At 41.2% G+C, this 57,671-nt stretch carries 58 protein-coding genes (2 of these 58 running past the window's edge); 22 read left to right on the forward strand and 36 right to left on the reverse strand.

The features are described 5' to 3' along the window. A protein-coding gene (locus QZ995_RS10025) for a SepM family pheromone-processing serine protease (RefSeq protein WP_301806195.1) crosses the window boundary here: on the reverse strand, window positions 1–374 show its 5' portion. It extends 715 nt beyond the left edge of the window; 374 of the gene's 1,089 nt are visible here — the first part of the coding sequence; the start codon lies at window positions 372–374; its stop codon lies off the left edge, out of view. Beyond that, the gene (locus QZ995_RS10030; protein WP_301806197.1) at window positions 331–1,164 is read right to left on the reverse strand and encodes a patatin-like phospholipase family protein; all 834 of its coding nucleotides are present in this window, start codon (window positions 1,162–1,164) and stop codon (window positions 331–333) included. Before QZ995_RS10030 ends, QZ995_RS10025 begins: the two co-directional genes overlap by 44 nt. A gap of 133 nt (window positions 1,165–1,297) precedes the next feature. Between QZ995_RS10030 and ylbJ the strand changes: the two genes are divergently transcribed. Further along, window positions 1,298–2,515, forward strand: a complete 1,218-nt coding sequence (gene ylbJ / locus QZ995_RS10035; protein WP_301806199.1) for a sporulation integral membrane protein YlbJ — start codon at window positions 1,298–1,300, stop codon at window positions 2,513–2,515. A gap of 96 nt (window positions 2,516–2,611) precedes the next feature. On the opposite strand, the gene coaD is transcribed toward ylbJ, so the two are convergent. Next, complete coding sequence (gene coaD / locus QZ995_RS10040) at window positions 2,612–3,106, reverse strand: pantetheine-phosphate adenylyltransferase (RefSeq protein ID WP_301806201.1); 495 nt, start codon at window positions 3,104–3,106, stop codon at window positions 2,612–2,614. Between the two features lies 1 nt (window position 3,107). Continuing rightward, window positions 3,108–3,674: a 16S rRNA (guanine(966)-N(2))-methyltransferase RsmD gene (gene rsmD / locus QZ995_RS10045; RefSeq protein WP_301806203.1), complete on the reverse strand. Its 567-nt coding sequence runs from the start codon at window positions 3,672–3,674 to the stop codon at window positions 3,108–3,110. A gap of 428 nt (window positions 3,675–4,102) precedes the next feature. Here rsmD and QZ995_RS10050 point away from each other — a divergent pair, with 428 nt between their 5' ends. Both QZ995_RS10050 and QZ995_RS10055 read left to right on the forward strand, forming a co-directional pair. After that, on the forward strand, window positions 4,103–4,246 hold the full coding sequence (locus tag QZ995_RS10050) for a hypothetical protein (RefSeq protein ID WP_301806205.1): 144 nt from the start codon (window positions 4,103–4,105) through the stop codon (window positions 4,244–4,246). A gap of 80 nt (window positions 4,247–4,326) precedes the next feature. Beyond that, window positions 4,327–5,289 (forward strand): Ku protein, encoded by a 963-nt coding sequence (locus tag QZ995_RS10055; RefSeq protein WP_301806207.1) that lies wholly within the window; start codon window positions 4,327–4,329, stop codon window positions 5,287–5,289. Between the two features lie 77 nt (window positions 5,290–5,366). Here QZ995_RS10055 and QZ995_RS10060 read toward each other — a convergent pair whose 3' ends face one another. Continuing rightward, window positions 5,367–5,912, reverse strand: coding sequence for a glutathione peroxidase (locus QZ995_RS10060; protein ID WP_301806208.1), 546 nt, complete (start codon window positions 5,910–5,912; stop codon window positions 5,367–5,369). Between the two features lie 174 nt (window positions 5,913–6,086). Here QZ995_RS10060 and QZ995_RS10065 point away from each other — a divergent pair, with 174 nt between their 5' ends. Both QZ995_RS10065 and QZ995_RS10070 read left to right on the forward strand, forming a co-directional pair. Then, on the forward strand, window positions 6,087–6,716 hold the full coding sequence (locus QZ995_RS10065) for a YhbD family protein (RefSeq protein ID WP_301806210.1): 630 nt from the start codon (window positions 6,087–6,089) through the stop codon (window positions 6,714–6,716). Then, window positions 6,717–7,439, forward strand: a complete 723-nt coding sequence (locus QZ995_RS10070) for a polymer-forming cytoskeletal protein (RefSeq protein ID WP_301806211.1) — start codon at window positions 6,717–6,719, stop codon at window positions 7,437–7,439. Between the two features lie 364 nt (window positions 7,440–7,803). Here the strand turns inward: QZ995_RS10070 and QZ995_RS10075 are convergent, their stop codons facing one another. Beyond that, a complete protein-coding gene (locus QZ995_RS10075) occupies window positions 7,804–9,000 on the reverse strand; it encodes a hypothetical protein (protein ID WP_301806212.1) in 1,197 nt (398 codons plus the stop codon). A 625-nt stretch (window positions 9,001–9,625) separates the two neighbouring features. Then, entirely contained in the window at window positions 9,626–10,564 is a 939-nt protein-coding gene (locus QZ995_RS10080; protein WP_437124729.1) for an ATP-dependent DNA ligase, read from the reverse strand. 228 nt (window positions 10,565–10,792) lie between these two features. Here QZ995_RS10080 and ligD point away from each other — a divergent pair, with 228 nt between their 5' ends. The 3 genes from ligD (at window position 10,793) to QZ995_RS10095 (ending at window position 13,008) form a co-directional block, all read left to right on the forward strand. Further along, the gene (gene ligD, locus QZ995_RS10085) at window positions 10,793–11,689 is read left to right on the forward strand and encodes a non-homologous end-joining DNA ligase (RefSeq protein WP_301806214.1); all 897 of its coding nucleotides are present in this window, start codon (window positions 10,793–10,795) and stop codon (window positions 11,687–11,689) included. Window positions 11,690–11,817: 128 nt separating this feature from the next. After that, complete coding sequence (gene lgt / locus QZ995_RS10090) at window positions 11,818–12,612, forward strand: prolipoprotein diacylglyceryl transferase (protein ID WP_301806215.1); 795 nt, start codon at window positions 11,818–11,820, stop codon at window positions 12,610–12,612. A gap of 156 nt (window positions 12,613–12,768) precedes the next feature. After that, window positions 12,769–13,008, forward strand: coding sequence for a hypothetical protein (locus QZ995_RS10095; RefSeq protein WP_301806216.1), 240 nt, complete (start codon window positions 12,769–12,771; stop codon window positions 13,006–13,008). A gap of 32 nt (window positions 13,009–13,040) precedes the next feature. On the opposite strand, the gene QZ995_RS10100 is transcribed toward QZ995_RS10095, so the two are convergent. The 4 genes from QZ995_RS10100 to QZ995_RS10115 form a co-directional block, all read right to left on the reverse strand. Then, window positions 13,041–14,048 (reverse strand): inorganic phosphate transporter, encoded by a 1,008-nt coding sequence (locus QZ995_RS10100; RefSeq protein ID WP_031413608.1) that lies wholly within the window; start codon window positions 14,046–14,048, stop codon window positions 13,041–13,043. After that, entirely contained in the window at window positions 14,041–14,658 is a 618-nt protein-coding gene (locus tag QZ995_RS10105) for a DUF47 domain-containing protein (protein WP_003336841.1), read from the reverse strand. Before QZ995_RS10105 ends, QZ995_RS10100 begins: the two co-directional genes overlap by 8 nt. A gap of 457 nt (window positions 14,659–15,115) precedes the next feature. After that, window positions 15,116–15,814 carry a GGDEF domain-containing protein gene (locus QZ995_RS10110; RefSeq protein ID WP_301806220.1) on the reverse strand — a complete coding sequence of 233 codons (699 nt, stop codon included), beginning with the start codon at window positions 15,812–15,814 and terminating at the stop codon, window positions 15,116–15,118. Window positions 15,815–15,995: 181 nt separating this feature from the next. Continuing rightward, window positions 15,996–16,418, reverse strand: coding sequence for a VOC family protein (locus QZ995_RS10115; RefSeq protein WP_301806223.1), 423 nt, complete (start codon window positions 16,416–16,418; stop codon window positions 15,996–15,998). A 285-nt stretch (window positions 16,419–16,703) separates the two neighbouring features. Here QZ995_RS10115 and QZ995_RS10120 point away from each other — a divergent pair, with 285 nt between their 5' ends. After that, complete coding sequence (locus QZ995_RS10120) at window positions 16,704–17,153, forward strand: MarR family winged helix-turn-helix transcriptional regulator (RefSeq protein WP_301806224.1); 450 nt, start codon at window positions 16,704–16,706, stop codon at window positions 17,151–17,153. A gap of 150 nt (window positions 17,154–17,303) precedes the next feature. Here QZ995_RS10120 and QZ995_RS10125 read toward each other — a convergent pair whose 3' ends face one another. From QZ995_RS10125 to QZ995_RS10135, 3 genes are all read right to left on the reverse strand, one after another. Beyond that, window positions 17,304–18,980: a GGDEF domain-containing response regulator gene (locus QZ995_RS10125; RefSeq protein ID WP_301806225.1), complete on the reverse strand. Its 1,677-nt coding sequence runs from the start codon at window positions 18,978–18,980 to the stop codon at window positions 17,304–17,306. A 445-nt stretch (window positions 18,981–19,425) separates the two neighbouring features. After that, window positions 19,426–20,037, reverse strand: a complete 612-nt coding sequence (locus QZ995_RS10130) for a YhcN/YlaJ family sporulation lipoprotein (RefSeq protein WP_301806227.1) — start codon at window positions 20,035–20,037, stop codon at window positions 19,426–19,428. A 233-nt stretch (window positions 20,038–20,270) separates the two neighbouring features. Further along, window positions 20,271–21,263 (reverse strand): NAD(P)-binding domain-containing protein, encoded by a 993-nt coding sequence (locus QZ995_RS10135; RefSeq protein WP_301806228.1) that lies wholly within the window; start codon window positions 21,261–21,263, stop codon window positions 20,271–20,273. 820 nt (window positions 21,264–22,083) lie between these two features. Between QZ995_RS10135 and QZ995_RS10140 the strand changes: the two genes are divergently transcribed. From QZ995_RS10140 to QZ995_RS10155, 4 genes are all read left to right on the forward strand, one after another. Next, on the forward strand, window positions 22,084–23,289 hold the full coding sequence (locus QZ995_RS10140) for a S8 family peptidase (RefSeq protein ID WP_301806229.1): 1,206 nt from the start codon (window positions 22,084–22,086) through the stop codon (window positions 23,287–23,289). A 269-nt stretch (window positions 23,290–23,558) separates the two neighbouring features. Then, window positions 23,559–23,885: a PadR family transcriptional regulator gene (locus tag QZ995_RS10145; protein WP_301806230.1), complete on the forward strand. Its 327-nt coding sequence runs from the start codon at window positions 23,559–23,561 to the stop codon at window positions 23,883–23,885. Then, window positions 23,882–24,718, forward strand: coding sequence for a permease prefix domain 1-containing protein (locus tag QZ995_RS10150; RefSeq protein WP_301806232.1), 837 nt, complete (start codon window positions 23,882–23,884; stop codon window positions 24,716–24,718). The genes QZ995_RS10145 and QZ995_RS10150 overlap by 4 nt, the downstream gene beginning before the upstream one ends. Window positions 24,719–24,741: 23 nt before the next feature. Beyond that, on the forward strand, window positions 24,742–25,791 hold the full coding sequence (locus tag QZ995_RS10155) for a TolB family protein (protein WP_301806233.1): 1,050 nt from the start codon (window positions 24,742–24,744) through the stop codon (window positions 25,789–25,791). 190 nt (window positions 25,792–25,981) lie between these two features. Here QZ995_RS10155 and QZ995_RS10160 read toward each other — a convergent pair whose 3' ends face one another. Next, window positions 25,982–26,644, reverse strand: a complete 663-nt coding sequence (locus tag QZ995_RS10160) for a hypothetical protein (RefSeq protein WP_301806235.1) — start codon at window positions 26,642–26,644, stop codon at window positions 25,982–25,984. Window positions 26,645–27,064: 420 nt separating this feature from the next. On the opposite strand from QZ995_RS10160, the gene QZ995_RS10165 reads away from it, so the two are divergent. The 4 genes from QZ995_RS10165 (at window position 27,065) to QZ995_RS10180 (ending at window position 29,877) form a co-directional block, all read left to right on the forward strand. Beyond that, the gene (locus QZ995_RS10165; RefSeq protein WP_301806237.1) at window positions 27,065–27,691 is read left to right on the forward strand and encodes a stage II sporulation protein M; all 627 of its coding nucleotides are present in this window, start codon (window positions 27,065–27,067) and stop codon (window positions 27,689–27,691) included. A gap of 73 nt (window positions 27,692–27,764) precedes the next feature. Further along, on the forward strand, window positions 27,765–28,151 hold the full coding sequence (locus QZ995_RS10170) for a DUF2500 domain-containing protein (RefSeq protein ID WP_301806238.1): 387 nt from the start codon (window positions 27,765–27,767) through the stop codon (window positions 28,149–28,151). A gap of 297 nt (window positions 28,152–28,448) precedes the next feature. After that, entirely contained in the window at window positions 28,449–29,090 is a 642-nt protein-coding gene (locus tag QZ995_RS10175; protein WP_003336820.1) for a GTP pyrophosphokinase, read from the forward strand. Between the two features lie 169 nt (window positions 29,091–29,259). Continuing rightward, a complete protein-coding gene (locus tag QZ995_RS10180; protein WP_301806243.1) occupies window positions 29,260–29,877 on the forward strand; it encodes an ImmA/IrrE family metallo-endopeptidase in 618 nt (205 codons plus the stop codon). 382 nt (window positions 29,878–30,259) lie between these two features. On the opposite strand, the gene QZ995_RS10185 is transcribed toward QZ995_RS10180, so the two are convergent. From QZ995_RS10185 to QZ995_RS10195, 3 genes are all read right to left on the reverse strand, one after another. After that, the gene (locus QZ995_RS10185) at window positions 30,260–30,769 is read right to left on the reverse strand and encodes a hypothetical protein (RefSeq protein ID WP_301806246.1); all 510 of its coding nucleotides are present in this window, start codon (window positions 30,767–30,769) and stop codon (window positions 30,260–30,262) included. Between the two features lie 333 nt (window positions 30,770–31,102). Continuing rightward, on the reverse strand, window positions 31,103–31,384 hold the full coding sequence (locus tag QZ995_RS10190) for a hypothetical protein (protein ID WP_301806248.1): 282 nt from the start codon (window positions 31,382–31,384) through the stop codon (window positions 31,103–31,105). A 264-nt stretch (window positions 31,385–31,648) separates the two neighbouring features. Further along, entirely contained in the window at window positions 31,649–31,999 is a 351-nt protein-coding gene (locus tag QZ995_RS10195; RefSeq protein WP_301806251.1) for a YolD-like family protein, read from the reverse strand. 119 nt (window positions 32,000–32,118) lie between these two features. Here QZ995_RS10195 and QZ995_RS10200 point away from each other — a divergent pair, with 119 nt between their 5' ends. Together QZ995_RS10200 and QZ995_RS10205 are read left to right on the forward strand one after the other, a co-directional pair. After that, window positions 32,119–32,565 (forward strand): MarR family winged helix-turn-helix transcriptional regulator, encoded by a 447-nt coding sequence (locus QZ995_RS10200; protein ID WP_301806253.1) that lies wholly within the window; start codon window positions 32,119–32,121, stop codon window positions 32,563–32,565. Between the two features lie 12 nt (window positions 32,566–32,577). Beyond that, on the forward strand, window positions 32,578–33,846 hold the full coding sequence (locus QZ995_RS10205; RefSeq protein WP_301806255.1) for an MFS transporter: 1,269 nt from the start codon (window positions 32,578–32,580) through the stop codon (window positions 33,844–33,846). A gap of 54 nt (window positions 33,847–33,900) precedes the next feature. Here QZ995_RS10205 and QZ995_RS10210 read toward each other — a convergent pair whose 3' ends face one another. Then, window positions 33,901–34,290, reverse strand: coding sequence for a hypothetical protein (locus QZ995_RS10210; protein WP_301806257.1), 390 nt, complete (start codon window positions 34,288–34,290; stop codon window positions 33,901–33,903). Then, window positions 34,287–35,522, reverse strand: a complete 1,236-nt coding sequence (dinB, locus tag QZ995_RS10215; RefSeq protein ID WP_301806259.1) for a DNA polymerase IV — start codon at window positions 35,520–35,522, stop codon at window positions 34,287–34,289. Before dinB ends, QZ995_RS10210 begins: the two co-directional genes overlap by 4 nt. A 287-nt stretch (window positions 35,523–35,809) precedes the next feature. Here dinB and QZ995_RS10220 point away from each other — a divergent pair, with 287 nt between their 5' ends. After that, entirely contained in the window at window positions 35,810–37,099 is a 1,290-nt protein-coding gene (locus QZ995_RS10220) for a hypothetical protein (RefSeq protein ID WP_301806262.1), read from the forward strand. 273 nt (window positions 37,100–37,372) lie between these two features. On the opposite strand, the gene recG is transcribed toward QZ995_RS10220, so the two are convergent. From recG to QZ995_RS10285, 13 genes are all read right to left on the reverse strand, one after another. Then, a complete protein-coding gene (gene recG, locus QZ995_RS10225) occupies window positions 37,373–39,427 on the reverse strand; it encodes an ATP-dependent DNA helicase RecG (RefSeq protein WP_301806264.1) in 2,055 nt (684 codons plus the stop codon). Next, entirely contained in the window at window positions 39,420–40,310 is an 891-nt protein-coding gene (sdaAA, locus tag QZ995_RS10230; RefSeq protein ID WP_301806266.1) for an L-serine ammonia-lyase, iron-sulfur-dependent, subunit alpha, read from the reverse strand. The genes recG and sdaAA overlap by 8 nt, the downstream gene beginning before the upstream one ends. 87 nt (window positions 40,311–40,397) lie before the next feature. Further along, window positions 40,398–41,063 carry an L-serine ammonia-lyase, iron-sulfur-dependent subunit beta gene (sdaAB, locus tag QZ995_RS10235; RefSeq protein WP_301806269.1) on the reverse strand — a complete coding sequence of 222 codons (666 nt, stop codon included), beginning with the start codon at window positions 41,061–41,063 and terminating at the stop codon, window positions 40,398–40,400. A 92-nt stretch (window positions 41,064–41,155) separates the two neighbouring features. Further along, the gene (locus QZ995_RS10240; protein ID WP_301806272.1) at window positions 41,156–42,316 is read right to left on the reverse strand and encodes a Ger(x)C family spore germination protein; all 1,161 of its coding nucleotides are present in this window, start codon (window positions 42,314–42,316) and stop codon (window positions 41,156–41,158) included. Beyond that, window positions 42,300–43,409 carry a GerAB/ArcD/ProY family transporter gene (locus QZ995_RS10245; RefSeq protein WP_301806275.1) on the reverse strand — a complete coding sequence of 370 codons (1,110 nt, stop codon included), beginning with the start codon at window positions 43,407–43,409 and terminating at the stop codon, window positions 42,300–42,302. The genes QZ995_RS10240 and QZ995_RS10245 overlap by 17 nt, the downstream gene beginning before the upstream one ends. After that, window positions 43,393–44,943, reverse strand: coding sequence for a spore germination protein (locus QZ995_RS10250; protein ID WP_301806277.1), 1,551 nt, complete (start codon window positions 44,941–44,943; stop codon window positions 43,393–43,395). Before QZ995_RS10250 ends, QZ995_RS10245 begins: the two co-directional genes overlap by 17 nt. Window positions 44,944–45,268: 325 nt before the next feature. Beyond that, the gene (locus tag QZ995_RS10255) at window positions 45,269–46,006 is read right to left on the reverse strand and encodes a YheC/YheD family protein (RefSeq protein WP_301806280.1); all 738 of its coding nucleotides are present in this window, start codon (window positions 46,004–46,006) and stop codon (window positions 45,269–45,271) included. After that, a complete protein-coding gene (locus QZ995_RS10260) occupies window positions 46,006–47,133 on the reverse strand; it encodes a 2-aminoethylphosphonate aminotransferase (protein WP_301806281.1) in 1,128 nt (375 codons plus the stop codon). The genes QZ995_RS10255 and QZ995_RS10260 overlap by 1 nt, the downstream gene beginning before the upstream one ends. Then, window positions 47,133–48,293: a phosphonopyruvate decarboxylase gene (gene aepY / locus QZ995_RS10265; RefSeq protein ID WP_301806465.1), complete on the reverse strand. Its 1,161-nt coding sequence runs from the start codon at window positions 48,291–48,293 to the stop codon at window positions 47,133–47,135. Before aepY ends, QZ995_RS10260 begins: the two co-directional genes overlap by 1 nt. Before the next feature lie 23 nt (window positions 48,294–48,316). Further along, window positions 48,317–49,204 (reverse strand): phosphoenolpyruvate mutase, encoded by an 888-nt coding sequence (gene aepX / locus QZ995_RS10270; protein ID WP_301806283.1) that lies wholly within the window; start codon window positions 49,202–49,204, stop codon window positions 48,317–48,319. Between the two features lie 258 nt (window positions 49,205–49,462). Beyond that, complete coding sequence (locus QZ995_RS10275; protein WP_301806285.1) at window positions 49,463–50,320, reverse strand: DegV family protein; 858 nt, start codon at window positions 50,318–50,320, stop codon at window positions 49,463–49,465. An 18-nt stretch (window positions 50,321–50,338) separates the two neighbouring features. Then, a complete protein-coding gene (locus QZ995_RS10280) occupies window positions 50,339–52,066 on the reverse strand; it encodes a DAK2 domain-containing protein (RefSeq protein WP_301806288.1) in 1,728 nt (575 codons plus the stop codon). 12 nt (window positions 52,067–52,078) lie between these two features. Continuing rightward, complete coding sequence (locus QZ995_RS10285; RefSeq protein WP_003336793.1) at window positions 52,079–52,444, reverse strand: Asp23/Gls24 family envelope stress response protein; 366 nt, start codon at window positions 52,442–52,444, stop codon at window positions 52,079–52,081. A gap of 229 nt (window positions 52,445–52,673) precedes the next feature. On the opposite strand from QZ995_RS10285, the gene rpmB reads away from it, so the two are divergent. After that, window positions 52,674–52,862: a 50S ribosomal protein L28 gene (gene rpmB / locus QZ995_RS10290; RefSeq protein ID WP_003341540.1), complete on the forward strand. Its 189-nt coding sequence runs from the start codon at window positions 52,674–52,676 to the stop codon at window positions 52,860–52,862. Between the two features lie 280 nt (window positions 52,863–53,142). Here rpmB and spoVM read toward each other — a convergent pair whose 3' ends face one another. The 3 genes from spoVM to QZ995_RS10305 form a co-directional block, all read right to left on the reverse strand. Beyond that, window positions 53,143–53,229 carry a stage V sporulation protein SpoVM gene (spoVM, locus tag QZ995_RS10295; protein ID WP_035292591.1) on the reverse strand — a complete coding sequence of 29 codons (87 nt, stop codon included), beginning with the start codon at window positions 53,227–53,229 and terminating at the stop codon, window positions 53,143–53,145. 23 nt (window positions 53,230–53,252) lie between these two features. After that, complete coding sequence (locus QZ995_RS10300) at window positions 53,253–53,429, reverse strand: hypothetical protein (protein WP_022584347.1); 177 nt, start codon at window positions 53,427–53,429, stop codon at window positions 53,253–53,255. A 227-nt stretch (window positions 53,430–53,656) separates the two neighbouring features. Beyond that, the gene (locus QZ995_RS10305; RefSeq protein ID WP_301806309.1) at window positions 53,657–54,373 is read right to left on the reverse strand and encodes a thiamine diphosphokinase; all 717 of its coding nucleotides are present in this window, start codon (window positions 54,371–54,373) and stop codon (window positions 53,657–53,659) included. Window positions 54,374–55,064: 691 nt separating this feature from the next. On the opposite strand from QZ995_RS10305, the gene ppsA reads away from it, so the two are divergent. Then, a protein-coding gene (gene ppsA, locus QZ995_RS10310) for a phosphoenolpyruvate synthase (RefSeq protein ID WP_301806312.1) crosses the window boundary here: on the forward strand, window positions 55,065–57,671 show its 5' portion. 24 nt of this gene lie beyond the right edge of the window; only the first 2,607 of its 2,631 coding nucleotides appear in the window; its start codon is at window positions 55,065–55,067; the stop codon falls past the right edge of the window.

Here is a 57,671-nt window from a genome sequence, read left to right on the forward strand (position 1 = left end):
ACCTGCTGAGATCGCTGCATTACCAACAGCTCCCGTTTTGCATAATCCTCATCGCTTTCACCCTGCGCTGTAATAAATTTATCGGAAATAAGATCAGCATCCTTAGAAAATTGTGCGTATAGATATGTTAAAGGTGTTGCTCGGGACATGCGTACAGTAGTCAGCATAAATGTGCCCTTCTCATTCTTTACGCCGCCTTCTACGGTAATCATAGGCGAAAGCTCTTTAGCCGTTCCAGCACGCTGTACATAATAAGGCATAGGTATATAGGTACTAATGACCATCAGAATCATGATGATCATAGCTATCAGAACGGCTACATTCCGTTTATTAGTTCGTCTTAAGCGCTCGTTCGATTGATATTCGTTTTGCATCTGTTTCCTCCCAATTCTTTATCATCTCTTTAATTTGATCAATGTGCTTTCGAGCCGCTATCTCTCCTAATTCCACAATCGAATCTATTTGTGTAAAAGACAAGCTGCCGATGTGACCTACCTCTGGACGAATCACTAAATCTGCTGATAGCATCCTATATCGTAAAATTTCACGTTCCATTACATCTATCGTCTGAGCAATCACGTCAAAGATGCTTGATACTTTCATTCTGTTGTCAAAATTTGCTACATCAATGGCCAGAACTAGGTCAGCCCCCATTTCTCGGGTAACCGTTATCGGTACTCGATCAATTACACCTCCATCCACCAGCATTCTGCCATTTACCTGCTCTGGCACAAAAATTCCTGGCATAGCAATACTGGAACGTACAGCGATATCTACCGGTCCCTCTGTAAAAACTACTCGCTCTCCCGTTTCTATATCAGTTGCTACAATTGCCAAGGGAATTTGCAGCTCTTCAATATTTTTGCCATGAGTTAATAAGCGAATGATTTCTTTTATCTTTTGACCGGCTACCAATCCCATATGAGGGACCACTAAATCTAACCAGTGCTTGCGCTTGACATTTATCGCCAATTTCTCCATCATGTCTGGTCTAATTCCATTTGCATAAAAGGCCCCTACCAAGCTGCCCATACTGCTTCCTGCTATAAAATCAACAGGAATATCATGCTCTTCAAGCACCTTTAGAATCCCGATATGAGCCAATCCACGGGCACCACCCGCTCCAAGTGCTAAACCAATGGTTGGTCGTTTCTTGTCTGTCATAAAAAACGCCTCCTCCCCTCAATCATATGAAAACAGCCCGCTTCTCCATTCATTTTTTAGCTAGCAGAGAGTATGAATAGTTTGTACCCCTCCAACGTAGACATGTACTAACGCTTACATCCGGGAGGGTTATATGTCGCATCGTTCTCCTTATCTCACAATTAGTTTAGCGATTTTGTCGCTCCTTTTGGTTTTCGTACTTATTATTAATCCGGAGCCTTCCTTTCAAGCTGCCGTTCGCGGCTTAAACATTTGGTGGGAAGTCGTCTTTCCTGCTCTTCTCCCCTTTATATTTGTATCGGAGGTTCTGATGGGAGTTGGTGTTGTTCATTTTATCGGGGTATTGCTGGAGCCACTGATGCGCCCTCTATTTAATGTCCCGGGGACAGGAGGGTTCGTGCTGACAATGGGGTTCTCTTCCGGCTATCCAGTCGCAGCCAATCTAACCACCCGTTTACGAGAGAGAGGCCACATTACAAAAGTGGAAGGGGAAAGGCTCGTTACCTTTGCTACTACAGGAGACCCGCTTTTTGTTATCGGTGCAGTAGCCGTTGGTTTTTTTAACAGTGAACAGCTCGGATATGTAATCGCCTTTACCCATTATGGTGCTGCAATCCTGGTTGGCATGCTTTATCGTATGTACTCGCCTGTTTCCCCCATTACAGCGATTTATGAAAAATCACAGCACCCCTTACTTTACCGGGCCTTACAAGCTATGCATCGTGCCAGACTCAGTGATAATCGCCCCTTTGGCAAGCTTATGGGAGATGCCGTGCAATCCGCTCTACAAACCCTGATGGTCGTCGGGGGCTTTATTATCATGTTCTCGGTCTTGCTTCAAATGATGCAGACCGTTGGCATTACCAGCTTCTTAAACCGTGCTCTCTTTTTATTGCTGGGTCCGTTTGGATTCACAGATGCGATGGGCAAGGCTGGCTTGGCCGGGTTATTTGAAGTAACAATGGGTGCTCAAAATACTAGTGAAATTCAGGATATCTCTATGATGGTCAAAGCAGCTATTACCGCTGCCATCATATCCTGGGGCGGTCTGAGCGTCCATGCGCAAATTGCAAGCATATTAAGCAAAACGGATATCAGCGTGAAGCCTTATCTCATCGGTCGGGCTATCCATGCTATTTTTGCGGCGGTGTTAACAATCGTGTTCTGGAAACCACTTACGATCATCACGCAAAATGTTAATACAAGCATCCCCGCCTTTTTACCTAGCGAGCACTTACTTCAAGCTAAATCGTGGTGGCTTATTTTTTCTCAAATGAGCACCATTGCAGCTTGTATCGCAATCGTCTTATTTTTAATTTGTTTTTTATTACACAAGCTGTGGAAGCAATAATGATCGAATATGTACACAAATAAAGGAAGGGTAAGAAACCCGCGTTCCTTACCCACTTATTGAATGCTTCCCCTACAGGCCGGCCAGCATCCATTTCTAGCTGTTTCCCTGTAATTCCTGAAACTTTAACCGCATCGATTGCTCTACAATCGGTGGCACCAAATCAGTTACATTGGCATCATACTTGGCAAGCTCCTTTACGATGCTTGAGCTCAAGAAGGAGTATTGATTATTTGTCATGACAAACAGTGTTTCAATCTCCTCATCCAGCTTGCGATTAATCGAGGCCATCTGCATTTCATATTCAAAATCAGATACTGCCCGTAAGCCCTTTATCAAGACCCGAGCCTCTTTTCTTTGCATATAATCAACCAACAAGCCATTAAAAGTATCTACTTCTACATTAGAATACTCGGCTGTTACTTCACGTAATAATGCCATACGCTCTTCTAATGTAAATAACGGCTTTTTATTTGAATTAACCAGAACAGCCACAATAACCTTGTCAAAAATTTTAGCTCCACGCTTAATGATATCTAGATGCCCATACGTGACCGGATCAAAACTGCCCGGGCAAACTGCTATTCTCATGCTAGGAATCTCCTTCCACTATATAGCGATAAATAGTAACCTTCGTATCTCCATAGGTAGAGCAACGGTATTGCTCACACATTCCAATCTGTTCAGGCAAGGATAGCTTTGCATCATGCTCGGTCACAATCCAAGCATCAGCGGCTATTACATGTAATTGTTGGAGTTGTTCAATCTCTTGCTCAAGCTTTTGCTTTGCATAAGGAGGATCAAGAAATACTAAGTCAAATTGCACCTCACGAGTAGAAAGCACCTTAAGTGCACGTGCTGAATCAATTTTATAAACCTCTGCCTGCTCTTCCAATCGCAAGGTTTTAAGATTTTGTTTGACCGTGTTAAAAGCTTTGCTGTCACTGTCTACAAAAACGGCCTTTGCAGCACCTCGGCTAAGAGCTTCAATCCCTAAGCCTCCTGTCCCTGCATATAGATCCAATGCCCATTCTCCATCAAAATATGGTCCGATCATGTTAAAGATGGATTCCTTTACCTTGTCTGTTGTGGGCCTTGTGCTCGTACCAGGCACAGCAGCTAGCGGACGGCCTCTATGTTCTCCTGAAATCACTCTCATTTTCTCTTCACCTAACTTGTATACATATCCGTTGTCACACTTTTTGGTGAGACAGTAGTTTTCATACTACCATATAGGAAGGAAAAACGTAAAATTTTCAATCCAAACGATAAAAAATATAAATCAGCATGTATAACTTACCAGTTTGCTGGTAAAAATGTGTTACAAGCGATGCTATGGTGTCGCTGACAACCGCGGAGAAGACTTACGTTTCCCCATAAGCTCTTCCTCCGGTTTCTCCTCTCCCATAATTGAAGTCAGTTCAGTTGACACCTCATGTAGATAGGAGCATGAAGGTGACAGGTTTCCCCCGCGGAAACAACTTGAATGACTGCCTCACTTTTTAAGAAGAAGTGAGGTATTTTTTTGTCCAAAACAGAGATATTAGTAAACGTCCCCATTCTAAAGAATAGAAGGAGAGAACCAGCATGGCTGCTAAAAATCCATCAGAACGTAAGCTTAAAGCCTCTAAGGCTCAATCGCAGGCAGATCGCACTGGTGTTGGTATCGAGCGCGCCCGCGATATGCAATCGGAAGCGGATCTTCTTGACGCCAAGAAACATAACCAATAAATATTGTTGACGTCCCAAAAGTTACATGCCGATACATCATGCCTCCTTGTGGATACTACTTCTATAAGGAGGCGTTTTTTATGCACACCGTTTGGAAAGGTTCCATTAGCTTTGGTTTAGTGAATATTCCTGTTCGTATGTTTACAGCAACAGAAGACCGCGATATTCGTTTTCGTCAATTGCATAAGGAGTGCCACACGCCCATTCGGTACTCCAAGGTTTGCCCGACCTGTGACCGTGAAGTAGCTTCCGATGAAATCATAAAAGGGTACGAATATGAAAAAGGTAATTTCGTTATGATACAAGACGAGGATTTAGACAAAATTGCCCCAGAAACGAAACGGGCTATTGAAATTGTCGACTTTGTTCAACTGTCAGAAATTGACCCCATTTACTTTGATAAATGCTACTACCTCTCTCCACAAGAAACAGGGGAAAAGGCTTATTCTCTCTTACGGGTCGCTTTGCAGCAGACCGGCAAAATCGCAATTGCTAGAATTACCTTGCGCAATAAAGAAAGCTTGGCCGTGTTACGTATTTATCAAAATGGTATGGTGTTAGAAACGATCTTCTATCCCGATGAGGTACGCTCCTTAGCTCAAGTACCAGCTCTCCCTCAAGCAGATGCCCCATTAGTCGAGAGTGAGCTAGCCATGGCCATTCAATTAGTCGAAAGCATGTCTCGTCCCTTCCAGCCTGAACAATACCAAGATACGTATCGCCAGCACCTGCAAGAGCTCATTACGAAAAAGCTGGAAGGTAAAGAGGTGGCAACAGCGCCTTCCGCACCACGCGCTAATGTCATTGATCTCATGCAGGCATTAAAGGAAAGCTTGGCTCAAGCTGAAGCACCTCAAGGCTTGACACAAAAAGAAACAAATGAGAATCGTGACATAGTGGAACGTTATCCTGAGCCGCGTCCTATTGCTCAGAATTCCAAAAAGAAAAGCAAAGCATCTACAACTAAGCTATCCCCTGATACAAGCACCACCAGTGTAACGAAAGCATTGCGACGAAAGAAAACACAGACACCGAATTCGTAAAATCATAACGAAAAAGCTGAGGGCCCAGCTTGTTGCTCTCAGCTTTTTCATTTTTACTTTCAAGGTATCTAGGATGTCTATAATAAATCCTTAATTGGCGTTTCTAAATCCATTGGCTCAACAGGCGACTCAAAACGTCCCACTACCTTCCCTTCTCGATCTACTAAAAATTTTGTGAAATTCCATTTTATTGAGTCATCCATCAATGTCTCAGGAAATTTTTCTTGTAAAAACATATGTAAAAGTCGGCCGGATGCCTGTGAGTCATCAAAGCCAGCAAATGGGATTTCCCGACATAGATAACGAAATAGCGGGTTCGCATTCGTTCCCTTTACGTCCGTTTTCGCAAATACAGGAAATTTCACTCCATAATTCAACTCGCAAAACTGAGCAATTTCCTTGTTATTTCCCGGTTCTTGTTGCTCAAATTGGTTGCAAGGAAATCCCAAAATTTCTAAACCATAGTCTCTGTAACGTTCGTACAGCTTCTGTAAATCTGTATATTGAGGTGTAAAGCCGCATTTGCTAGCTGTATTAACAATGAGTAGGACCTTCCCTTTATAACGTTCTAATGACACCGTTTCCCCATTCATTGTGTGTACGGAAAAATCAAAAATACTCAAACGAATCACCATCCTCTCCTCTACATTATAATCATTCTAAATAAAATACGGCAATTATTTTTGCACTTTTATACACTTTTGCTATATTTACAACGTAACATTGTTATGTTACGATCATTTGCACAAAGTAAAATAATATCCCTATAAAAGGAGGTTACCCAGATTAATCAGGAATTGCTTTCAAAAAAACAATTGCTAGAGCAAACCGGAATCTCCTACGGTCAGCTTTACCGCTGGAAACGTAAAAATTTAATACCCGAGGACTGGTTTATTCGTAAGTCAACCTTTACAGGACAGGAGACTTTTTTCCCTAAGCAAGAGATCCTGCATCGAGTGAACAAAATTCTAAGTCTGAAGGATGATCTGTCACTAGACGAATTGGCCAATATGTTCTCTCCTATTCCTTTAGATCACGCAATGAACAGGCAAACGATCCTTTCACGAAACATTGTTACACAGACTTCACTTGAGCTATATGAGGAATGCTTTGCCAAGCAGCAGGAATACTCTTTTGAAATCGTCTTGTCCCTGTATGCCGTTGATCAATTACTGGTCAGCGGTGAGTGTAGTCGGGAGGAAGCCAAAACCGTTCTGCGCACCTATGCAGCTAACTATGCTTCCTTACAGGGGAAAACGAATGAGCTCATTCTTGTCAGAAAAATGGGCGTATCCATCTGTTTATTTACAACGTCCCCTGAAGAACTATATTGGGAAGAGCATGCTCGAATTGTCGCCCGTCTTTCTCTTCCTGTTTTACTTGAAGATTTGAAGCGGAAATGGAACATACTCAAGGAGGAATTGTAAATGTTAAAAAAAGAACCCGATGATCTCGTAATCAATGGTTCCATGAAAATACCTGGGGGAACGTTTCATTCTGTCAAAATAGCAGGTAGTGCAAAAATCACATCTAATCTTGTATGTAAGGAATTTTCTTGCGCGGGGCATGCTACTGTGGATGGAGATGTTGAGTCTGAAACCTTTGTCGTTCGAGGAAACTCCTCGGTTCATGGAAACGTAGAAAGTCAAATCTTGAAAATTAGTGGAAATACGAAAGTAAATGGGCAGGTTAAAGGTCAGGAAATTAACATTGATGGCAGTATTTTGGTTGATGGCTCCTGCCATGCAGAAGAGATGAGAGTACGCGGTTATACTAAAATTGCTGGGGATTGTGAAGCAGAGTCCTTTCAGACGTATGGCTGCTTTCAAATAGAAGGATTACTAAACGCGGGACGAATTTATATTCAGCCAAGCGGTGAGTGCAGAGCAAAAGAAATAGGCGGGGAGCATATAGAAGTAAAACGACGCGGCTCCTTCCTCCCTTCTCTGCTTCGCCCGTTTTTTTCCAACAGTCTAACTACACATATTATCGAAGGTGACGATATTTATTTGGAAGACACCAAAGCCACCATTGTCCGCGGCAATCATATCACCTTAGGTCCTGGATGCGACATCCAGCTAGTAGAATACAAAACGAGCCTTATTTGCGATGATAAAGCAAATGTGAAGGAAAAAGTTCAGCAGCAATAAGAACTGTTAAGAAAGCGATCTATATATCAAATCCTTCCATTGTTATGAGGTGGCATATGACTCCAATCACCCTATTTAAACCAATCAATTTGTGAAAGCATTCCTCAAGGCTCTGAATGGATAGCACAGTTGTTATCAAGAATATGATTAAAAAATAAGCTCAAAGTAAGTGTTTTTACTTTGTATATATCTTAAAAAGAATTCCCTTTCCTAAAACGTAAAAACACGAAAACACCTCCTGAATCATATGGACTACATACAGTCAGGAGGTGTTTTTTCCTTATCTCAGGTTACAGAAACAAAGCTTTTTAACAGATATAAAATATCATTGTTTCTCCCGTACATTCGTCTTGTTTAACGGTTATTACTTAATATTATCCAGTACACTTTTCATTACCTGTAGCGAGTCCTGACGTTCAAATAAGTTATAATGTGCTTTAACCGCTTGATATACCTGCATGAGTTCTTTCTGACCCTTGGTTTTGCGATATCCTTGTACCAATTTGGTGAAGGAAGGATGTCGAATCACGTCTTTTCTCCAGTCCCACACCCGCGGTTTTAGAACCTCTCGTCGTGTCTGTTCGATCATTCCTATCAATTGTGGCGCGAGAGCAGCACTAAACTGCGTTACCGCTTTTTTTACTTCCGGAAGATCTCTCAACGAAAAACTGTTAGGAATCGAGGAAAGCAGCTTGTTGTTCACATACAAGAAATTCTCTGAATGATTGTCAACAGCGTTTAGAAAAAGATCTTGTTGGACTTCAAACTGAAAATACTCTCGTCCTGTCCCATTGATTTTACTTGGTAAAAACAAATGAACGTAATCCAGCACGCTAGTGTAGTACGGCTGATTTTCCGGATGTATATTTCCTTTGGCATCCACATGAAACCCTGGCAGGCCCACCTCTATGGCCCAGCGTACTGCCTCACTTTGGCTGTCCTTCGGGGCAACACTGCCCTTGTACGGTCTGACGTTATTGTATATACGGTACAGCGTCTCTGCAACAAATTGCTTTGTAAGCGGTTGACTGTTTAGTTCCTCTGGTTTTACAAACCCGGCTTTTACCAGTGCTTTTATCCGTGAATCAAGTTCAGTCTGGCCCCGTTTTTTTCGTAATTCGCTATATTCTTCCCATCCGCTGGAGGTTCGTAGCTGTGCAATTTTTTGTTTTATTGCCACGGGGTCGTAGCCTTGTGGGTAAACGGGGTCCAACACCCCTATTTGATTATAGAGCGCAAGCAAATATCCGTTTCTGGATACATAAAATTCATCCATCATAAATCCACGCGGTGCATCACTGCCGGACAGATCAGCTACTATCTCCAATGCATCCATCCTGTTTTTTTCCAGGGTAGTAACTAAATATGGATTTTTGATTTGCAGAGATTCTTTAAGGATCGTATGAATTACTTCTGCTTCTTCCATCGTGTTGACAGTGGGCATTTTATAGGTCACTTGGTATGTAGCTGACCGTGTTTGAGCTGCTTGAATGGATGGAGCGAATGGATCTGGAAACAGCATGATTGCAATGGTTGCAACGAGCAGGCTTTTTTTCAACATGTCTAATACCTCCCTCTTCATTAATTTAAACGCCTTAAGACAGCTAAATGTTTCGCCTTATTCCATATATTTCTGTTAGGTAAAGCTTAGACCTTTTTCCCAGCATAGAACTACCTTCTTATAATGGAGCTTCGGACACTTATTGGAATTGCTTGGAAGCAATAAGGATATTAGAAGCAGGGAATGAAAACGACAACGCGGTAAGGATTGCCATGGATACCTTCCGTCAATTTGATAATCGCTCCCCCTCTTTTTCCTGAAATCATCTAGGAGATAAAGATTTCCAAACAAAATAAAGTAGTCCCGTATAACGGAAGAAAATGTAAGATAGTCAATCAAGGAAGTCCGTTAAGGATTTATTTGCAGAAGAAATGAATTCAAAAATTTCAGTTTCGGATAAATATACTAAAGAAATTATTCTAAAAAATCCTTAACTCTATTGTTAAGGATTTTCTTGTACTATAAAGAGCTAAAAAAGCGATAACTGGCGAGTTTTTGAAAACTGTTGCAATTTAATTGAACTGATGTATTAAGATAGATCAGCGTAGTTTTGTAGGGGCTAAAAATCATGTCCACTAAGGTGTAACAATTTGAGCAATTTATCTGTTGGCGGAACCCTTATTGACTACTCTATAACACATTGATGAGCAGGAACATCCACAAATCCTTGTATACTTGGTTGTCTTAATGAATGCCCATCTACCCACTCAGCAAATTTTATCTTAACAGTGATTTCAGGTTGAAGCCAAACCGTATTTATGGTCCGCGTTGGTTTATTAACAAATGGCATGTTTTTTTGCACGAGTGGTCTGATCAATTCGGTAAGGTTCCTCCAGTCGTTTTGGGTTAGTCTTCCTGCCCCAGCGTGGCCAATATACTTGAATCGGCCATCGTGATCATACAGTCCAAGAAGGAGTGAATTCACAAGGTTGTCTCTAAAAGTCACACCACCTACGACAGCAATTACGTCTTTATAAAATTTTTTCTTTTGCCACCTAGAATCTTTTCCATTAATCAAGTAGGTACTGGTCAGGTCTTTAATTATTATCCCTTCCATTTCTTCGGCTTCAATAACTTTGTACAAAGCTTTTGCATCAAAGTTGTCCACTAATTGAACATAATCCTTTGGCTTTATTACATCTCGTAACAGCTTCTGTCTCTCGGCGAGAGAAAGAGAAGTTACCCATTGATCGTTCAAATACAAAATGTCAAAGATCATGTATGTTATATGAATGCTTTTTCTAATCACTTCCACGTTACTCAGCTTCTTTATACCGTCCCTTTTCATTACCTCATAAAAAGACGGCTTTCCATCTTTTATGGCAATAATTTCTCCATCCAAGATGATGGAATCTGCTGAACAATATTCCGAGATGTTTATCAGCTCAGGATAATGAAACGTTCGCTCATTGAATTTCCGATTAAATAGCCGTACTTCGTGACCATCATAATAAGTCAATATGCGAATCCCATCCCATTTGACCTGCCCAGCCCAAGTCGGGCCTTCCGGAATATGTGCTGTACTAATAGGTTCGAAAGGTACTATTGGTTCCAAAATCAACATTCCTTTTTTACTTAGTGTTATCAACCATGCCACAAAATATGAAGAGGACACAATCATGCTCCTTTTTTTGCGGCGAGAAATGCTTATTCGTTGTTCCTCACCTTGATAATACGGGTACAAGAGCATAAGCTTTTTGATCCGGACAAAAAAAGTAGCGAACGCTGTGAAGCAAATACAGAAATATCGGGAAGAATAAGGCACATCCGAATAGCAGGAGGTGCTTATTCCTTGGCGATTGCTGCGAAAGAGTATCGTTTAGACATCGAAGGAAAAGAGCTGGTTATTACAAATCCCGATAAGCCTCTTTGGCCTAAGGCCGGTGTAACCAAACTCATCTATTTACAATATCTTATACAAATGGCTCCTTATTTGCTCCCTTATACCACTGATCGATTTTTAACTGTGATTCGCTATCCGCATGGAGTCGAGGATAAATCCTTTTACCAAAAAAATCTTCCAGATTACGCACCAGAGTGGATCCCACGTGCTGTAGATGGCTCTGTCACCTATGCATTGTTAAATGATACTGCCACACTGATCTGGATGGCCAATCAGGCTGTATTAGAATGGCACATTGCTTTTCATACCTATCAACAGGAATGGCCTACTGAGTTGGTTTTTGATCTTGATCCATCCACTCCCGATTTTAGAGATGCAATAGAAGCTAGTTTGTATGTAAAAGAGATTCTGGATGAGCTACAGCTCAACAGCTATCCCAAAACCTCGGGGGCCAGTGGTATCCAAGTTTATATTCCTATTCAGCCAGGCTATGCTTTCGAACAAACTCGAAAGGTAGGAGAATTTATTTGTAACTATCTGACGCAGAAATATCCTAATAGATTAACCATCGAACGTCTAACGAAAAATCGCGGAACGAAGTTATATCTCGATTACTTACAGCATTGGCGCGGCAAAACATTGCCCGCTCCCTACACAACTAGGGCCAAGGAGATGGCAACAGTCTCCGCTCCTTTATGCTGGTCGGAAATAGAGAATGTACATCCTAGTGATTTTACCATCCATACAATGCCTGAACGGGTCAAACAAAAAGGAGATTTATTTCTTCCTTTACAACAGCAAGAAAATCGATCCTCTCTAGATCATATTTTAAATATATTAAGCTAATACATAGTCAAATTTTTGTTCAATCCTTTTCTTGATAGAAAAACAGCTTTCGTGAGAATGGATGAGGAAATACGAGTGTATTCTATGTTATACTTTCCCCATGAGTAAACATGAGGAGGAGATTCACTTTGTATGATCCGATTGCCTTTTCCATCGGAAGCTTAGATGTCCATTGGTATGGACTTATTATGGGGACTGCTTTTTTACTAGGAACATATCTCGCGCGTTATAATGCCAAGCGCTCTGGTATAGATCCCGATCACATTTTAAATATGGTGGTCTGGATTATTCCTGCCGCTATCGTTTGTGCTCGTCTTTATTACGTGGCCTTTGAGTGGAGTACGTATAAAGAGAACTTGCTCGATATCTTTAAGGTATGGAATGGTGGTCTGGCAATCCACGGAGGACTCATTGGCGGATTTATCGCTGGTGCTTTGTATATAAAAAAATACAACCTGCCTTTCCTTACATTAGCAGATGCTATGATGCCTAGTGTTATCTTGGGTCAAGCCATCGGCCGTTGGGGTAACTTTATGAATCAGGAAGCTCATGGGGATGTCGCTTCTGCCGCATTCATGTCTCACTTCCCTGCCTTTATCCGTGAACAAATGTTCATTCAAGGTCAATACTATCACCCTACTTTCTTGTATGAATCCTTGTGGAATATACTTGTCCTTGCCCTCTTGTTATTGATGCTGTATCAGTTCAAAAAATTTGACGGACAAATTTTAGGCAGTTATCTGATTTTATATTCATTTGGCCGTTTCTTTATTGAAGGAATGCGTACAGACTCCTTGTATCTGGGACCTTTACGCATTGCTCAGGTAATGAGCCTAGTTTTGATGATTGTAGGCTTCATTGTACTAGTTTACTGCTATCGCAGACAAAAAAAGATCGGCTCCAAGCAAAAGGATAGTATGTAGCAGGACCCATAGATAAAAGCACTCTGTCCCAGTAAAGGGGCCGGGTGCTTTTGTTAATATCAGAAGAGCTGTTACTCGTTTAAAAAAAATAAAAACAGGTCATACTGGATTTACAGTCATAATCGACTGGCATTTCTGATAAGGAAGGGCAGAAAAATGACTAGTGAACTGTTAGAAGAATATTTAGATAACGTTGTGATTGTGTATTATCAGCTAGCCAACACTTCGCAAACTCTCCCCGCTCATCATACAGAAGAAGGGCTGCTTTATGATTTTGACAGCGCTGGAATCTTGATACGCCAAAAAAACCTGTGTTATATTCCATTTCATTCCATCCAAAAAATAGAAATAAAAGCTAGGCCCACTCTCTGGCAACGCTTAACAGGAGTGTCCTAGCTTTTCGCTTATAGTCTTACTAATATTACATTTTATAGAAACACATCAAGAACACGATAGCTGACAGCAGCTAAGAGAGCTACTGATGGAAGCGTAATCACCCATGTGAAAACAATACGTCCTGCAACTCCCCACTTAACAGCAGAGAATTTCTGGGAGGCACCTACCCCCATAATAGCGGAGGAAATAACATGAGTGGTACTAACCGGCAATTTCAGAATCGTAAATAGTGTAATGATAAACGCAGAGGACATATCAGCCGAAAAGCCGGAAATCGGCTTGATCTTCATAATCTTTCCACCTAGCGTTTTGATAATTCTCCATCCCCCAACAGAGGTTCCGAATGCCATGGCAAGAGCGGCTGACACCTTCACCCAAAGCGGGATATCTGTTGTTGTAGCGAACCCACCTGAAACCATTGCAAAAGTAATGATTCCCATCGTCTTCTGTGCATCATTTGCACCATGGCTAAATGCTTGCCAGGAAGCAGACAGCACCTGTAAGTAACGGAAGCCTCTGTTTGTCTTGTGATAAGGCATGTTAGCAACGATTTTGGAAACAAGTTTAATAACTATAAATCCAACTACAAAGGCAATGAGCGGAGAAAAAATCAAACCTTGAATGATTTTGATAAAGCCACCGTAATTAACCGCACTAAAGCCTTCAGCTCCTACCACCGCACCTGCAATTCCACCGATTAAGGCATGGGAGGAAGAGCTGGGAATGCCGAACCACCAAGTAATCAGGTTCCAAAGAATTGCAGCCACCAAAGCAGCAAGAACTACCACTAAACCATTTTCTAGCTGAAATGGATTAGCAATGTCGCTGCCAATCGTTTTGGCAACACCTGTATAAGTAAGCGCACCGACCAGATTGAAGATTGCAGCCATAAGAATGGCCGTACGCGGGCTTAGCGCTCGAGTTGACACCGAGGTTGCAATTGCATTGGCTGTATCATGAAATCCGTTAATAAAGTCAAAGCTTAAAGCCATAATCACCACAAGAATGAGGATGATTAATTCTGGCGACAGATTAAGCATTTTTCAGCACAATCCCTTCAACCAGATTAGAGACGTCCTCAGCAAAGTCAGCACAGTCTTCCAGTTTTTCATATATCTCTTTCAGCTTAATCGCTTCAATTGGGTCTTGACCTGGTGTATTTAACAGCTCAGAAACCATTTTGCGATAGTTTGCATCTGATTCATGCTCAAGTGCTTTAATATCCTTTGCGATACCTTCTACTACGTTATGATCCAGCTTGCGCAGAGTGCGAATCAATTCAATTAGTTTAGAGGTTAGCTGGTGCAGGATATTTGCTTGAGCTAAAACACGCTTGTCTACTTGTTTTACCTGATAGAGATACATGCATTCTGCAGTACCGTCAATCAAGTCAATTACGGAATCCAGTGTATGAGCCAACGCATGAATATCCTCACGTTCCAACGGTGTGATAAATGTTGAGTTCAACTGGTTCATTATTTGACGAACAACAGCATCCCCTTCTTTTTCAACTGCTTTAATTTCAGCTACTTTCTCCTGTAAATTTTGATAGTTACTAACCATTTCAAAAAAGAGATGGGAACCTTTATGTACAGTCGCAGCTTGCTGTTCAAAAAGATCGAAGAATGTTGTTTTGTTAGATTTGATCATGGAAGAAATCTCACTCCTTCAGAATTATCACCTCTACGATTATATAAAACATGGTTTTCTACGTAAATTGATTTATAGTCAAAATTCGACAAAACTATGTTAAGTTTTTGTAAAGATATTAATAAGATTTGATAAACCGCTATATGACAGGGTTTTTAACGTTTTTATTTTTTATTTGTTTGTAAAAAAATCCTTTATTCCCTCCATAAAAAATAAAGAAAAACCTGTTTGTTTTATATTTATTGCTTATCTATACATAAATTAACTGGTAGGATTTAGATATTTTTCGGCATTTGATAGCAGATTGTTAACAAAATGTTTGCTTGCCAAATTCATAGGTCATTTGTATCAGATGCTCTCCAATCATTTCGTCATCAAAAAAACCAGGGGGTATCCTGGTTTCATCTTAGCTCTTTTCTATTGTGTACGTTGTTACATGCATTCATGTATATGTTGTTTAATGGAGTGGGATGTGGTTGGTGTCACGATGCCAAAATTTTATCTCCCCGCCCATTGGACCACTATATAAGCAATCACGCTGTTTCTTAGCTTGGTACATAATTTGGTCTGCATAGGCAGTAAGTTCGGTAGCTGTAGCTGCATGATCGGGATAGGAAGCTACCCCTATACTAACCGTCACCTCGCCTAATTCCTGTCTAATTTTGTTCTGTAAACGCAGACCAACATCCACTCCTACCTCTAGACAGGTATTCGGAAGTAGCACCACAAATTCCTCTCCTCCCCACCGTCCAACTAGATCGTTGCCTCTGACATTTTCACGTAAAAACCTTGCAATTCGCTTCAAGAGCCTATCGCCTTCCAAGTGACCATGTTCATCATTGTATTTTTTAAAATGATCCAGATCAATGACCATCAATGTGACTGAATATTCTTGGATTTTTGCCTTTTGAATTTCCCTGTCCATCATTTTAAAAAACTGTCGATTAACCAGAACTTCTGTTAGTGAATCATGATGAGCCTGTTTTTTATAGTCCTCAAGCTTTTTTCCATAATAAAAGCCGAATGCAGCTTGGAGAACTGCTAAAAAAAATGGAACATAGACAGATTGAAAAGAGACCTGAGAAACGGCGCCAAGCCACCACCATAAGCAACCGAGCAGAAATCCGATACCTGCTCCTCTATATCGATATCTCAATTTGATACCTCCCTCAAACCGGACGCTGTTTCATAAAAATCAGAAGTAAATCTTAAGAACCAATATTCTCTAGTTCATTTTACCCACTGATTCTGCTCATTTCAAGCTGTAACATTTCCAAAATGCACCTAGAAAAAGGATACATCTATGTTTTTTTCCAAAATATAGTGCAAACAGTGATTTAGGTCCAATTACTCATCCTTTGATGCAATGTACTTGTATGTAGTTCTAGCATAATCTTATCGGGATCATGAAAATATACGCTTTTGCCCCCTCCACGAGGAATGGGGCCTTTTACTAGCACGATTTCCCTCTTACGTAGCTGATCCACTGCTATGTCAAAATCCTCCTCGTTCATATAGAAGGCACAATGATGAAGGTGCTGTTGCTCAAGTTTAACCGGAAATATTTCCGGTCTCTCCAATAGGCATATCCAAGCACTTCCCCATTCCAAATATGCATCTGTTCTGCCTTGATGGACCAATTTCATTTGCAATTTCTCACAATAAAAACGTAAAGATTGTTCCAGATTTGAGACCTGTAGAGTGATATGACTAAAGCCTATAACTCCTATATTTTCAGATGAATTTGCCTGTTCATTCATGTTTTTACTCGCTCCTTATCATCATTTCTTACCCAATGATACTTCTCTCCAAATTGAAAATCCCTAGCACGAATCTAATAAACCTCTTCTACATCTATGATTGTTGTGAAAAAGCACTTTCCCTGATCAAAGGAAATATACTCGTAAAACATACTAACCTATCCGCTTTTTCTTTTCTGTTTCCTTAGACATTACACATAGGCATCGCGTGTGTTGCTTTGACGAAGCTTTCTATCTGTGGTTATATAAAAGGAAAACGCTTTTTGAATGGAAAGGACCCTGTTTATGAACCCTAGCTCGTACTTAGCTGATGTATGTAATAGTTTAGGTCATAATCTTCATCGAATTGGTCAGCTTACCCGTGAGGAAACGAATAAGGTATTAAAGCCTTACGATCTCACCCCTGAACAGTGGCAAATGCTTGCTGTCTTATATAAAACAAATGGTGTTACCCCAACAGAACTAGGGGAGATTACCTTACGTGACAAAACGACTATCTCTCGAATTTTGCCTGGATTATTTAAAAAGGGATTTATTTATAAGGAAGCACATCCTCAAGATTCCCGTAGTTATGTGGTTAAGCTAGTAGATCAGTATCAAAGTATGGTAGAAGAATCATTAATGAAAATCAGAGAGCATTACCAAACTAGTTTTTTTGCCCCTCTATCAAAAGATGAGCAACAGCAATTATTACATTTATTAGTTAAATTACGTAAAGGTGTAGGTGACCTGTAAGCGTTAGATTTCATGCCGCTTATTGTCGATTCCAGGCATTATTTCCACGGAAATGATGCCTGTATTTTTTATGAAGCTTTTATTACAGAAAAAAGAGTAAGATTCGCTTGATCGTAAGCCTCTTACTCTTTTGATACACATATAGGTTTGTCATTCCTCGGCATACAACAACCTTTTTACACGCAATTCCAATTCAAGCATTGAAAACGGTTTTAGCATGTAATCATCTGCTCCCAACGACAATCCTTTAATGATATCTTTTTGATTATTTCTTGCTAAAAGCAGCATAATTCTCATCTTACGTAATGCTTGATCTTGTCGAATTATCCGCAATAAGGAAAATCCATCCATCCCAGGAATAATGCCACCCAAAATACACAGCTGTGGTCGCCTTTTCCTCATAGCTTCCAACGCCTCTTTCCCATCTGTGGCTTCTATGATATCCACTTCTAAATGTGCAAGCTTTGTTCTTACGATGGAGCGAATCATTTGATCATCGTCAGCTAGGAGCAAGCATTTTTTCTGATTTGCTTCCGGCTCATTCAAAGGCTTGTCCAGTTTCAGCTTAGCTCTAACAATTTGGTTACGTCCTTGACGCTTCGCCTCGTACATGGCTCGGTCAGCCAGCTCCAGCCATTTGTGCTGCGGCATTATATGGTCCCAATCAGCAATACCTGCCGAGAACGTAATATGAAAATCTTGACCATCTATTTGTAATACAGGAGCTTGCTGTAGCTGGTCTCGGATTCGCTCTAAAACCATTGCAGCCTGCTCAGCAGACGTTCCAGGGAAGGCGATTACAAATTCCTCGCCCCCATAACGCGCTAATATATCTGTTGCACGTAAGCTTTGCTGTATTTTATGCCCCACCCCTTGTAGCACCAGATCACCAATATGATGTCCATAGATATCATTAATTTTTTTAAAATAATCGATATCAAGAAAAGCGATAGAAATGGGTTCCTGTTTCCTGCGGGTTTGAGCCAATTCTACCTGCAACTGGTGATCAAAAGAGCGTCGATTGTTCACCCCCGTTAATGGGTCACGAAAAGCCATATGCTCATAGTACTGTGTTCTCGTAAGCAGACGGTTGATACAGGCCTCCAGTTCCTCAAAATGGAAGGGTTTTGTTACATAATGGTCCGCTCCCATCCGATAACATCTGATCTTATCCTTTCTATCCTTTTTCCCAGATAGTACGACAAGTGGAACCCACTTTAAGACGGGATCATTTCTTACATAATCAAAAATCTCGTACCCAGACTGAGGTTGAATCGTTAGGTCCAGCATGATTAAATCAAAGGTTTTCTCCCATAATAAACGCTTCACCTCTTCCGCATTATGAGCCTCTTCCACTAGATATCCCTCTTGAGAGAGACGGTTGATTAGATAGGCTCTCAATACCTCATCGTCATCAATTAAAAGCAATCGATACGCTTTTTTATTTACTAGCCGATCCTCCCACATTTGTTTCTCTTCCTGTACCATTTCCTCCTGACCAAAGCTCAGTTCCATTTTTAACTGACTAATTAGCATATGAGCCATCTGAAGCTGTTGAGGAGCCAGTCTTTTTTCACAATCCGTTTGTGTCCATTCAAATTCCTTTATTAATAAATCAGCTGCATTACCAATTACCGCTAAACCATAGATAGAGGCACTTTCTTTCCATGTCTGGGCAATATGGTAAATGGCTTGAGCTGACTGCCGATTTTGTTCATAAACATATTGCTCCAAATACTGCTCCATACGATTTAGTTGATTTGTTAATCCTCGCAAAAATAACTTACGGGCCTCATATAGCTGCTTTTGATTTTTATTCATACTCATGGCAACATGTCACATCCACTTCCATCCGCTCCCCCATTCGTTTAAAAGCAACCATTATGTATAAAAGCTGGTGACCGATTGTAGGAAGTAAAGAGCGGTACCATACATGCTGCCTGCTTCAAATTGGGATTTTGTCCTCATTGTTTTTATATATTAGGTATTGGCTATTACATATATGACGATGTTATTGTTATTTTTGTTACCTGTAATACATATCCAATCATACATGTAATCCCTATTTAAGCAATCTAATCATCCTGTAGCAATCCCTGCCCTAGACGTGTTCATGACGATAACCTCTCTAGGCTGCAATCCCTTGCGCAGTAACTGCTGCACTTCTGTACCGTTATGTATCACATTTTGCGAAGTGCAATATTATTATGTATATTTTTTAAAAATAAAAGGCGGCAGGTACTTTAGCAAGTACCCGCATACCTATCAATCTCTAGTAAGCACTAAAGCCCTCTGTATATGCACCTACATCATTGATTAAACGTCTGAATTCACTATCGTCCACATACTCACCTGCCAACAATCTGTCATGGATAGATAGAATTCGTTTATACATCTTATAGTCAGGCGTAATAAAGACGAGACGCGCCTTATCCTGACGAATTAAAGTGTCTCGTATGCCCCGAATAATTCGATTATCGTGTCCATCAACATTTAATTTTAAGCTTAGCTTTGGCCGCAGTTCACTCGTTGGATCGCGTTGGATCGGCTTTCGTTCATACTTTCCATTAGGAGTTCCGTCTGTGATTACACCGATCACCATGGTATCTCCATAAATAATCGCTTTTGCATCAAGTACTCCAGGCACCTTCTTTGCCCGTTCCTCCACAGCGGTTAACTGATAGCTATTTGTATTTTTTCCTTGGTACATCATTTTCACTGGTCCAGGTTCTACAAATTCATGGTTATTGCGACGATCACTTTTGTAATCCTGAATGCCAATTTGCGTATTCGTGCCGCCTGGAGAATGGGTAGAGCACCCCACTAGAGATAGGCTCAGTACCATTGCTAAGCTCCGTATCATAGCCGTATACATTTGTTTCATGCTAACACCCCCAGTAGTTATAGCATGCTTGTTTTAAGGGGGTTTTACTCGGTTAGCAGCAATGGTAAAAGTTCTTAAGAAGCAGGAGGTAAAATAACAAATAGACCTCCCCTGATTTATGCCGCCAAAGAAGGTCTATCTTCGTTTCCTTTTGATTCAATCAGCCATGTTCGACTGCCGAGGACTCTCTGCCTCCTAAGACGAAAAAAATAGCTGTTTCATGCATATCTTGTTTACACAAGTTCAATTTCTTGACCTATCCCCGCTTGTTTTGCCTTTTTATAGATTGCCCAAGCCACTCCAACATCCATTACAGCTAGACCTACTGATTTAAATAATGTTACCTCATTCGCAGTTTCTCTCCCCGGCTTTTGACCGTCGGCAATCTCCCCTAGCTCAGCATACACTTGTTGAGTGGAGAAAACTCCCTCCTGTATAGGAAGAAGCAAATCTCCCGACTCAGCTAAAGCGGCTTCCTTCCCCTCCACAATCACTTTGTCAGCCTTTGTAAGCATATCTGTAGGAATCTCCTGCATATGAGGCTGAAATGATCCTATCGCATTGATGTGAACTCCCGCAGATATGGCATCTGCTGAAAAAATGGGTTTTGTTGCATTGGTTGCGGTAATGACAATATCTGCTCCTGTAACAGCTTGATTTGCCTCTGGAACTACGTGTATCAGCAAATCTCTCCCTTGTTGGGATTGTTTCAGCTCCATTTTAAGTTGCTCTGCCTTTTGTTGTGTGCGATTATATAGCCGGATCTCCTTAAGTGGTCGAACCGCTAACATAGCTAAAATTAATCCCTGCGCTTGTGCACCTGTACCAATTACTCCAAGAATGCTGGCATCCTGACGAGCCAAATGCTGAGTAGCTAAACCAGATACAGCGCCCGTACGTACGATCGTCAAATAGGACGCATCTAATAACAGAAGGGGTTCTCCCGTCTGCACATCACACAGGATCATGAGCCCCGTAATACTAGACTTCCCCTTTGTCTTATTATCTGGAAAAAAGGAAACATATTTCATGCCAAGGCTCTCCATAGCTGGAACAAGAGCTGGCATAAACAAAGCTGTACCATTGCCTTGTTTTACAGGTACAGACAATCGAATGGGACTAACCGTCCTTTTATTCGAAAATTCAATCAAAGAATGAGATACGGCTTCAATAGCTTCTTTCATACTAAGCAACTGCTTCACTTCCTGTTGCCTTACAATCAGCATTTTATCCTCTCCTTGATTGTGTTTTGAAATACATCTATTCCCTCCTGTCTTTTTACTTTTTATGCGAAGTAAATTTTTTCCTGCTAATTCATTACTATTTATTTCTGTTCAGTTGAAGCGTCCCCGATTTATCCCCCTTTCAAATTAAGTCCTGATTAACACTTCCTCTTCCCCCTCTTTGTAGCTTATAACACATTAATTGGTGCGGGGTTTGTAAGTAGTTGCTTAAGATTGTTCACCCTCCACCCTTTTTTCATTCCTGCTCTTTTCCTCGTTTTTCAGTCTATTAGCTGTAAATTTCCACACTTCCCTATCAAACCTCTTTCCTCTCATATACAAACTAAGGAATCTATACAAGCTTTAGCCGTCATTACAGCAAATTGATCATGGATAAAGAAGCAGAACAATAACCTAATTTTTCTAAAATTTACAAATAATGTTTTTTGAAATCTCACAGCCACCGTCTCATCTGATATTTTTTGATAATTCCATAAATTTACCCAAAAAAATTTAGTCTTTTTTTCTTCATTCCTCTAACATGTTACGAAAATGTTTCTGGAACACTAGATTACTTTATGTATAGGTTTTCCTGATTTATTCTTTGTTTATTTAACTTTTATCTATTATCTCCGATTTTTTTACAAAAACCAATTGATTCCTACAAAAAATAATGAAATAAATTGTTATTTTAAAATTAACATTACGACATAAAATGATAAAATTAGACATTTTATGTCGATAAGTTATATATTGTGTTTTTTCGTAATTTTCGTATAATTTAGACAGTAACAAAATATTTTATAAGGAGTTGTTGTTAAAAATGAAAAAATCACTAAAAGTCCTATCTCTTTGCACCGCGTTAGCCACTCTCTTACCTATCAATGTTTTCGCGTCGATGACTGAAAAAGTTGAGCATCACGTACAATCCGCTGATGCACCTGCAAAAGGTGAGTTTAAAGATGACGAAATATTGGTAAAATTCAAACAGACTTTAGTACCTATTGACACAGAACAAATCCATTCTACTCTAGGTGGTGAAGAAGTAGAGGAGTTGGGTAACGGAGCTTCAGAATGGCAATTAGTAAAAGTTCCAGATGGACAAGCTGAGGAGTTCAAACAAAAATATTTATCGGATCCAAATGTAGAATCTGTTGAGTACAACATGCTTTATCATGTAGATTACACACCAAACGATCCTCTAATCAGTAGCCAATGGCACCACAAAAAAATCAATTCATATGGTGCATGGGATATTATTAAAGGGTCCGAAAAGAAAATAGCTATCTTAGACACAGGTGTTCAATTAGACCATCCTGACCTAAAGGATAGCCTGTTGCCTGGAAAGAGCTTTGTCTCTGGTGTAACCTCTCCTAATGATGACCATGGTCATGGTACGCATTGCGCAGGTCTAGCTGCAGCTATCGGTGACAATGGTATTGGGGTCAGCGGGGTTGACGGTTCAGCTAAAATTATCCCGGTAAAAGTTCTAAATGCTCAAGGTTCAGGCTATACCTCTGACATCATCAAGGGTGTAACTTGGGCTGCTGATAATGGCGCTGACATTATCTCTATGTCACTTGGTGGCGGAGCTTTCCAACAATCCTTCCAAGATGCTATTAACTATGCTTGGGGCAAAAACAAAATCGTCGTAGCTGCCGCAGGTAACAACGGATCTTCCTCTCTTACCTACCCTGCTGCCTACGACAATGTACTTGCTGTAGCTGCTACTGATTCTAACGATGGACTAGCTTATTTCTCCAACTATGGAAAATGGGTTGACATTGCTGCTCCTGGTGTATCAGTATACTCCACTTACAAAAACAGTGGCTACACCAATATGTCTGGTACGTCCATGGCTACTCCGGTTGCTGTATCTGTTCTAGCATTAACTTGGGGTAAACAACCGAATGCTACAAACCAACAAATCGTCGATCGTGTATTATCTACAGCTGATCAAACATCTTCTACAGGCACTAGCTACCAAAATGGTCGCGTAAATGCATACAAAGCTGTTAACGGATTTTAATTCCATCATAACAAGATCCGTTGACACAAATTAAGCCTTTGCCTTTGAACAACCTGTTACTTCAAAGACTTAGCTAGATGGGAGCGAACCAACAGCATGACAATAAGCAATCAAGCTGAATGTACATTCTGAAACAGCCCTATGACTGGATGGCTTTACTCCATTCCAAGAAAGGGCTGTTTTCATTATTATGGATAAGTTTACATACATCGTATTGCAATACAAGATACATCGTTATACAATATAAAAAATAAAAGGAGCTGAGCCTATTGGATAAGGAACTAATGAAAGGAAGCATCGACATTTTATTACTCTCCTTAATTGCTGAGCGTGATATGTATGGCTATGAAATCACAAAAGAATTAAAAGAAAAAAGTAATAATTTATACCACATGAGTGAGGGTACTCTTTACCCAGCTTTAAATCGGCTACATAAAAAGGGATGGGTCACCTCGTATTGGGGAGACAATGAAGCTCAAGGAAGACGCAAATACTATCAGATTACAGATGCTGGAGCAGAGGAGTTACAGCGGAAAGTATCGGATTGGAATACGATTCACTCACTGGTGAGTAAGGTTTCCAAGGACTTTGCATGAGTCGGCTAAAAGAGTATGTCTCCTCTATTTTATCTCATGGAGAATTTAGTGAGCAGGATCGGATTGAGCTAGCAGAAGAATTTCTAGACCATCTGCACCAGTTGCAACGTGACTATCTGCAAGCCGGTCATTCTCAAGAGGAAGCAGAGCGATTAGCTATCCGTGATTTTGGCTGCGAGCAGGAGATTGGTCAAGAATTACAGGAATCCCAAGCTCCCCATTATCGTCTATTATTATTGCTGGTGGGAGCAGGCACCATTTTGTTCACCATTCTTTATTACCTGTACGCTTTGTTTATTTTACAGGTATTTCTCCCTCTTCCTATGGGAATTGGAATGCTGCTTGGGAGTTCATTGCTTTGGTTCTATTGGAATCCAGAACATATTTTCCAGCGCAAGCTTTTGATTAGCACAATACTTATTCTACTCACCTTCTCTTTTTTGTATTGGGCATATGTCGGCTTTTTTGGAACAAAATGGATTCGTAATTTCTTGTTAGCTAACACAGTTTTGTTACTCATTCTCTCTTGGATTACACTCGTAATGACGGCTTGGAAAAAACCTTTACACCTCCCCCTCTCGGAGCGTAAACGCAGAAATGTAATCCATACAGCAAATTTATCCTTCTTATTCATAATGCTGTATCCGCTTATAAAATGGTGTAGTGGCATTCTGCTTTTTGGCTGGTTTTTTGCTGTTTTTCCTATATGTTTTCTCCTTGGCTGGGCCTGTCTTTATTGGGTTCAGTACAAGTTAATTGGGAGAAAGCCGTTTTTAGGATTACTGTTTGGAATATCCTCTGCCGTTTTTGTCGGCCTTCTTTGCTCTGTCTAACCAAAAATATAGAGGTGATCAAAATGAACAAAAAAACACGCAATTGGCTATTTTTAGGAATGGCATTTTGCCTAACAATCGGGCTGTGGGCGACAGGCTCCCTGTACGCATCCAACACTGGAATGTATGCAGGAAAAACAGGTTTAGAAACAGGAATTGATATTGCTCCAGATGACTCCAAGCTGCTTTTTTCCTACTCGATTAATGGGGTAGCTAGTCTTTACACAGCAAATCCAGATGGAACAAACGTCAAAAAGCTAGCCAGTCTTTCTGGTCATTCTTTGGTTCAGCCCGTCTACTCCAGTAACGGAAAAAAAATCCTTACTCTGGCTCGACCTCTAGAAGCAGAGAAAAAGACAGCGGAGCAAGCACTCTATGTTATGAATTCGGATGGATCTGAGCTGCGTCTTTTATCAGAGCCTCATGAACTGATCACAGACGCCGTTTTTGCTCCGGATAATCAAACCATCTATTATGTAAAAGCCGGAGTATTTAAAAATTACTCTCCAATCGCTTCTAAGCGCCCCCATGATTATGATCTTTTTTCTATTGATGTACAGGGGAAGAATAAACAGCAAATTACACACGATAAAGAATATCAGATGTCAGACCTGTCAATATCATCGGACGGCCAGAAGCTATTTTTCACCAAATTCACCAATGATTCTGACAATCGCAACTCTAGCAAAGATAAGCTGGCATTATTTGCTACCGATTTACAAGGAAAATCGTTGGCTAGCTATTTACCAGTAAATGAGGTACTTGGAACTCCTGAGATGTATGATGTTCATATTTCACCGGATGATAAGCGGATCGCCTTCTCTGCTGTTTCACCTGCTTCGTCAAACAAAACGTTTGAGTATGAGTTGTTTACCATGGATATAGCAACAAAACAGGCTAAGCAAATCACCACTTTACATAAGCATGCTAATTCACCCGTCTATTTTCATAAACAAAACAAGCTCCTTTTCTTGGAAGATATCAGCTGGCCTGCTGAACCCACCTATCAGCTTAGAACAGTGAACACTGACGGCTCTGGCCTGCAAACACTACAGATCACTGTGCCAGAATAAATATCTCCCACCATATCAGTAATAGCTTGCCTCCGCTGAGGAAGCATTCCATTACAAAGCATGACGATCTATCACATTTTTTTCAAAACACAAAAAGCGCAAAAAGATATCTATTATATAAGCTATCTTCTTGCGCTTTCATCTTAGTCTAGCTTGATCGGATGTATTTTCTTTTTTTAAAGCCTTCCTTTTACAGTGTCCGTTCATGCCCCTCTGCCTGCACCATAATTTCTGGACTTGTAATTGTAATGCTACCGCTCATTATTCTTTCCGGTTCATCGGTTGGATCTGTTTGAGCCAGACGAATTTGAAACGGCATTTCAAAAATCTCTTCTGCACGTGGTTGAATAACATACTCGGCTCGCAACGGCTCTGGGGTAATCGTGTTATCATCGATTAGACGAAAAGGCATATCTATGGAAAAATGGACTTCCTGGCCACCGTGATTTTTAATACGAAATTGACAGCTTCCTTTAATTAACCCATCTAAGTCTCTTTGGTAGTTGCAGAAGCTTCTTTTTTTTTCATAATCGAGTGCATAGACACCAGTGGCAATAAAAGATTGAAATCCGCCTAAAAGAAGATAGGTTGCAACGGGTACAGCAATCCATAGTGTCAAAATTGTTTTACCCGCTCCGTATTCTTTCAGGAAAAGGACAAGCACACAGACAAATAAAAAGAGAAGGAATATACCATCTACATGAAATGACTCTATTCTGGTAGGAATGCCTATCTGCTGTAAAAGGCGGTATAAAAGGGTGGTATTATGTGGAAAGGAAGCTTTCAGAAGAAGCAACAAAGCTAAACTAATCCAAGCCGCCCAGCGTAGTTTTTGATGTTTTTTAGGGATCAAAGAAACACTCCTTTCTCTTGACTTAGACTGTAAGCTCACAATTATGACGTTATCAGCGTACATTCTAGATGGAGAAGGCCTTGCTTGCTTTTTTTATTTTACCATTGTTTTCCCTATTTCGACATCGACTTCTGCTTTCTTTTTCATTGAAAAGAATTTTTAGTTAATGCTGTTTTGTTCCATAAGGAATTCATGCTCGACGTGTTCTTAAATTTACTTGGATGGTAATATAAATAATATGGTTATAGGTCTTTAGTAAAGGAAAGCAAGTTGAAACACCCATGAATCATTTAAAGCTGTAAAGAACTGAGGTGAATACCAAACCGCATTACATGCGTATTATTGTTGGAATCATGATTTTTAGGTGTACATAACTAAGTAGACAAACCATTATTTTTAACTGATAAGGAGAGAAATGCTATGCTTCGTGATTTGTATGCCCAGGAATGGGAACATTTTCGCCAAGATTACAAGAAAGGTTTTTGGATTGTTACATTCGTGTCCTTAGTCATCGCTGTTGTTTTTTATATGCTCATTGTAAAAAATCCGCAAACGGTTAAAGAACTGTTGACTACACTTGCTCAAGCCTTTGAGGCAAAAGGGATCAAGTCAGGCGGCACACCCACCAATTTTTTCTGGTCTATTTTTAAAAATAATGCTCAAGCGACCCTTCTGTCCGTGGTAATCGGAATCATTCCGCTAATTGTTTTACCTGCCTTTTCAGGTATTATCACCATTAGCACGATTAGTATTTTACTTGCATCTGTTGCGATTCAGAACCAGCCTTGGATAGATATCCTAGTTTATGGAATCCTCCCTCATGGCATTATTGAGATGATTGCTATTTTCTTAAGTGGAAGTGTTGGCATTTTTCTTAGTCTTACTGTGTTTCGCCGCCTATTTTCGCGCAATCGGCATCAGTATTCTGTTAAAAATGCGATCATTCAGGCACTTAAATCCTATATTTTGGTTATTTTACCGCTTGTCTTGCTCGCAGCACTTATTGAAGGCTATGTGACACCCATTCTAATTCAAAAGGTGGTATAAACTTTAAATCGCTGCTACTTATGCTATAATACAAGTGAATATTCCCTATTTTTGTAATTAGGAGGATTCCACTTTGTTTTTTTCTAATCCACTTGAACCTGGTTCACCCATGTTTGATTTCACGTTCTCTTTTATGGCTAACGTCATTCCTGTGATTGTAATTGGTGGCTTTATTTTCGTTATTGGCCGTGCTCTATTTACCTGGACAACTAATAATCATTCTCCTGTCGAAAATAAGCAAGCTCACATTGTTTCAAAGCGTTTTCAAGTGTCTGGCGGTTCTGGAAATCATGCTTCCCACACTTCATATTATGTAACCTTTGAATTATTGAGTGGTGAACGCAAAGAATTTCAATTGACTGGATCTCAATACGGACTGCTGGCCGAAGGAGACCATGGTATCGTTTCTTATCAAGGAACGCGTTTTAAGGGCTTTCAGCGTCAAACTACTTCGGCTTAATACTCCATTTTACATTGATCATACATGAAGCTGTTATTGTTTCTTGGTAAAAATATTGGTTAAATGGTCTAGACCGTTGATTGCGAAAAGACGAGAACCGTTTGTTTGAAATGATGTCATATTTCCTGAGATCTGACGTTGCTGTTTCAATCAGCAACGTCCTTTTTCGCCGCTTACACATTTCTCCCACAACCATCAGGTACAATCATCACGTACAATAAATTGATTTTGCTCACCGTGCCTATGAATTGCATTTAGGCTTAGCATACAAGTCACAGAAATACAAGGAGCGTACCTATGCTAGAAAATATGGATGTCTGGAAAAACATGGCCTTTCATTATCAATTTGCTTTACGCGAATTGGAAACGAAGATCATGATCGTGAATACAGAATGGAAATTGCAAGATGGATATTCCCCTATTGAACATATTAAAACGCGTTTAAAAGAACCGGCTAGTATCATGAAGAAGCTAGAGCGTAAACGTTTGCCAAAGACTTTGGAAAGCGTGCGAGACAAGCTGTTTGATGTAGCTGGTGTTCGAATCGTTTGTGCCTTTGTTGAAGACATTTATCGCATTGCAGATCATTTTAAACAGCGAGAGGATTTGCGCCTTGTTGAGATTAAGGATTACATAGCCTCTCCAAAGCCAAATGGCTATCAAAGCTTGCATCTCATCGTTCAGGTTCCTCTCGTTCTAAATGAAGGAACACAATGGGTAAACGCAGAAATTCAACTACGAACCTTAGCTATGGATTTCTGGGCGAGCCTTGAGCATATTTTGTACTATAAGTACGATAAGCAGGTGCCGCCTTATGTCTTGCATGAATTGACTGAAGCCGCCGAGGCAGCAAATAGCTTGGATCAAAAAATGCTGCGATTGCGTAAAGAAATCTTAAATGGGAAAGAATTTAAAGTAGTTGCCGGAGCCAAGGCATAGCTGTTCTCCCCGTACAAAAGAAAAAGGATAATTGGATGCGTCCCGTACGCTTGCAATTATCCTTTTTTTTCTTATGTAAGACCATCATATAAAATTAAGCAGGATATTTCCTGAAAACCGAACAAACATTCCTGTTTTTAGGGTATAATTTTAGAGGGAGGAGGTTTTCATGAATCTCGAATTATATCAAATGACACCCTTAGAGGAATGGATTACAGCTAGGTATCAACGGCATGGATTTCTAGCTCCTGAGGAATTACACCTGGAAGAGATTGCAGCGTTATTTGGAGGAGAAATTGCTTTTACAAGATTACCATCCCACGTAAGATGGTGCGAGAAAAGTGGAGACTTTCTGATTTTTTTACATCAGCATCTGTCAGAAGTAGAACGACGATCCGAATTTTTCCATGAATTATGTCACCCATTGCGCCATTCTGGCAATCAATTGTCATTGCCACCTGCTCTACGCGACTTACAGGAAATGCAGGCCGGACACTTTCAGTTGTATGCAGCTATGCCTTTTTATTTGCTTCAAACCTTACCCATGCCTAAATACGAACGGGATTGGTTACACCAGCTAGCTCTAGCCTTTCGCGTCCCTATCTCATTGGCCTGTCGTCGATGGGAGCAAATCAAGCGTCGAATTTGGCTAGCACAGGAGCATGAATGGAGTATGATGATATATCAGCAGAAACAAAGGTCAGCTCTGAAGAAGCCTTCTCTTACTCCCGAAACGAAACGCTTGCTTAGTCAATTGCAAAAACAGCTATCGAGGGAGTGCGAATAGCTTCTCATGTTTTCTCCAAGAACCTTGATTCACGGAAGAACTGTGGAAATGAAATTTAAGCTTTATACCTGATATTTATCTAGACTTTATTGCCAACCATTACTTTATGTACGAATGAAGATTTGACTATTTTACTCAGCAAGCACTTTTTTACTTTATCATTCATTTTACATATTTTAAAAACCTTTACTTATTTTCGATTTATATTTTGGTACAAATAATCTTCAGTTCCTTGGGCTATAACTTCCCATTTCCAGCAACAGTAGCGTGGTTTTCTTGTTGATTTGGATGCTTTCTCTCCGTCATTACTCAGATTTGTTGGGATAGCGGTATACTTGCACTACTTAAGTGACCGCTTCCTCTTGTCTGTTCATCTAACTGCCTACTCTGCTGCAATATCTAAAAATACCGTACTATATACTTCTTTTATATTTTTATCCGTTTTTTTATCATCTTTCAATCCGTAGCCTTTGATTTTGATGATCTCCTTATTTGTTCCTTTTATAATTCCCATGATATACATTCCATCTTTTATTTTCGGTGCGCTTTCATAGGTCATATCTTCTTCGGTAAAAGGAAGGTATGAGCTTGCGCTATCTACAAAATAAATGGAATATTTCCCAGTTTTATAGATTGGCTTATAAGGCTTTTTGGAAGCTTCTTGTAACATATCAGGCATAATAAACAAAGCGTCTAACGTTATATTCTGATCCTTTATTAATCTATCCAATGTCAGTTCTATAAATTGGACATTCCCTTCGTTAACCAATGGCTTAGATCCTACAACCCCAATATTTAGCATGTTTTTACTTTCTTCCACCGTTTGATTTCCTTGACATCCAGATAACACAAATAACAATAGGGGCAACACCAAACAAAATATTTTTTTCAACCAGTATTCCTCCTTTAAAGGATTTTAGAAACTCAACTTCAATCTTTACCACTCTTATTCCTGCCAAAATAATTATTTTTTACATTTCTTCCAATTTATCTAACTATATTTTAGATTCAGTTCCTTTTTTATAATTAACGGGTTAATCATAATTCAATCACTCTATGACCCAAATGATTGACTTTTGAAATAAGAACTTTGGAAGGAAGAATGGAAGAAAAGTAAATAAAAAGCTCTCTTTCCCAATGAAAGAGAGCCATGTAACAGTTGCATTCGTGTGTAATTTGTTTCATTTAGTAAGTTTAGTTATGATTATTTTCGTTTTAGTTTAACCTATGATCCGCTAGCAACATCTACTTGCTTTTTAACAATATGATGGCCAATATCTAGGCCTTTTGCTAGCAATTCTTCTTCTGTCAAAATTGTCAGCTGCTGATTTTTTGAAGGCATCGGCATCAACCCACCTAGTGGACTGAGCATGCGGCAGTTGGTATCAGTCTCGATCACGACGTACAAGCCCTTCTTTTCCATCTGTTCAATCAGATTCGCCCAACGCTTCGCATCCATTACTTCCGCGTGCTTGGTTAAAACCATGCCCATCTCTTGTGCTAACATTTATAATCCCCTTTTGTGCTCACGTGTTTTCGTAAAAATCTCACGTTACATACAATACAGCCAAAATGCTTTCCAACGCAAAATGCATTTTCACGCAAAATTCCAGCGAAAAATCCATTAATTCAATTAGAAACGTAAAATAGATCGTTCAATCTTGGCCGATCATGATTTTTTGCGTTACTACTCATTTTCTCTCTATTTCCATGATATTTACTTAGGTTTATTTTATTTTTTCCTCGAGTTATTTACCGCTCCTACAAACTTTTACCAAGTATCCTCCACTTCAGCCCCCAGAATTGTCTGGTAGCTAATCCAGAACACCCCGTGCTTTGTCTGCAGCTTAAGTCGTTGTGACACAGGATCAACATGCAGAACATGCCCGATCATGCATTGCTCCCCCGTATCATCGTAATAATGCAATGTCAGCAAACGTTTTTGTTGCAAGGCTTGAAATAATGTGGCGCTAATGCTGGCACGTTCCTCTTCATCTAAATCAGGCGGACAGTATCTCTCTTGCTCTGCTTTCATTCGCAAATATAGCTCCCGATGCTCTGGCAAAATAAATCGGCTAGCCGCAAAAAGATTTTCCTTCTTGGAAACAGGCTTATTTCTCATGATCGTCACTGCTTTCTTTTCGTTTTTTACCGTACAAAAAAAGTACAGATGTTTACAAGAATAGTTGTCTTACATATAATTGTTGTAGCAAGTATTTTTTAAAGAAAGGAGAAGCCCCTTTGACCAAACAAATTGTTTCGGAGGACTCTATCGGCTTTATGCTGGGGCAGACCTACCGTAAAATCGTTTATCTGCTCTCTTCACGCTTAAAGGATTTTGACATTACGACGGAGCAATTTTCCCTTCTGTATCAATTGGATAAACAAGACGGGATCAATCAAAAAGAACTAGCACACCGTACATCCAAGGATCAACCAACAACAACCCGAATTTTAGATGCACTGTATAAAAAAGGCTTGATTCACAAAAAAACGTCTGAAAATGATCGCCGTGCTTTTCTGCTTTTCTTAACCGATGCTGGCAAAAAAATGGTCAAACAGACACTCCCCATCGAGCAACAGACGATTCAGGAAGCACTCCACAACATCTCGGATGCTGATCTAGCGTTTATGAAACAGCTTTTACAACAAATGAGCGAGAATGCTCAAAAACAGATAGAGTCTTAGGAGTGGTACGTTTTGATAGGAGAACAAGAGAAACTTTGGTCCAAAAAATTTATATTGTTAACAATTTGTAATCTGCTGTTATTTCTTAATTTACAGATGATCCTTCCCGCTTTTCCGGCCTATGTTAAAGAAACCTTTTATGCTAATGATTTTACGATTAGTCTAGTAACAAGTCTCTTTGCCTTGTCTGCTATTGTGACACGGCTATTCGCAGGTGAGCTGTTAAAGCGGGGAAAGATCACTTTCCTATTATTCACAGGCTTAGCAATAGCTGCTCTCTCTACAGCCGGCTATTATTGGTGCGGAACTATTGCTGTCTTGCTTGTTATGCGCGTTTGCTACGGAATTGGTTTTGGGATGTCTAGCACCACCTTTCCCACAATGGTTTCTCATGTCATTCCCATTCGCCGTATGGGAGAAGGCATGGGTTACTTCGGTTTATCTACCAGCCTAGCTATGTCTATCGCACCGATGATTGGATTATGGGTATTAGCAACGTATGGCTTTGGTACATTAACTGCCTCTTCTACCCTATTGATTTTATTGATCTTCCCTTTGCTGTACCTCGTTTTACCCAAGCAACAATCACTAGCAACAGGAAATGCTGAGTCTATTAGGCAAACGGACACGAAGACGTTCACTACGCCATCCGCGTACAAAACCATGTCATCCAATCATAGCTCTTCCTTTCTGGATAAGAACGTCTTGCTTCCTTGCCTGTTAAATCTGTTGCTATCAGTTACCTATGGCGGTTTACTTAGCTTTTTGGCCTTATTTGGAAAAGAAATGCAAATTGACAATGTAGGTAACTTCTTTTTGTTTAATGCACTAGCGATTCTGTGTATTCGTCCGCTTTCTGGCAAGATTTTCGATCAAAAAGGGCATGTAGCTGTTTTGATTCCGGGTGCTTTATTGGTAATCGCTGGTCTGCTTTCTCTTTCCTTTACGACTGGTATGATCGGTCTAATTGGTTCGGCTGTGTTGTATGGACTCGGTTATGGAACTCTCCAGCCTTCCATGCAGGCGTGGATCATTACGGAAGTAAGTCCAGATAAACGTGGAATGGCTAATGCTGCCTTTCTCAACTCCATTGACTTAGGAGTTGCCATCGGTTCGATGTTGCTCGGCGTAGTAGCAGCTAGTGCCAATTATGCAATCATGTACCGCATTTCTGCTTTAGCCATGGTGGCCTATTTGCTCGTTTATTTATTCTTCTTAATGACACGTGGAAAACGCATGAAAAGAGGGCTAGCTAAGCACGCTGAGAACGTAAAAATGTAACCGTAGCGAGTAGGGATCATGTACGCAGATGGTAATAGCATACAGCTGCTGGTATCATTCTTTAGCGACCTTTCCTGTATCATCTTGTTGCGTCTCTCCCGTCAGCCATTGTTGGACACGCGCCTGACATTCTGCCCGCAATAATTCGGGGGAATAGAGCAATTCGTGTACATAGCCGTTAAACCGAACCTGTACGCGATATAAGCCCTCTTTGGTCTGTGTGCCAATCACCTCGCATCCTCTGTCTAGTAGGGCTCTGCGCAGATCATGATGTCTACGCTCTGCCCAACGTGACAGGTGCTCTAATAAATGGATATAGGACAGAGACAATGGAATCTGTCGCAAAGTCTGCTGATCCACCATTGCTACTTTAAACAACAAGCCAAATAAAATAGATTCGCGCACATGCTCCTGCCACTCGAGTGGCACGGTTGACTGGCTCATTTATAATGTCCTCCAATCTTGTGTGCCCTCTCCTTCACTTGACCAGCCGAGAGTATCGATACTGCGCGCATAATCGCATCATTGCCAAAGCGAGATCGAATTCCATCCATGGTGTAGGCAAGAGAACGCTTTTTCATTTTGTCTTCAAATAAACTAAGCTGACAAACATCATCCGGGGTCAATTGGCCAATCTGAACACCCACGCTGCGTACTGGAGAATGCTCCCAATGACGCTCAAACAATTCTAAAACAACAGCATAAATCGTCATCACATCATTGGTTGGCTCCAGCATTTTCATCTGTCGAAAAAAACCTGTTGGTACGTCAAAATCCGCCCCTCTGCATCCTACAGCTACGATCCAGCCCATTAGTTGCTTGCTTCTGGCCCTTCGACACACTTCTTCACATAATTCCAACAAAGCCACCTTAATCTCTTCCGCTGTATGATAGTCACGTGGCAATGTCATATGATGACCGATTCCCTTCTGAACATCATGCGCCTGAACCGATACAGGTGACTCATCAATGCCATGTGCAGTCCGCCACAGCACCTCTCCATTTACTCCAAAACGTTTCATCATGACATCAAGCGATGTTTCTGCTAACTGACCAATTTTGTACATACCCATCCGATGAAGATGCCGCTTCATCCGTGAGCCTACACCAAACAGCTTGTCGATCGGTAACTGCCACAGCGTTTCAGCCAGCTCCTCTTTTTTTAACCAAAAAGTCCCCCCCTCCTGCTTTTTAGCCATATCGCAAGCCATTTTAGCCAGCACCTTGTTTTCGCCGATTCCTACTCGGCAGGCTACTCCTGTCTCCATGAGAACACGCTGTCTAATCCTAGTCGCAATCGCTTCTGGATCATTCCCAAATAATCGCAGGCTCCCGGTAATATCGAGGAACTGTTCGTCAATCGAGAAAGGCTCCACTAAATCGGTAAAGGACTCAAAGATAGCCGTAATGTGCGCTGCTACCTCTAAATAACGTTGCATGCGGGGGCGTACTACCACAAGCTGGCGGCACTTTTGTTCGGCTTTCCACAAGGGCTCTGCTGTGGTCACACCATATGCTTTCGCTAACGAACAAGCAGCTAGTACCACACCGCTCCGTCTCTTCGGATCACCAGCCACCACGACAGGCTGATCACGCAGTTCTGGATTAGCCGCTTTCTCAACGCTTGCGTAAAAGCTTTGCATATCAATTAGAAAAATCACCCGCTTCTTGTTCACCTCGAACACCCCTTATCGAACATATATTCCCGTTGAATAGTATACCAAACACCTGTTCCTGTTTATACTATGAACCCGGAGGTAATTTTATACAGTAATGAAGCACTTCAGGATGAAAAAATAAACGGAACAATTGGATAGGCTGCTACATGTAAACGGATTAAACCAGATCGACAGAATCAGGTAAGCTTTTTCTTGGAAAAATCCTAGCTGGGGTTAATTGGTATACGTTTCCCGTGAAACCTTTCAAACAAAATTGCGTACTTACTATAAGAGGTGATTAAAAAGTGGACAAGCGCGTACAGGAGATTATTACGGCTACAAGTGAAAAATTTGGTCTTCAAACGTATCACTTACATACGAGCCGTTTATCGACAACCGTGGATTTTATTCGTGGTACAACCTATCAATTGAGCATGGAATGGTTTGTAAACGGGGTAACAAAACGTACGGAGGATGATGTAAATCCCCCCGGTACGGCCGTAATTGAATATGATATTAGCTCCAAATGCTATAGAAGTGTAATTTTTGTCGGTGGAACAACTTTTTCTACCAGCTCCACACGCTTTACAACCCATTCAGACATTATAGAGTGGATAGAAGCAGAAACAGGCCTGCGCCATGAAGAGCAGTTCATTCTAAGCGATCGGACACAGTCCTCCACCATCCATCATTTTGAAGCCCGCCATAATGGGATTCCTCTTGCTCCAGGTGGAATGATAACAGTAGAGCATAATGATAAAGGACAGCTTCTTTCGTTTACAGTAAGTGGCGTGTTTCCTTCCACAGAAATGATAAAAGAGGAGCCTTATAAACTTGCCCTAGACACAGATGTCATACAGATCGCAAAGGAACAGGTTAGCTTAATCGAATTTCCTTCAACAGAGCAAAACAAATGGATTCCGGTTTATGCACTTGAGGAAGTTTATATAGCCAATGATTTATCAGGGACTTATCCTTTTGAATTAATGATAGATAATCGTTTTCGGTTGAATATTGACCATGTTTTTCATTGGGTCGCACCATTAACGCTTACGTATGAGAAACAAGCTCCTTTCCCATTCCAAAATCAGACACAGGTGTCTGCCAAGCAAGCATTTGCTAATGAACCACACCCAGATATGCTACCAATTACACGGGAGGAGCAGCAGCAGGCTATTCATGCAATCTCCGACTTTTTGCGTTCTATGTACCCAACAGAGTCGGGACAGTGGAAGCTAACGCATCTATATCGGCAAAACAACTACATCCATGCTGTAATCCGGCCTGTTTCTAGCCCCACCAAATTGATCTCAGCTAAAATCACAATATTCTTAGACCCGAAACAACTGCAAATCGTCTCGTATTTTGATAATCAGCTCTTTTGGAGTGAGATACATGGAAATCTAGCGCAAGCTGAGCCTGTCACGATTGACAAAGAGCTTGCCTTCGAACGGCTTACACAGCATCTTACTCTGACGCAAACGTATGTGCTGCATCCAGAAAGAACCCATTATGTATTGTGCGGAAAGCTAGATTGCCACTATGGAGTGCTGGGAACAAACGGTGACGTTATTTTATTAGATTCCATCGACTAGAAGGTGCCTTGACCACTATTGCCACAACTGTTTTTTCTAAACAAGAATGTGGTTCATTGAACATATGTGCATCAAAACGATCCGTATTTCCGCCGTTTTCCACACGAAAGCCCCCTCACCCTTCTTAAATGAAGAAGAGAGAGGGGGCTTCTTACATCGCCCGCAAACGAATGTCCATTCTTATTCGTAAACTTTTTATCGTCTTTGTAAAGTGAAAAAATCAAAATCATTTGCATCCATATCAAAAAGAGCAAGAATAGCCATTTGACTTGTCTAATCTAAAACGGTGCCATCCAGAATTCCCTGTTCTCGCAAATAGGAGCGCAGATACTCATACGCAGTCTCTGTCCAGAACTCATCCTTATTGACCATAACTGCTGCTTCCTGACGAGCTACCTCTAACGCTTTATAGTCGCTAAGTAAATCTGCTACCTTAAAGTCAGGAACCCCGCTTTGCTTAGTTCCAAAGAAATCACCTGGACCACGCAGCTCCAAATCGCGTTGAGACAGTTCAAAACCGTCATTCGTTTCGCACATGACACGCATCCGTTCTTTTCCAACCTCTGATTTGGGATCGGCAATAAGCACACAATAGGATTGATCAGCCCCGCGGCCAACACGTCCACGCAACTGATGCAACTGAGCAAGACCAAACCGCTCAGCATCATAGATGACCATGAAGGTTGCATTCGGCACGTTTACCCCAACCTCTACTACGGTCGTAGAAACAAGAATTTGAGTTTTTGCACTAGCAAACGATTGCATGACCTCATCCTTCTCTTTAGATGGCAAACGCCCGTGCATTAAGCCTACCTGATACTCCTGGAAATACATGCTTAATTGCGCATGTACATCAATCGCATTTTGAACGTCCAGCTTGTCGGATTCTTCGATTAAAGGACAGATTACATAAGCTTGGCGACCTTGTGATAATTCTGCTCGCATGCGTTCTAGCACTTGATGAAACTGCTCGTGCTTAGCCCATGAGGTCTCTACTGGTTTACGTCCGGCCGGCATCTCATCGATTACAGAGACATCCATATCGCCAAAAGCCGTGATTGCCAACGTACGCGGGATCGGCGTAGCTGTCATGAATAAGACATCTGGACAAAGCCCCTTGTTTCGAAGGACACGACGTTGTTCGACCCCAAAACGATGCTGCTCGTCTGTAATCACCAGTCCCAGCTTGGAGAAAAATACATCGTCCTGAATAAGTGCATGCGTACCAACTACTATATCCAAGCTTCCTGATTGCAGAGCTTCAAGCAACTCACGTCGTTTTTTGCCTGTAACAGAGCCTGATAACAGCGCAATCCGTAGCCCCAACGGCTCCAATAAGCTTGTTAATGAGTGCAAATGCTGCTCAGCCAAAATTTCCGTGGGCACCATCAAAGCACCTTGAAAGCCGGCTTTCACTGTGGCATACAAAGCAATAGCTGCTACCACTGTTTTACCGGAGCCTACATCCCCCTGCAATAAACGATTCATTGCATAGGGAGCCTGCATATCATCAAGCACCTCTTTTACCACACGCTTTTGAGCTCCTGTTAACGGAAACGGCAGGGAACGTACGAATTCTCGCACCAGCTCCAGCGGAATGGCTTGGGCAATCCCCTCTGTTTGCTGACGTGTTATCCGTCGAAATGCCTGCATTTTAACTTGAAATAAAAAAAGCTCTTCAAACATAATACGGCGGCGCGCTTGATGACCTTCTTGTGCATTGCCTGGAAAATGAATCAGCTCAATTGCTTCATGACGCGGCAATAAACGATAGCGTTCTACTAGCTCCTGAGGCAGAATCTCAGGAATCAGCTTGCCGTATTTTTCAAGGGCACGCTGAATTGTTTTGCGTAAAAATAAAAGATTAACTCCTGCACTTAACGGATAAACCGGTACGAGATCATTGCGTTTCTTGGCCCGCGGTGAATCCTTTTGTGTCATTTCACTCACGGTAATTTGCAGTTTATGCTTGTCCCATTTACCTGTAACCACGATCTCTTTGCCGGGAGATAGCTGTGTTTTTACATACATTTGGTTAAACCAAACAGCCGTGACAACTACACGATCCATGACAAGCTTGACGCTGATCCGCGATTTCTTTTTGCCAAAAAAGCGAACAGAGGGTTCGCCGTAGACTGTGCCTACAAGAGTAACCCTCTCCTCATGCTTCACTTCAGTTAGATCGCGAATACGGTAATCCTCATAACGCGATGGAAAATACTCTACTAAATCCTTGATGCTGTATATGCCAAGTGCCTCTAAATCTTTAGCCCGCTCTGCTCCAATGCCATACAGATTGCTAACAGGACCAGCTAATAAATCAATCATGCTGATTCACCGGCACACCAAAGATTTTCGCTTCAATTGCACGGCCTGTCTTCGTATCCGCCAACCCGCCTTGTGCCGTTTCCTTCAGGGTATTTGGCATACTACATCCGATACGATACATCGCTAAAATTACCTCATCAGTAGGGATCACACTCTTAATCCCCGCCATTGCCATATCGGCAGCTACGGTTGCGATAGCGGCCCCCATTGCGTTACGCTTCACACAAGGAACCTCCACCAATCCTGCCACCGGATCACAAACTAAACCAAGCATATTCTTCAAAGCGATAGCTACCGCTTGTGCTGATTCCTCTGGTGTACCTCCCGCCATTTCAACGATCGCTGCTGCTGCCATCGCTGTAGCAGAGCCTACCTCTGCTTGACACCCACCGGCTGCTCCTGAGATGAAAGCATTGTTAGCAATGCAATATCCAATCGCTCCCGCTGTAAAAAGGTAATTCACCATTTGCTCGCGTGTTGGATTTAGTTTTTCTGATACAGCAAACAAGGTTCCAGGTACAATCCCACAGGCACCTGCTGTTGGTGTGGCAACAATCGTCCCCATCGCTGCATTCACTTCGTTAACAGCCACAGACATACTTACAGCGTTGAGCAATGTCTTGCCAGATAAAAACGGCTTTTCTTTCATATATTGTTGCAGCCTTTTAGCATCTCCACCAGTCAAACCGCTATATGAACGAATATCCTCGGTTAATCCCCGTTGCACCGCTTTTTCCATCACATCCAGATTGCGGTACATCTCTTCCATAATAGACTCACGAGATCGCTCAGAAAAGTTCATTTCTGCCTCAATCATGATTTGAGAAATGGGTTTCCCTTGTGATTCCGCCAGTTCCACTAATTCTGCCACATTGCGAAACATGGACCTCAACTCCTTTTGCACTTACCTTCCAGCTCTATCTCCATTCCCATAAAGGGTTTTACAATATCCAATAAAAGCAGCTCGAAGCTACACAGTAGGTAACAACAATACACGCTCAATGGACGACAGTTTTTCCATCTCTTGTATTGTAGCCTGATCAACAAGCGTATCTAGCTCAATGATCATAAGAGCTAAACTGCCTCGCTCCCGTCGTGATACTTCCATAAAACCAATATTGACACGATGCTCGGCCAAAACCTCGGACACCTTAGCGATCATACCGAAACGATCCTCATGGAAAACCAATAAGGTAGGAGCACTCGCTGACAATGTTAATTGAAACCCATTGATTTCGGTAATCAGCATTTTGCCCCCGCCAATGGAAATTCCAACAATCTCTACACTATCCTGATCATCTGAGAGCTTAATCCGAGACGTATTCGGATGCTCCGTCTGCAGCTCTGAGGTAGTTAGGATCACTTCAATTCCAAAGTCTTTGGCTATTTGGATGGAATCTTTCAATCGTAAATCACTTGTATCAAAATCAAGGATTCCTGCCACAGTCGCTACGTCTGAACCATGGCCCTGATAGGTTTTTGCAAAAGAACCATAGAACGTGATTTCCGCCTTCTTTGGTTGCTTCCCAAATAAAGTGCGAGCAACGCGTCCAATTCGAGCCGCTCCGGCTGTATGTGAACTGGATGGACCAACCATCACGGGTCCAATAATATCGAAAACGCTTTTAAATTTCATTTGAGCAGCCCTCGCTCTCCCAAAAGTCTCGTACACCTTATTGTATCGTAGGTTAGGGAAATCGGCTACTTCTAAAAACACAGTGACTTAATCTATTGGATTACTCCTCGGCTTTCTATATTGATAGTAGGCAGGATATTCACCCGTGCTTTTGAAAATTCAGCAGGCCATTGATCTTGAATTTTCCTCCAATGTGAATATTGATACGCTCTTGCATACCATCCAAACCCGAATGGGTCCAATCTTTTTTGTTGTACCTTCGTTATGAGCGTCTCCATTTCAGCTTTCATTTTATTTCCAATGAAATGTGCCAGCTTGTCCCTTTCTTTTTCCAAATCAATCGGGAAGGTTCGTTCAATAACCCGTACGTCCATTTCAAGATGAACCTTAAAAACAAATTGATTATCCTGATAGGAGGTTTCTATCTTTGGCTTTACTTGTTGAATATTCACTGTCACAAAGCCTTCCTTTTTCGCTTTGCCTGACGACTGACCTTGGGAAAACGAAGCTGTTGGAACTGATATGGTATAAGAGATCGGCGTATTGGCTTTATGCTGCAGCATTAGCAGATACAAATTCTCTCGACGATTCAAGGACATGCGCTGTCTTCCTGCTTTGTCTAAGAGAGCCGCTCCCAATACTACAATCCCATTCTTATCTTTTTTTACCTCGACGATAGCCGGTGTGATTCCCTTGTCATATAGCAATGTATGAAATTCTTGAAGAGTGGTTTCTAACCCTTGATTAAGCTTGACGCTATTTTGAAGGGCATCTGTAATATAGCGAGGCAGGATAGATTTATCCGGGAAATTACTATTTACAAGATCAGGCATAGAGCCTTTGACTGCCACCATCACCATATTCGCCACATTTTTAGAATCACGAAAGGATACATCCAGATGAGGAACAATTCCCTCTTGTAACAGTGCCTCGCCGAACAGCAGGACCTGTACTTTTCCTACAACTACCTGTCCTTGGGCCACACTGTTGAACACTTCCTTCGCTTGTCGAATGGTATGTGCCTTTGCTCCATAAACAGCATATTTCTTTTTTGCATCTTTATCAAAGATCGGACTCATTTCATAGACTAGTATTTGGTTGTCAGATGTCCGATCTATGGCATAAATCAGCGCTAAATTAATATCCTCCACAAGAACCTGATCTCCACCACAGCCGCTTAAGCCGAACAAACAGGCACATGCACCCATGAAGCTCAGTAGCAGCGACACTTTACTTTTACCCCGCTTTTTCATTTAACTGTCGCCCCCTCCGTCGGCCAACGAGCATGGTATACAATAAAAAGAGTACTGGAAACGCATATACTATGAAATAGCCCATCCATTCCCACGAATCCTTCCAAAACGTAATATCTGTAAACGATGGCTGATAAAACAAGTAGCTAAGCGCATAGATAAGTAAGATAGCGTAAGGCATCTGCCAATCCTGTCTATGGAACAGCTCCGAAATATTCTCCATCGCAAAAAAGAAATACGGGATTACAGACGTGGAAAAAATAAAGATATAGAAGGAAAGATAAATGATCTCAAAGCGCTCAAGAAAAGGAAACCGAATCGGCTTGACCAAGGTGAGCGTAGGCCAAATAAATTGCGTAATTTCATCAGGACTAAAAAAGGTAAAGCAGCTAAACGTAATTTGCAAATAGACGAGCAGCGTGATTGTATTTGCAATGATGACTCCTTTGACTGCTTGCTTTTTATTCTCCAAATAAGGATAAAACAAAAACACCCACTCAAAGCCTAAGAACGCTAATACCGTTGTTTTCACCCCATGTAAAATAGGCATCCAGCCCTCTTTAAGCACTGGCAGCAAGAAAGTAAGATGGCCGTCCTTTAATGAGAACAGCAAAATTAAAGGCATCCACAAAGTAAAGAAAAATACGAACACCTGATATCGGCAAATTAGGCGGATTCCTCCTCTTAGACCAATGTAAGTACAGAGGAGGAAGAGAGCAACTATCAGAAATGTCAGCGTATTAGGCAATACCCATTCTTTTATAATATAGATGCTCGTATAAAAGATCGTGATAGCCCCGAGCAAGGAATATAGAATCCAGACCACCATGATTGATTTCCCCAAAAAGGAGCCTACATAGTAAATCAACACGTCAAGCATCGTTTTATTTGGATGCTTAGACATAATCCCGATGATGCAAAGACTGATAATAATCGTGCACAAGTATCCGATAATAATAGAAATCCAGCCATCAGTGCCAGTTACTCGAGCCAAATCTGCCGGTAGATTCAAGATGCTGCTGCCTACCTCAATCCCACTGATCGTTAAAATAAATTGCAGGAGAGAAATTTTCCGATCACTCAATTTTCTCATGATGTCCACCATTCACTCCGTCATCGTCTCCCTGTCGATCAACCTGCTTTGGCTTGAGCTCGATTGGCCGTTTCTTCATCATCCACATTGGTAAACGAACGAAAGTATCTTTTAGTTCGGAAAAATGCAAGGGTGAAAAGGAAGCACCATATGGTGTACCAAGCGATTCCAGTGAGAGCAGATGCAGAATAACGAGCATAAGCCCCCAAATGATGCCCACCATCCCAAATAAAGAAGCAGCCACCATCATAGGAAACCGAATCATACGAACTCCAGCCGACATCTCCAAATTCGGAATGATAAAGGAAGCAATCGCTGTCAAAGCAACTACAATCACCATGATGTTACTGACCAACCCAGCTGATACGGCCGCTTGCCCTATAACGATACCGCCTACAATACCAATGGTTTGTCCAATAGGAGCAGGCAATCGTAATCCAGCCTCACGGAGCATTTCCAATACCATTTCCATAATAAATGCTTCAAGAATTGGCGGGAGCGGGACTCTTTCACGCGATTCTCCAATCGTCAAAAGCAAGGGGAGCGGTATTAATTCATAATGAAACGATACAGTAGCAATATAGATCGCAGGAGCCAAAATCGCGATAAAAAAAGCAAGAAAACGCAACAGGCGAATAAATGAAGCAACAAACCACCGAACACTATAATCGTCTACGGTTTGAAAATATGAAAAAAAGGTCATTGGAGCCACTAACACTCCCGGTGACCGATCCATGACTATGACGACCCTACCTTGCAGAATATGGGAAGCCGCTGTATCGGGACGCTCTGTCATAGAGAATTGAGGAAAAGGAGTAAATGCCCGATCCTCCAAATACCCCTCTAGTTCTCCTGTATTTAAAATAATATCGACTGTAAGCGATTCCAATCGCTTTTCAAGCTCGTCCAAAATCTGCGGATTCGTCACATCCGCCAAATACAAGAGGGATACTTTTGCTCCACCGCGTTCTCCAATGGTATGTTCCTTAACCTTCAGCTCCCTGCTAGGAATGTAGCGCCGAATCATAGAAATATTAGCGTTTGCTGTCTCGATAAATCCCTGGTGAGCACTTTTAATCGCTGATTCAATCTGCGGCTCCTGAATAGCACGCTGGGGCCAGCCCTGAGCCTCTATAAGAAAAGCATGAGGAAATCCATCCATAAATATAATGCAGCAACCATGAAACAAGGACTCCTCAATCTCTGCCCATAAATTAATTTGTTTGATTTTGCCGACAAATAACACAGATTCCATTTGTTCAGGATATACAGTTTCAGCAACCAACAAGGGATGAACAATATCTCGATTCACAATGGTTTTGTCTATCAAACCATCTAAATAAACCAATAGTGCCTTCTCGCCTGTTTTTAAAGGAAGCTCACGAATTGTTAAATCCGGAATTCCGGAGAATATCGCCTCTACTTGATTCAGATTGCTATACATCGAAGAGTCAATACAGGCAGAATCTGAAGTCTGGCTTCCTCCTGCCTGCTGCCCCTGTCTGGTTGTCCAATATCGTTGGAAGAATGACATGACCTCACCTTTTTATTCAATGTGAACCTCTGCGTTCCAGCTTACCGTTTAGCCTGTATATGTATGGTTTGCCAAAAAGGGAATAGAGATTCTCATATAAAGGGAAAAAACAATGTCGCAATTTTCCGCACAATAAAAAATGAATAGGATTCATAAGCGCAGTGCTACGTCAGCTTGTCTTAGCATACCTTACTATCCCGGCAAAGCAGGTAACCAAACGTGACAACCATTCATTCATAAAAGATTGCCACGTTTTCGTTACAAGAACCTAACTATTCTAATATGACCCATTGAAAAACCGATCCTCTTCTTCCAAAGTCTCTACTTATCTACGCTTTTGATATGACAAAATTCGATGCACCATAGCTTTATCACCAAGCTTGCGGAAATGAGAAATAGCTGGATAATGATTTGTTTCAATAATCCATACATGCCCCTTCTTATCCAATCCCATATCCATTCCATAAGTACGATGCGATGGAAATGCTACTCTTAGCCTTTTTGCGGACAATAAAGCCACCCGTTTGACATTAGACAGGAGAAGTTGATGCGAATGATTTTTAAGTGATGATTTTTGAAGTGCCCTTTTAACGTGCATCATCCTTCCTTTACTCCTCGTATTATTGGTGACGAAATAACCTTTGCCAGCTACTTTGGCTGCTTTAGCAGTAACTTTCCACGAATCAGAATATCTTCTGCGCTGTACAATAATCCGCATATCAAAAGGACGTTTCCGGATTGTAGCAAGGGAAATTCGCCGTTGAATCATATAAGCAGTCGATTTTATCTTGTTTTTAAGGTAGCGATACGTCTGTCTTTTCCCTTTTATGGTCTTTCTTTTATTGTCACTGTGTATATTAAATGTACGATTCCCTAGTGAAGATACTTGAATGACTCCCGCCCCTCCCTTTCCCCTGACAGGCTTTAGAATCACCTTTCCATAATGGTTAATAAAATCCCAAAAGGCGCTTTTTGTCATCCGTTGTGTTTTTGGCAAGTACGGCGCTAATTTTTTTGACCGTTTTAAAAATAAATATTTTGACCATTTATTTCTTGCTCTCATTAGGCATCTTCCTTTGCAAAAGGATAACCAATGGTTTGTAAGTAACTTTTTAGGATACTCAAAAAATTCTCAATATCCTTATAGGTAATATCCCCAATATTCGCCACCCTAAATGTTTTTGACTCTGCAAATTTCCCAGGATAAATGGTAAAGCCTTGGTTGTACAAATAATCGTGCATTTCATTGAAATTGTATCCGCTACAATCAGGCTCAACAATGGAAGTAATGATTTTGGAATGATGCTCCTTTGGAACAATATAATTCAAATGAAGCCTAGCTATGCCTTTGATTAATGTTTCCCATGATTTTACATATCTTTGGTATCTTCTCTCTACCCCCTCTTCTTTCAATTCGTCAATCGCTTGCTTTAGTGCATAGAAGGTCTGGACAGGAGGAGTAAAACGCATTTGGCGGGACTCGCAAAAAAACTGATATTGTTCATAGAGATGTAAGTAATAATTTTTGGGCTTATTGTCCCGAATACGCTCCAATTTCTTTCGATTGGCAACGACAAATGCGACACCTGCAATACCCTGTAGATTTTTATTAGAGCTTGCAGCCAAAAAACTGATATTCATTTTGTCCATCTGAATTGGAACGGCCGCATATGAGCTCATTGCATCCACAATCATATCAATATGATATTTTTGGCAAATGGCTCCAATCTCTTCAAGATTGTTTAAAAGACCAGTAGATGTTTCGTTATGAACTACGGCGAGGTGGGAAATTTTTTGGCAGGAATTTTTAATCGTGTTTTCCAGTGCAAATAAATCGATTCCTTCATCGTGAGGACTAGTGAATTCGAGGAGGGGCAGATCGTAGGCTTTGGTAATTTCACACATTCGTTTTCCGTATGCACCATTGTTAATGACAAGTACAGCATCATCGCGAACAACAGAACTAATAATAGCTTCGACAGCTGCTGTGCCGGAGCCGCTAAACAAGACCGTCGCGTAAGCCATAGTATCGGCAACCAGCTGGGTAAGCTCTGTAGATACATATTCTAATAGGTCACCAAATTCTGTTTCACGAGGACAAATATCAGGAATTACTTGGGCGTATTTCACACTATCCGTTGTTGTGGCGGGACCGGGATTCAATAAAATATTTCTCTTCAAGATCTGCATCAGATATCCCCCTTTCTCAAATGGGGTACATTGCTGCTTGCAAACGCCTGTAGCCTCTCTTTTACTTCATAAGGCTTTATTTTAGGGCGACCAAGCTGCTCCAAGGAACCCTTGGCTATTCTCAAATAGAGAAAAGTAAGTCCTTTCGTTTGTTTCCATTCTCGAATGGAGGTCTCCAATTCCTTCAAGCTGTGAATGTAGATGGATGTCAAATATCCGCAGGCGGAAGCAATTTCTACAAAATCGATCGTATCCGATACGGTGCTTTGTCCACCCGTAGAATCATGGGCATGATTGTCGAGCAGAATATGAAGCATATTGTCTGGAGCATAGTACCCGTTTGTAGCCAGACTCCCCATACGCATCAGCATGGAACCGTCCCCGTCAATGACAACAATCTCTTTATCCTTTTTGGTCAGGGCTAGACCGAGTCCTAGAGAGCTAACGCATCCCATAGAGCCAACCATGTATAAATTATTGTTAGCATCTTCAATTTCATACAGCTCTCGTCCCGTTTTTCCAGTTGTGGCAAGCTGAATCGTTTGATTATCTTTTAGTGCGTTAATAACCTCCAGCGCCTCTGAACGCTTTGGAACAGCATCCTGTTTATTTTTTGACATTTTATATAGATTGCCTTTCAAAGAAGGCTCTTGATTGAACAGCTCAACCTTTTCAAAGGTGTTCTTTCTGACAACAAAGAAAAAAGACTGATTCGCTTCCACATATTCATTAGCTCGGTTGATCTGCTCCTTCGCCTCTTTTATATCGACCGATAAAAATTCCCATTTTACTCGCATTAAGTCCAGAAGCTGTGTCGTTATTTTTCCCATTAATTCATGCTGCGGCTCGTCTTGAATCCCTTCTTCTCCTCTCAAACTGACAAAACCAAGAACGGGAAGACGAAAAGGATAGTTGAGTGATACTAAAGGGGAAACAGCATTGGTCAGACCCGAATTTTGCATAAAAACAACTGCTTTTTCGCCTCCTAACGCTACTCCGGATGAAATAGCTATAGCTTCTCCTTCATTGGTAGCCCCCACATACGTACATTCATTTTTGACATAGTTGATAAAATCCTTTAAAAACGAACAAGGAACCCCACAGTAAAATTGGAATCCCCGCTTTCTCAATTCATTAACAAACAGATTCGTATTTAGCACCATTCAATCATCCTTTTTTACATCTAGGATTTAAGGCCGTTTGCAGGGAGATATTTCTTTTCCGCTTCCTTTAATTCATCCGCATTCTGCAGATGGAACACATCGTCTAACGTTGCTAAATTCTCTTCCACCTGGATGAGGCTTTTCTGTTCAAAGATTTGCTTCGAGGTTTGTTGCATGGCAACAATTGAAGATCTCAGATTGTGATTCGCCCAGATGACCATGCTCACACCCAATTCTTCAAATTTGTCCACCGGTGTCGTGTAGTATTTAGTCGGCACGATCACAATAGGGTGTCTGAACGCCCATTCTTTCATGAAGGCCTCAATTTCCGAGACATCGGATCTTTTGCTGTGGATCAGAATAGCATCCGCTCCAGCTTGCCGGTAAGCTTCAGCTCTTTGCAAGGATTCCTCTAGCCCCCATCCTGCAATGAATGCCTCCACTCTTGCCACAACAACAAAATCCTCATCGGTTTGACTATCCTTCATCGCTTTAATCTTTCCACAGAACTCATCAATATTGGCAAGCGGTTGCATTTCACTTTTGATAAACGAATTGGTTTTTGGAAAAAGCTTATCTTCAATGCATACGCCCGCTATGCCTCTTTGCTCTAATTTTTTTACCAATCGCCTTGCATTATTGAAGTTTCCATAACCTGTATCTCCATCTAGCAAAATTGGTACAGAAGTAGCATCACTCATAAACTCTAATACATCTAGCACTTGGGTCCAGGACGCCTCATTGTTGTCCCTCACACCCAGCGAAGCCGAAATGGTCAATCCACTAGCCCAAATTCCTTTGAAGCCGCAATTTTCTGCAATTTTCCCTGATAATCCGTTATGTGCTTCCATTAAAAATTCAATTTCTGCAGAATGAATGAGATGCTTTAATCGTGTTGTTTTTTTCATACGGACCTCCGTCCCATTTGGAGTCAAATTAATTTTTATCTTTATCTTATGAATAATTATAGGACGTGTGCCAAAATTGTTTCGCTCATCATGCATTCATCATATGTTCTTCTGCTGGATATAACCTCGCCTTCTTATTGGCACGAATGCAAAACAAAAAACACCTTGCCTAATCGCTATTTGACGATTCAAGCAAGGTGTCCCTTATTCTCTTGGTTTTTCGTGAACCTTTATTCAAAATAAAATGTTGCTTTACCTCTACTCTTTTACCATTGCGCAGGCAATTCCGCCTGGTCCAATATGTGCTCCGATAACAGGACCAATTTCGGATATATAGGTTTCAATTACCTGGAATTCCTGAGCGACCCGCTCTTTTAATGCCTTCGCTTCCTCTAGCGCATTTGCATGCAGAATGGCTACCTTTACTCTTGCATCGGCAGCATAGGATTTTAGTTCATTGAGCATCCTAGCCACTGCTTTTTTATTCCCGCGTACCTTGTCAAAGGCATACACAGCACCGTTTGCATCTAGCGACAGGATCGGCTTAATGTTTAAAAGCGAACCAATAAATGCGGAAGCGCGACCGATTCGACCGCCTTTTTGTAAAAACTCCAAAGTGTCGATGATAAAGAAATTTTGCATTTGCTGAATCATCCGGTCCACTTCATCCAGAATTTGTTGTTTGGAGCATCCTGCACGCGCCATTTTAGCAGCTTCAACAACAAGGAGTCCCTCAAACATGGCACCCTTCTTCGAGTCAATAATCGTCAAGTCTAGGTCTTGTTCAAGCATTCCCTTGCCAATAACAGCGGATTGATACGTGCCCGATAACTGACTGGACAACAAAATAGCAATGATGCAAACATCCCCACCATGCTTCTCCCTAATTTCTTGGAATTTTTGAGAGAACTCTACTGGTGATGGCTGAGATGTTCTTGGAAACACATCGGACGAACGTAAACGCTCAAAAAACTCTGCAGAGCGCATAGTGATTCCATCCAGAAAGGTTTCAGCACCAAAGCTCACCTTCAAAGGAACGATCTCAATACCTAGCTCTGTAATCAGATCTGGATTAATATCTGACGCACTATCCGTAACAATTACAATAGGTGACAACGTAACATTACCCCTCTCTTACTCCACAGCAAAAATGAAAGGATAAAGTGGTTGTCTACCAGAAAGGATCTCAACTTCCACATCCTCAAATAAATCCGCTAGCATTTCCTCCAGTAAGGCCCCCTGCTCTTCGGAAGCACCTTCCCCATAGATAATTGTAACCAGCTCTGTCTCTTCATTTACCATGTTTTTCAAAAGCTCCATAGCACTGTCCATCATCTCTGATTGTGCTGTAATGATAGTTCCTTCGTTGATTCCAATAAAGTCACCCTCTGCAATTTCGACATCTCCCATTTTGGTATCTCGAACTGCATGCGTAACCAGCCCTGTTTTTACCTGCTCCAGCGCTTTTGTCATCGTTTCTTTATTGCTTTCTAAATCTTCTCCGCCGTTAAATGCTACGAGTGCTGCCATCCCTTGCGGCACACTCTTCGTCGGAACAACCGCAACAGGTACACTTGCCAATACAGCCGCCTGTTGTGCAGCCATGATGATGTTTTTATTATTTGGTAGGATAATAATTTTTTCAGCGTGAAGCTCTTCAATAGCTTTTACGAAGTCTTCCGTGCTTGGGTTCATGGTTTGTCCACCTTGCACCACTACTTGTACTCCTAAGCTTTGGAAAATCTCCGCGATTCCGTCTCCTGCTGCTACCGCAATAATTCCATAAGGTACTGGGAGCTCTTGCTCATCTTTGATTGCTGCAGATGCGGGTTCAGCCTGTGCTTCTTCAGGAGTCACGTGAGCTGTTTCTTCACGCAGGATATTGGAATGCTGTTCACGCATATTATCAATTTTAATTCGATGTAGTGAACCGAATTGCTGTGCATAGTTAAGCACATTTCCTGGGTGCTCAGCGTGAATATGTACTTTTACGACATCCTCATCAGATACAACCAGCAATGAATCTCCCATTGTATCTAATTGTGCACGGAATGTGGCTTCAGCAAAAGGTTTTTTATTCGCTTCTGTACTTCCAGTCAAATAAACCATGAACTCCGTGCAATATCCATACAGAATGTCTTCTGTTTTTAATTGAGATTGAGCGCTATGCTTCTCTTCAACCAAATCACTCATGTTCTGTAACGTCGCAGCTTTGCCTGGCATCTGTTTTTGCTCAACAGCCTTCTCACCATGCAAGGCACGAACAAAGCCCTCATAGATGTAAACCAATCCTTGTCCACCTGAGTCAACAACGCCTACCTCTTTTAAGACAGGCAGGTATTCAGGGGTTTGGCTGAGAGTAAGCTTTGCCTGTTCAAAGGTTTTGTCCATCACAGCGAGGATATCATCCGTCGTGCGAGAGATTTTAACAGCCATTTCAGCAGCTTCACGCGCTACCGTAAGAACAGTACCCTCTACTGGTTTCATTACCGCTTGATATGCTGTATCCACACCCATTTTTAATGCATCTGCAAACGTGCGAGCATCGATGGTTTCCTTACCTGCCACCACCTTGCTAAATCCACGGAATAATTGAGACAAAATAACGCCTGAGTTTCCGCGGGCCCCCATTAAAAGTCCTTTTGCCAACGCCTGAGCTGAATTACCGATGTGTGCAGACTCTTTACGGGAAAGCTCTTCTACACCAGCTGTAAACGTAAGATTCATATTTGTACCAGTATCGCCATCTGGAACAGGGAACACGTTTAAAGCATCTACTATTTTGTAGTTCGTATGCAGGTTATTGGCGCCTAGATAAACCATCTGACTAAATTGCACGCCATCAAGACGCTTGTGTACCACTACATTTCCTCCTTACAGTTCACGGTCTGTTCTGACCCCTTGGACATATATATTAATCGCCGATACCTCGACTCCTAGCGTTTGTTCGAGTGTATATCGCACACGGCTCTGCACATTGCCAGCCACTTCAGAAATCTTTGTACCATAGCTCACAATAATATGCAAATCTAAGCTAACATCGTTATTCTCATTGCGAACAACAACGCCTTTACTCAAATTATCCTTTTTTAGAAGTTCTGCAATTCCGTCCTTTAACGCTTTACGGGAAGCCATACCCACCAGTCCAAATACTTCCATGGCGGCCCCACCAGCAATTCGAGCGATTACTTCCTCACTAACGTCAATTTTTCCAAGAGGTGTATTCATTTCAACTGGCATTTAAGGTTCCTCCTTTTACAAAAGACCAATCCGTATAATGGTATATCTTGTGCTTCACCCCATTCTACTATAAGTAAAGTGTGATTTGAAGGTTTTTTCATTTGTCGAAATAGCCACAAGGAATTTCCTGTCAAGTATTGCAATTGACAGGCTGCTATGATACTATGAATCAAGCTGTTCTTATGCCCGTATTGGGCTTGTTTAATAGCTTCAAGGGAGGTGGATGTAAATGTCACGTAAATGTTTTGTTACTGGAAAAACAGCGAAAGCTGGTAATGCGCGTTCTCACTCTATGCGTGCTAGCCGCCGTACTTGGGGTGTAAACGTTCAAAAAGTGCGCATCCTTGTTAACGGGAAACCAAAACGCGTTTATGTAAGCACTAGAGCTTTGAAATCTGGTCTTGTAACTCGCGTATAACTCAGCAAAGGCTGAGCTAGAAGCGAATCAATTTGTTTGATTCGTCATAGAATGCGTCTGTCTGGTCTTTGATTAGATACGACAACGTTGCACTTACATGTAACATGTAAAAAAAGCACCTTTCCTGGGTGCTTTTTTTATTTGCTATTATTATCCCCTGATATGGGAATCATCATAAATACCAAGGCATCCACCTGCCAAAAAATACAGGGTGAATGCCTGTTTAAAATGCTGATGGGCAATCGAATGTCGCCTCTCATCTGAGCCACATCCTCAGCGTTTACTTGGCTTTCTTATTGAAAGCTTCAATCATGGCGCGAACCATACCACCTAGAATTTTCGGCAACTTGATCGTATAGAAACGCATCTTGACCCCTCCTTACTCCGGAATTACTTGTGATGAAATAAAAACCAGCCTGTTGCTATGAGTGCTGTTCCCAAGATGGCATACCACACCCAGAGGGGCATCGTATTCAAAATGAGGATAAGTCCACCCACTCCAAAAATGACTCCGAGAACGCGCTTGATTGCCATCCCCTGCTTCACGTGAAACGAGCGAAAACTCATACCAGGTCGCACCCCCCTTAGGCTTATTCCGTAATAAAGCTATTACATACATATTCCGAAGAGGGTCAAACATATGTCCAGTATGCCGGGGAAAAACAGAAAAACTTCATCACGTAAGAACAGTACCTGCCTACCTGATATTTATATGCGTCCAAAGTTCATTTGTTGCTAGTTTTTCTAGAAAAATCAATAGCAGCAAGTAAGAAGCAAAGGCTTGTGTAAAGCGTTTAACAATCTCGGGCTGCAATCACAAATAAATCCCCTGATGCACGTTCTATTTTGCCATATTCACTTGCCCATTCATTACTAATGCCAATGGAGGAACCAAATGCAATAGTCGCATCGGTCAATGGATAAGCAAAGCCTGTTAAATAAATACCGGTCACCTCCTGCGAAGCTGGCACTAAGGATAAAAACTCACCGGAGTGTCCGCGAAGATTGACGCTTGGAAAATGATCGGATAACAGCATGACACGATTTTGCCGATTAACAATCTCCATCCAGACACCTTCACGATGCGCTTTTTTTAACAGTGATAAATTTGCAAGCGAATGATCCAATCTACTGCCTACCGCCCCGTACATTACGATCTTGAAGCGATGATCTGGGTATAAATGCACAACACCATCCTCGCTATCTAGTGAAGCACCTAAATCACGCAAATGCTCTCGTGCAGCCTCCATAGCGATCTCTACGGCAATTTCCGTATCAGTGGCATTCTTCATGGCGGAGAACTTTTTAATAGCAATACCTGCGTCCTGAAGCAGTCTGAGCCCCTCTTCCTGAATGGTATCAAAATCCCCCACGGCAATATGCGGAATCATCCCGCCTTCTAGTAAAGCAATCGCTCCCCCATCCACTCCGATCAATAAATCCTCTCTCTCCATCTGCGGCAGCATATCGAGGTCTCCACCTGTGCAAATATGTATAGTAAAATCAATCATTATGTTTACATTCCTTTCTCTAGCACGTGCCTCTTAGTAGTTTTTTCATAATCTTATTGTTTTCGCTAATTTAGAAAGCTACTCTATATTGTACGGTCGCTCTTAGGGGAAGTAAACGTAAGGCTAGTATAAAACCATTGAAAAAACTAAAACCTCCTGCCTATTCTTGTTAAAAAGAAGGTATAGACAAAGTTTTTTTTAAAATTGCCGTCCCGATAAAGCAAGCAGACAGGTATCAAATCGAAAAAAGCCCAATTTCTTAATTAGTAATACTAAGAAATGGGCTTTTTAATATTGGAATTTCTTAACGTTGTAAATCCGTATTTTCTTGACGCTACTCTAAACGATTGGATATTTAAATATCATTTAGTGTGAGTCATTTGTCTTGTAAAATAGGGTTTTTCTTCCTTTGAATTATGGTCGTGTAAATACATTGATAAAAATGAGAAACTGTGATAAATTTATATAGATACACCATAATGTATTTTGTGTTAAATATCCCTATTTTAATTATACATCACAAAATTCTTTTCAGTCAACCCCCATTTTTATTTTTTAAAGGAGTGCTTGATATGAGCATGGAACTTCAACCAGGAGCAAGAACGATTGGACAGCGTAATTGGTTGATCAAATGAACAATTTTTGTCATATGATTCATCTTGGAATTCAGCGATAAATGGGAGGGAAAGAAATGAAACCATATGTACTTGAGTTTCGGGAGATCGATAAAACGAAACAAATGGCGGTCGGTGGCAAAGGGATGAATTTGGGCGAATGTTCGAGGATTGAAGGAATACTTGTACCAGAGGGATTTTGTGTTACCACTGAGGCATATAAAAGAGTCATTGGGAAAAATGAGGAGCTTCATCTATTACTGGATCAACTAGCAGTTCAAAAAGTGGACGAACGAGAAAAAATTAGTAAAATTAGCAGGAAGATTCGTGAGCTGATTGAGGGGATCGAGATCGAGAAGGCGATCGAAGAAGATATCGATCGATGTCTCTTAACTTTTGGCTTCGAACATGCATATTCTGTTCGTTCAAGTGCTACAGCCGAGGATCTTCCATTTGCCTCTTTTGCTGGTCAACACGATACCTATCTAAACATCAAAGGAAAAGATGCAATTTTACAACATATTAGTAAGTGCTGGGCTTCACTGTTTACTGATCGCGCTGTGATTTATCGAATGCAAAACGGATTTGACCATCACAAGGTTTATCTGTCTGTTGTTATTCAAAGGATGATTTTTCCGCAAGCTTCCGGAATACTATTTACAGCTGATCCAGTTACCTCAAACAGAAAGGTGCTGTCGATCGATGCTGGCTTTGGACTGGGTGAGGCACTTGTCTCCGGCTTAGTGTCCGCCGATTGCTATAAGGTGCGAGAAGAAAAGATCATCGATAAAATGATTGCAACCAAAAAACTAGCAATCTATGCCGTAAAAGAAGGAGGCTCAGAAACACAGCAGATAGAACCCAATCAGCAAAAAAGCCAAACACTTACTGACCAACAAATTTTGCAACTAGCACGCATAGGAAAACAGGTAGAAGCTTATTTTGCTTGCCCGCAAGATATCGAATGGTGTTTGGTTGATGATACATTTTATATCGTTCAAAGTCGACCCATCACTACTTTATACCCCATTCCAGAAGCGGATGATAATGAGAATCACGTTTATGTTTCAGTAGGCCATGTACAGATGATGACGGAACCGATCAAACCACTAGGAATGTCTCTCTTTCATTTATTAAGAGCTGATCAACCGTTGCGACACGCAGGCGGGAGAATGTTTATCGATCACACACATATTCTTGCTTCACCTGTTAGTAGAAAGATTTTATTAAAGGCGATGGGACAATCCGATCCGCTCATAAAAGATGCACTTATGACAATAGTAGAGCGAGAAGATTTTATAAAATCATTACCAAATAGTAAAAAAGGACTGAGTCTGCGTAAAAGTACTGAAGGGTTCTCTTGGAGATTTCTGATACAATTCATGAAGGTCTACCTCCAAAACGATCCAACAATCATTCATGGTTTGATAAAAAATAGTGAAGCATCGATAGTAGAGTTAAAGCAAAAAATCAAAACGAAATCAGGATTGGATTTATTTGATTTTATTTCAGAAGATTACCAGCAATTAAAGAAGACGCTATATAACCCACAAGGTTTGGGTGCGATTATGGTTGCTGTGTTTGCTTCATCTTGGATCAATAAAAATTTGAAGAAATGGCTTGGTGAAAAAAACGTAGCAGACACTCTTTCCCTATCGGTCCCAAACAATGTTACTTCGGAAATGGGTTTGGCACTATTAGATGTCGCCGACGTGATTCGTCCTTATCCTGAAGTAATTGATTATTTACAAAATGTAAAAGATGACAACTTTCTAGATGAACTGGTAAAGTTCGAAGGCGGAAAGGAAGCCCAAGCCGCTATCTATGCATATCTCAACAAATATGGCATGCGGTGTACTGGTGAAATCGATATTACCAAACCTCGTTGGAATGAGAAACCAACTGCACTCGTCCCGATGATTCTCAGTAACATCAAAAATTTTGAGCCTGGTGCTAGTAAGCGAAAATTTGAGCAAGGACGACAAGAAGCTTTGAAAAAAGAACAAGAATTATTAGACCGATTGAAACAGCTGCCTGGCGGGAAAAGAAAAGCCAAAAAGACGAAACGTATGATCAGTCTGATCCGAAATTTCATCGGTTATCGCGAATATCCAAAATATAGCATGATTAATCGCTATTTCGTTTATAAACAGGCTCTATTAAAAGAAGCCGAACAGCTTGTACAAGCCAATATTATTCGTGAAAAAGAAGATATATACTATCTCACTTTTAAAGAACTTCGAGAAGTGGTAGCTACACGCAAATTAGATTACCAGCTCATCATCAAACAAAAAGAGATGTACAAATTATATGAAAAACTGACTCCCCCGCGTGTTATCACGTCCGATGGAGAAATCATTGTAGGTGAATACAAACGGGAACATCTCCCATCTAATGCTATTGCAGGTCTACCAGTTTCTTCCGGTGTTATCGAAGGAAGAGCACGTGTCATCTTAAATATGGAAAATGCGGATTTAAAAGAGGGAGATATATTGGTTACAGCCTTTACCGATCCTAGCTGGACACCATTGTTTGTATCTATAAAAGCGCTAGTTACTGAGGTAGGTGGATTAATGACGCATGGAGCAGTTATCGCGCGCGAATATGGTTTACCAGCAATTGTCGGGGTAGAAAATGCCACCAAGCTGATAAAAGATGGGCAACGTATCCGAGTAAATGGAACA

It is taken from the genome of Brevibacillus laterosporus, from assembly GCF_030489605.1.
Classification (GTDB): domain Bacteria; phylum Bacillota; class Bacilli; order Brevibacillales; family Brevibacillaceae; genus Brevibacillus_B; species Brevibacillus_B laterosporus_E.

What these genes read in the sequence shown, in the direction of transcription:
- QZ995_RS10095 (WP_301806216.1), top strand. Translation starts at nt 12,769, where the DNA reads ATGACTAGTGAACTGTTAGAAGAATATTTAGATAACGTTGTGATTGTG.
- aepX (WP_301806283.1), bottom strand. Translation starts at nt 49,204, where the DNA reads ATGAAAAAAACAACACGATTAAAGCATCTCATTCATTCTGCAGAAATT.
- QZ995_RS10150 (WP_301806232.1), top strand. Translation starts at nt 23,882, where the DNA reads ATGAGTCGGCTAAAAGAGTATGTCTCCTCTATTTTATCTCATGGAGAA.
- QZ995_RS10175 (WP_003336820.1), top strand. Translation starts at nt 28,449, where the DNA reads ATGCTAGAAAATATGGATGTCTGGAAAAACATGGCCTTTCATTATCAA.
- rpmB (WP_003341540.1), top strand. Translation starts at nt 52,674, where the DNA reads ATGTCACGTAAATGTTTTGTTACTGGAAAAACAGCGAAAGCTGGTAAT.
- coaD (WP_301806201.1), bottom strand. Translation starts at nt 3,106, where the DNA reads ATGAGAATAGCAGTTTGCCCGGGCAGTTTTGATCCGGTCACGTATGGG.
- QZ995_RS10030 (WP_301806197.1), bottom strand. Translation starts at nt 1,164, where the DNA reads ATGACAGACAAGAAACGACCAACCATTGGTTTAGCACTTGGAGCGGGT.
- QZ995_RS10140 (WP_301806229.1), top strand. Translation starts at nt 22,084, where the DNA reads ATGAAAAAATCACTAAAAGTCCTATCTCTTTGCACCGCGTTAGCCACT.
- spoVM (WP_035292591.1), bottom strand. Translation starts at nt 53,229, where the DNA reads ATGCGTTTCTATACGATCAAGTTGCCGAAAATTCTAGGTGGTATGGTT.
- rsmD (WP_301806203.1), bottom strand. Translation starts at nt 3,674, where the DNA reads ATGAGAGTGATTTCAGGAGAACATAGAGGCCGTCCGCTAGCTGCTGTG.
- QZ995_RS10130 (WP_301806227.1), bottom strand. Translation starts at nt 20,037, where the DNA reads ATGAAACAAATGTATACGGCTATGATACGGAGCTTAGCAATGGTACTG.
- QZ995_RS10100 (WP_031413608.1), bottom strand. Translation starts at nt 14,048, where the DNA reads ATGCTTAATCTGTCGCCAGAATTAATCATCCTCATTCTTGTGGTGATT.
- QZ995_RS10245 (WP_301806275.1), bottom strand. Translation starts at nt 43,409, where the DNA reads ATGAGAAAATTGAGTGATCGGAAAATTTCTCTCCTGCAATTTATTTTA.
- sdaAB (WP_301806269.1), bottom strand. Translation starts at nt 41,063, where the DNA reads ATGAAATTTAAAAGCGTTTTCGATATTATTGGACCCGTGATGGTTGGT.
- QZ995_RS10255 (WP_301806280.1), bottom strand. Translation starts at nt 46,006, where the DNA reads ATGAGAGCAAGAAATAAATGGTCAAAATATTTATTTTTAAAACGGTCA.
- QZ995_RS10050 (WP_301806205.1), top strand. Translation starts at nt 4,103, where the DNA reads ATGGCTGCTAAAAATCCATCAGAACGTAAGCTTAAAGCCTCTAAGGCT.
- sdaAA (WP_301806266.1), bottom strand. Translation starts at nt 40,310, where the DNA reads ATGTTTCGCAATGTGGCAGAATTAGTGGAACTGGCGGAATCACAAGGG.
- QZ995_RS10125 (WP_301806225.1), bottom strand. Translation starts at nt 18,980, where the DNA reads ATGAGTATGAATAAAAATCAAAAGCAGCTATATGAGGCCCGTAAGTTA.
- QZ995_RS10195 (WP_301806251.1), bottom strand. Translation starts at nt 31,999, where the DNA reads ATGAGAAATAAGCCTGTTTCCAAGAAGGAAAATCTTTTTGCGGCTAGC.
- QZ995_RS10075 (WP_301806212.1), bottom strand. Translation starts at nt 9,000, where the DNA reads ATGTTGAAAAAAAGCCTGCTCGTTGCAACCATTGCAATCATGCTGTTT.
- QZ995_RS10190 (WP_301806248.1), bottom strand. Translation starts at nt 31,384, where the DNA reads ATGTTAGCACAAGAGATGGGCATGGTTTTAACCAAGCACGCGGAAGTA.
- recG (WP_301806264.1), bottom strand. Translation starts at nt 39,427, where the DNA reads ATGATTGATTTATTAGCTGGTCCTGTTAGCAATCTGTATGGCATTGGA.
- QZ995_RS10155 (WP_301806233.1), top strand. Translation starts at nt 24,742, where the DNA reads ATGAACAAAAAAACACGCAATTGGCTATTTTTAGGAATGGCATTTTGC.
- QZ995_RS10080 (WP_437124729.1), bottom strand. Translation starts at nt 10,564, where the DNA reads ATGTTGATTTTGGAACCAATAGTACCTTTCGAACCTATTAGTACAGCA.
- QZ995_RS10055 (WP_301806207.1), top strand. Translation starts at nt 4,327, where the DNA reads ATGCACACCGTTTGGAAAGGTTCCATTAGCTTTGGTTTAGTGAATATT.
- ylbJ (WP_301806199.1), top strand. Translation starts at nt 1,298, where the DNA reads ATGTCGCATCGTTCTCCTTATCTCACAATTAGTTTAGCGATTTTGTCG.
- QZ995_RS10115 (WP_301806223.1), bottom strand. Translation starts at nt 16,418, where the DNA reads ATGAATGAACAGGCAAATTCATCTGAAAATATAGGAGTTATAGGCTTT.
- QZ995_RS10180 (WP_301806243.1), top strand. Translation starts at nt 29,260, where the DNA reads ATGAATCTCGAATTATATCAAATGACACCCTTAGAGGAATGGATTACA.
- QZ995_RS10165 (WP_301806237.1), top strand. Translation starts at nt 27,065, where the DNA reads ATGCTTCGTGATTTGTATGCCCAGGAATGGGAACATTTTCGCCAAGAT.
- QZ995_RS10300 (WP_022584347.1), bottom strand. Translation starts at nt 53,429, where the DNA reads ATGAGTTTTCGCTCGTTTCACGTGAAGCAGGGGATGGCAATCAAGCGC.
- QZ995_RS10120 (WP_301806224.1), top strand. Translation starts at nt 16,704, where the DNA reads ATGAACCCTAGCTCGTACTTAGCTGATGTATGTAATAGTTTAGGTCAT.
- QZ995_RS10285 (WP_003336793.1), bottom strand. Translation starts at nt 52,444, where the DNA reads ATGCCAGTTGAAATGAATACACCTCTTGGAAAAATTGACGTTAGTGAG.
- QZ995_RS10070 (WP_301806211.1), top strand. Translation starts at nt 6,717, where the DNA reads ATGTTAAAAAAAGAACCCGATGATCTCGTAATCAATGGTTCCATGAAA.
- QZ995_RS10305 (WP_301806309.1), bottom strand. Translation starts at nt 54,373, where the DNA reads ATGATTGATTTTACTATACATATTTGCACAGGTGGAGACCTCGATATG.
- QZ995_RS10135 (WP_301806228.1), bottom strand. Translation starts at nt 21,263, where the DNA reads ATGCTGATTGTAAGGCAACAGGAAGTGAAGCAGTTGCTTAGTATGAAA.
- QZ995_RS10260 (WP_301806281.1), bottom strand. Translation starts at nt 47,133, where the DNA reads ATGCAGATCTTGAAGAGAAATATTTTATTGAATCCCGGTCCCGCCACA.
- QZ995_RS10210 (WP_301806257.1), bottom strand. Translation starts at nt 34,290, where the DNA reads ATGAGCCAGTCAACCGTGCCACTCGAGTGGCAGGAGCATGTGCGCGAA.
- QZ995_RS10105 (WP_003336841.1), bottom strand. Translation starts at nt 14,658, where the DNA reads ATGATCAAATCTAACAAAACAACATTCTTCGATCTTTTTGAACAGCAA.
- QZ995_RS10250 (WP_301806277.1), bottom strand. Translation starts at nt 44,943, where the DNA reads ATGTCATTCTTCCAACGATATTGGACAACCAGACAGGGGCAGCAGGCA.
- QZ995_RS10240 (WP_301806272.1), bottom strand. Translation starts at nt 42,316, where the DNA reads ATGAAAAAGCGGGGTAAAAGTAAAGTGTCGCTGCTACTGAGCTTCATG.